At 71.5% G+C, this 53,309-nt stretch carries 60 protein-coding genes; 43 read left to right on the forward strand and 17 right to left on the reverse strand.

Annotated features, from left to right (window positions below; genetic code table 11):
- Positions 1–389: 389 nt before the first annotated feature.
- Complete coding sequence (locus BMZ92_RS33550) at positions 390–1,007, reverse strand: nucleoside/nucleotide kinase family protein (protein ID WP_091516085.1); 618 nt, start codon at positions 1,005–1,007, stop codon at positions 390–392.
- A gap of 185 nt (positions 1,008–1,192) precedes the next feature.
- On the opposite strand from BMZ92_RS33550, the gene BMZ92_RS38915 reads away from it, so the two are divergent.
- The 8 genes from BMZ92_RS38915 (at position 1,193) to BMZ92_RS33590 (ending at position 9,409) form a co-directional block, all read left to right on the forward strand.
- Complete coding sequence (locus BMZ92_RS38915; RefSeq protein WP_425425891.1) at positions 1,193–1,411, forward strand: SRPBCC domain-containing protein; 219 nt, start codon at positions 1,193–1,195, stop codon at positions 1,409–1,411.
- 72 nt (positions 1,412–1,483) lie between these two features.
- A complete protein-coding gene (locus BMZ92_RS33560) occupies positions 1,484–2,686 on the forward strand; it encodes a cytochrome P450 family protein (protein WP_091516089.1) in 1,203 nt (400 codons plus the stop codon).
- Positions 2,687–2,702: 16 nt separating this feature from the next.
- Positions 2,703–3,983 (forward strand): adenosylmethionine--8-amino-7-oxononanoate transaminase, encoded by a 1,281-nt coding sequence (locus BMZ92_RS33565; protein ID WP_091516182.1) that lies wholly within the window; start codon positions 2,703–2,705, stop codon positions 3,981–3,983.
- Between the two features lie 295 nt (positions 3,984–4,278).
- Complete coding sequence (locus tag BMZ92_RS33570) at positions 4,279–6,624, forward strand: SulP family inorganic anion transporter (RefSeq protein ID WP_091516091.1); 2,346 nt, start codon at positions 4,279–4,281, stop codon at positions 6,622–6,624.
- Between the two features lie 134 nt (positions 6,625–6,758).
- On the forward strand, positions 6,759–7,481 hold the full coding sequence (bioD, locus tag BMZ92_RS33575; RefSeq protein WP_091516094.1) for a dethiobiotin synthase: 723 nt from the start codon (positions 6,759–6,761) through the stop codon (positions 7,479–7,481).
- A 75-nt stretch (positions 7,482–7,556) separates the two neighbouring features.
- Positions 7,557–8,573, forward strand: coding sequence for a biotin synthase BioB (bioB, locus tag BMZ92_RS33580; RefSeq protein ID WP_091516097.1), 1,017 nt, complete (start codon positions 7,557–7,559; stop codon positions 8,571–8,573).
- Positions 8,570–8,776 carry a biotin synthase auxiliary protein BsaP gene (bsaP, locus tag BMZ92_RS38450; RefSeq protein ID WP_425425892.1) on the forward strand — a complete coding sequence of 69 codons (207 nt, stop codon included), beginning with the start codon at positions 8,570–8,572 and terminating at the stop codon, positions 8,774–8,776. Before bioB ends, bsaP begins: the two co-directional genes overlap by 4 nt.
- Positions 8,777–8,884: 108 nt before the next feature.
- Positions 8,885–9,409 carry a DUF2567 domain-containing protein gene (locus BMZ92_RS33590; protein ID WP_091516187.1) on the forward strand — a complete coding sequence of 175 codons (525 nt, stop codon included), beginning with the start codon at positions 8,885–8,887 and terminating at the stop codon, positions 9,407–9,409.
- 692 nt (positions 9,410–10,101) lie between these two features.
- On the opposite strand, the gene BMZ92_RS33595 is transcribed toward BMZ92_RS33590, so the two are convergent.
- Positions 10,102–10,818, reverse strand: a complete 717-nt coding sequence (locus BMZ92_RS33595) for an LON peptidase substrate-binding domain-containing protein (RefSeq protein WP_091516098.1) — start codon at positions 10,816–10,818, stop codon at positions 10,102–10,104.
- Positions 10,819–10,852: 34 nt separating this feature from the next.
- A complete protein-coding gene (locus tag BMZ92_RS33600; protein WP_091516189.1) occupies positions 10,853–11,491 on the reverse strand; it encodes an NUDIX hydrolase in 639 nt (212 codons plus the stop codon).
- A gap of 112 nt (positions 11,492–11,603) precedes the next feature.
- Between BMZ92_RS33600 and nadA the strand changes: the two genes are divergently transcribed.
- The 4 genes from nadA to BMZ92_RS33620 all read left to right on the forward strand — a co-directional run bounded on the left by nadA (position 11,604) and on the right by BMZ92_RS33620 (position 16,502).
- Complete coding sequence (gene nadA / locus BMZ92_RS33605; RefSeq protein WP_091516101.1) at positions 11,604–12,611, forward strand: quinolinate synthase NadA; 1,008 nt, start codon at positions 11,604–11,606, stop codon at positions 12,609–12,611.
- The gene (locus BMZ92_RS33610; protein ID WP_091516103.1) at positions 12,611–14,254 is read left to right on the forward strand and encodes an L-aspartate oxidase; all 1,644 of its coding nucleotides are present in this window, start codon (positions 12,611–12,613) and stop codon (positions 14,252–14,254) included. Before nadA ends, BMZ92_RS33610 begins: the two co-directional genes overlap by 1 nt.
- Positions 14,251–15,102 (forward strand): carboxylating nicotinate-nucleotide diphosphorylase, encoded by an 852-nt coding sequence (gene nadC / locus BMZ92_RS33615; protein WP_091516105.1) that lies wholly within the window; start codon positions 14,251–14,253, stop codon positions 15,100–15,102. Before BMZ92_RS33610 ends, nadC begins: the two co-directional genes overlap by 4 nt.
- 185 nt (positions 15,103–15,287) lie before the next feature.
- Positions 15,288–16,502 carry an ATP-binding protein gene (locus BMZ92_RS33620; RefSeq protein ID WP_091516107.1) on the forward strand — a complete coding sequence of 405 codons (1,215 nt, stop codon included), beginning with the start codon at positions 15,288–15,290 and terminating at the stop codon, positions 16,500–16,502.
- A gap of 301 nt (positions 16,503–16,803) precedes the next feature.
- Here the strand turns inward: BMZ92_RS33620 and BMZ92_RS33625 are convergent, their stop codons facing one another.
- From BMZ92_RS33625 to BMZ92_RS33640, 4 genes are all read right to left on the reverse strand, one after another.
- Positions 16,804–17,238 (reverse strand): nitroreductase family deazaflavin-dependent oxidoreductase, encoded by a 435-nt coding sequence (locus BMZ92_RS33625; protein ID WP_245783409.1) that lies wholly within the window; start codon positions 17,236–17,238, stop codon positions 16,804–16,806.
- Between the two features lie 58 nt (positions 17,239–17,296).
- A complete protein-coding gene (locus BMZ92_RS33630; protein WP_091516111.1) occupies positions 17,297–18,370 on the reverse strand; it encodes a dihydrofolate reductase family protein in 1,074 nt (357 codons plus the stop codon).
- A gap of 24 nt (positions 18,371–18,394) precedes the next feature.
- Positions 18,395–19,093 carry a S1 family peptidase gene (locus tag BMZ92_RS33635; RefSeq protein WP_245783410.1) on the reverse strand — a complete coding sequence of 233 codons (699 nt, stop codon included), beginning with the start codon at positions 19,091–19,093 and terminating at the stop codon, positions 18,395–18,397.
- Between the two features lie 90 nt (positions 19,094–19,183).
- A complete protein-coding gene (locus tag BMZ92_RS33640) occupies positions 19,184–20,215 on the reverse strand; it encodes a type VII secretion protein EccE (protein ID WP_245783411.1) in 1,032 nt (343 codons plus the stop codon).
- 121 nt (positions 20,216–20,336) lie between these two features.
- Here BMZ92_RS33640 and BMZ92_RS33645 point away from each other — a divergent pair, with 121 nt between their 5' ends.
- Entirely contained in the window at positions 20,337–20,957 is a 621-nt protein-coding gene (locus tag BMZ92_RS33645; RefSeq protein ID WP_091516114.1) for a LuxR C-terminal-related transcriptional regulator, read from the forward strand.
- Between the two features lie 41 nt (positions 20,958–20,998).
- Positions 20,999–21,415 (forward strand): YybH family protein, encoded by a 417-nt coding sequence (locus BMZ92_RS33650; RefSeq protein ID WP_091516115.1) that lies wholly within the window; start codon positions 20,999–21,001, stop codon positions 21,413–21,415.
- 5 nt (positions 21,416–21,420) lie between these two features.
- Here BMZ92_RS33650 and BMZ92_RS33655 read toward each other — a convergent pair whose 3' ends face one another.
- Positions 21,421–22,083 carry a VC0807 family protein gene (locus BMZ92_RS33655; protein WP_091516118.1) on the reverse strand — a complete coding sequence of 221 codons (663 nt, stop codon included), beginning with the start codon at positions 22,081–22,083 and terminating at the stop codon, positions 21,421–21,423.
- 160 nt (positions 22,084–22,243) lie between these two features.
- On the opposite strand from BMZ92_RS33655, the gene BMZ92_RS33660 reads away from it, so the two are divergent.
- Entirely contained in the window at positions 22,244–23,185 is a 942-nt protein-coding gene (locus tag BMZ92_RS33660) for a DMT family transporter (RefSeq protein WP_177228985.1), read from the forward strand.
- Here the strand turns inward: BMZ92_RS33660 and BMZ92_RS33665 are convergent.
- Entirely contained in the window at positions 23,130–23,927 is a 798-nt protein-coding gene (locus BMZ92_RS33665; protein ID WP_091516120.1) for a carbon-nitrogen hydrolase family protein, read from the reverse strand. The genes BMZ92_RS33660 and BMZ92_RS33665 overlap by 56 nt on opposite strands.
- A gap of 48 nt (positions 23,928–23,975) precedes the next feature.
- On the opposite strand from BMZ92_RS33665, the gene hisD reads away from it, so the two are divergent.
- The 6 genes from hisD to BMZ92_RS37685 all read left to right on the forward strand — a co-directional run bounded on the left by hisD (position 23,976) and on the right by BMZ92_RS37685 (position 29,740).
- Positions 23,976–25,298 (forward strand): histidinol dehydrogenase, encoded by a 1,323-nt coding sequence (gene hisD, locus BMZ92_RS33670; RefSeq protein WP_091516122.1) that lies wholly within the window; start codon positions 23,976–23,978, stop codon positions 25,296–25,298.
- A complete protein-coding gene (locus BMZ92_RS33675) occupies positions 25,295–26,392 on the forward strand; it encodes a histidinol-phosphate transaminase (RefSeq protein WP_091516125.1) in 1,098 nt (365 codons plus the stop codon). Before hisD ends, BMZ92_RS33675 begins: the two co-directional genes overlap by 4 nt.
- Positions 26,389–26,988 (forward strand): imidazoleglycerol-phosphate dehydratase HisB, encoded by a 600-nt coding sequence (hisB, locus tag BMZ92_RS33680; protein WP_091516127.1) that lies wholly within the window; start codon positions 26,389–26,391, stop codon positions 26,986–26,988. Before BMZ92_RS33675 ends, hisB begins: the two co-directional genes overlap by 4 nt.
- A gap of 175 nt (positions 26,989–27,163) precedes the next feature.
- Positions 27,164–27,904 carry a hypothetical protein gene (locus tag BMZ92_RS37130; protein ID WP_143250007.1) on the forward strand — a complete coding sequence of 247 codons (741 nt, stop codon included), beginning with the start codon at positions 27,164–27,166 and terminating at the stop codon, positions 27,902–27,904.
- A 2-nt stretch (positions 27,905–27,906) separates the two neighbouring features.
- Positions 27,907–29,499, forward strand: a complete 1,593-nt coding sequence (locus BMZ92_RS37135; protein WP_143250008.1) for an ORC-CDC6 family AAA ATPase — start codon at positions 27,907–27,909, stop codon at positions 29,497–29,499.
- An 82-nt stretch (positions 29,500–29,581) separates the two neighbouring features.
- A complete protein-coding gene (locus tag BMZ92_RS37685) occupies positions 29,582–29,740 on the forward strand; it encodes a hypothetical protein (RefSeq protein ID WP_177228986.1) in 159 nt (52 codons plus the stop codon).
- Positions 29,741–29,744: 4 nt separating this feature from the next.
- Here the strand turns inward: BMZ92_RS37685 and BMZ92_RS33685 are convergent, their stop codons facing one another.
- Complete coding sequence (locus tag BMZ92_RS33685) at positions 29,745–31,880, reverse strand: MMPL family transporter (protein ID WP_091516195.1); 2,136 nt, start codon at positions 31,878–31,880, stop codon at positions 29,745–29,747.
- Between the two features lie 169 nt (positions 31,881–32,049).
- Here BMZ92_RS33685 and BMZ92_RS33690 point away from each other — a divergent pair, with 169 nt between their 5' ends.
- Both BMZ92_RS33690 and BMZ92_RS37140 read left to right on the forward strand, forming a co-directional pair.
- Positions 32,050–32,634 carry a TetR/AcrR family transcriptional regulator gene (locus tag BMZ92_RS33690; RefSeq protein ID WP_091516130.1) on the forward strand — a complete coding sequence of 195 codons (585 nt, stop codon included), beginning with the start codon at positions 32,050–32,052 and terminating at the stop codon, positions 32,632–32,634.
- A 6-nt stretch (positions 32,635–32,640) separates the two neighbouring features.
- The gene (locus BMZ92_RS37140) at positions 32,641–32,829 is read left to right on the forward strand and encodes a hypothetical protein (RefSeq protein ID WP_143250009.1); all 189 of its coding nucleotides are present in this window, start codon (positions 32,641–32,643) and stop codon (positions 32,827–32,829) included.
- A 3-nt stretch (positions 32,830–32,832) separates the two neighbouring features.
- Here BMZ92_RS37140 and soxR read toward each other — a convergent pair whose 3' ends face one another.
- Positions 32,833–33,294, reverse strand: coding sequence for a redox-sensitive transcriptional activator SoxR (gene soxR, locus BMZ92_RS33695; RefSeq protein ID WP_091516132.1), 462 nt, complete (start codon positions 33,292–33,294; stop codon positions 32,833–32,835).
- 52 nt (positions 33,295–33,346) lie between these two features.
- Between soxR and BMZ92_RS33700 the strand changes: the two genes are divergently transcribed.
- The 4 genes from BMZ92_RS33700 to priA are packed head-to-tail and all read left to right on the forward strand — an operon-like array spanning position 33,347 to position 36,334.
- Positions 33,347–34,030 (forward strand): thiamine pyrophosphate-dependent enzyme, encoded by a 684-nt coding sequence (locus BMZ92_RS33700; RefSeq protein WP_091516134.1) that lies wholly within the window; start codon positions 33,347–33,349, stop codon positions 34,028–34,030.
- A gap of 3 nt (positions 34,031–34,033) precedes the next feature.
- On the forward strand, positions 34,034–34,918 hold the full coding sequence (locus BMZ92_RS33705; RefSeq protein WP_281245247.1) for a transketolase family protein: 885 nt from the start codon (positions 34,034–34,036) through the stop codon (positions 34,916–34,918).
- 20 nt (positions 34,919–34,938) lie between these two features.
- On the forward strand, positions 34,939–35,568 hold the full coding sequence (hisH, locus tag BMZ92_RS33710; RefSeq protein WP_177228987.1) for an imidazole glycerol phosphate synthase subunit HisH: 630 nt from the start codon (positions 34,939–34,941) through the stop codon (positions 35,566–35,568).
- A gap of 34 nt (positions 35,569–35,602) precedes the next feature.
- Entirely contained in the window at positions 35,603–36,334 is a 732-nt protein-coding gene (gene priA / locus BMZ92_RS33715; protein ID WP_091516141.1) for a bifunctional 1-(5-phosphoribosyl)-5-((5-phosphoribosylamino)methylideneamino)imidazole-4-carboxamide isomerase/phosphoribosylanthranilate isomerase PriA, read from the forward strand.
- 12 nt (positions 36,335–36,346) lie between these two features.
- On the opposite strand, the gene BMZ92_RS33720 is transcribed toward priA, so the two are convergent.
- Positions 36,347–36,736 carry a PPOX class F420-dependent oxidoreductase gene (locus BMZ92_RS33720; RefSeq protein ID WP_091516197.1) on the reverse strand — a complete coding sequence of 130 codons (390 nt, stop codon included), beginning with the start codon at positions 36,734–36,736 and terminating at the stop codon, positions 36,347–36,349.
- An 8-nt stretch (positions 36,737–36,744) separates the two neighbouring features.
- A complete protein-coding gene (locus BMZ92_RS33725; RefSeq protein WP_091516143.1) occupies positions 36,745–37,554 on the reverse strand; it encodes a DMT family protein in 810 nt (269 codons plus the stop codon).
- Between the two features lie 270 nt (positions 37,555–37,824).
- On the opposite strand from BMZ92_RS33725, the gene hisF reads away from it, so the two are divergent.
- From hisF to BMZ92_RS33745, 4 genes are all read left to right on the forward strand, one after another.
- Entirely contained in the window at positions 37,825–38,598 is a 774-nt protein-coding gene (gene hisF / locus BMZ92_RS33730) for an imidazole glycerol phosphate synthase subunit HisF (protein WP_091516146.1), read from the forward strand.
- Positions 38,595–38,960, forward strand: coding sequence for a hypothetical protein (locus tag BMZ92_RS33735; protein ID WP_091516148.1), 366 nt, complete (start codon positions 38,595–38,597; stop codon positions 38,958–38,960). Before hisF ends, BMZ92_RS33735 begins: the two co-directional genes overlap by 4 nt.
- On the forward strand, positions 38,957–39,313 hold the full coding sequence (gene hisI / locus BMZ92_RS33740; protein WP_091516150.1) for a phosphoribosyl-AMP cyclohydrolase: 357 nt from the start codon (positions 38,957–38,959) through the stop codon (positions 39,311–39,313). Before BMZ92_RS33735 ends, hisI begins: the two co-directional genes overlap by 4 nt.
- Before the next feature lie 135 nt (positions 39,314–39,448).
- Complete coding sequence (locus BMZ92_RS33745) at positions 39,449–39,748, forward strand: hypothetical protein (RefSeq protein ID WP_143250010.1); 300 nt, start codon at positions 39,449–39,451, stop codon at positions 39,746–39,748.
- 1 nt (position 39,749) lies between these two features.
- Here BMZ92_RS33745 and BMZ92_RS33750 read toward each other — a convergent pair whose 3' ends face one another.
- Entirely contained in the window at positions 39,750–40,379 is a 630-nt protein-coding gene (locus BMZ92_RS33750) for a TetR/AcrR family transcriptional regulator (protein WP_091516156.1), read from the reverse strand.
- A gap of 805 nt (positions 40,380–41,184) precedes the next feature.
- On the opposite strand from BMZ92_RS33750, the gene BMZ92_RS33755 reads away from it, so the two are divergent.
- From BMZ92_RS33755 to BMZ92_RS37695, 10 genes are all read left to right on the forward strand, one after another.
- Positions 41,185–42,756, forward strand: a complete 1,572-nt coding sequence (locus BMZ92_RS33755) for an anthranilate synthase component I (protein WP_091516159.1) — start codon at positions 41,185–41,187, stop codon at positions 42,754–42,756.
- Positions 42,734–43,279: a Trp biosynthesis-associated membrane protein gene (locus tag BMZ92_RS33760; RefSeq protein ID WP_091516160.1), complete on the forward strand. Its 546-nt coding sequence runs from the start codon at positions 42,734–42,736 to the stop codon at positions 43,277–43,279. Before BMZ92_RS33755 ends, BMZ92_RS33760 begins: the two co-directional genes overlap by 23 nt.
- A 116-nt stretch (positions 43,280–43,395) precedes the next feature.
- Positions 43,396–44,205, forward strand: coding sequence for an indole-3-glycerol phosphate synthase TrpC (gene trpC / locus BMZ92_RS33765; protein WP_091516163.1), 810 nt, complete (start codon positions 43,396–43,398; stop codon positions 44,203–44,205).
- A complete protein-coding gene (trpB, locus tag BMZ92_RS33770; protein WP_425425893.1) occupies positions 44,184–45,416 on the forward strand; it encodes a tryptophan synthase subunit beta in 1,233 nt (410 codons plus the stop codon). The genes trpC and trpB overlap by 22 nt, the downstream gene beginning before the upstream one ends.
- Positions 45,413–46,198, forward strand: coding sequence for a tryptophan synthase subunit alpha (trpA, locus tag BMZ92_RS33775; RefSeq protein ID WP_091516168.1), 786 nt, complete (start codon positions 45,413–45,415; stop codon positions 46,196–46,198). The genes trpB and trpA overlap by 4 nt, the downstream gene beginning before the upstream one ends.
- A gap of 46 nt (positions 46,199–46,244) precedes the next feature.
- A complete protein-coding gene (locus tag BMZ92_RS33780) occupies positions 46,245–46,724 on the forward strand; it encodes a DUF3291 domain-containing protein (protein WP_091516170.1) in 480 nt (159 codons plus the stop codon).
- Positions 46,721–47,368 carry an MOSC domain-containing protein gene (locus tag BMZ92_RS33785; protein WP_091516171.1) on the forward strand — a complete coding sequence of 216 codons (648 nt, stop codon included), beginning with the start codon at positions 46,721–46,723 and terminating at the stop codon, positions 47,366–47,368. The genes BMZ92_RS33780 and BMZ92_RS33785 overlap by 4 nt, the downstream gene beginning before the upstream one ends.
- 12 nt (positions 47,369–47,380) lie before the next feature.
- A complete protein-coding gene (locus tag BMZ92_RS37690; RefSeq protein ID WP_177228988.1) occupies positions 47,381–47,551 on the forward strand; it encodes a hypothetical protein in 171 nt (56 codons plus the stop codon).
- A 63-nt stretch (positions 47,552–47,614) separates the two neighbouring features.
- Positions 47,615–48,514, forward strand: a complete 900-nt coding sequence (gene lgt, locus BMZ92_RS33790; RefSeq protein WP_091516198.1) for a prolipoprotein diacylglyceryl transferase — start codon at positions 47,615–47,617, stop codon at positions 48,512–48,514.
- A 256-nt stretch (positions 48,515–48,770) separates the two neighbouring features.
- The gene (locus BMZ92_RS37695) at positions 48,771–48,911 is read left to right on the forward strand and encodes a hypothetical protein (protein WP_177228989.1); all 141 of its coding nucleotides are present in this window, start codon (positions 48,771–48,773) and stop codon (positions 48,909–48,911) included.
- Here the strand turns inward: BMZ92_RS37695 and BMZ92_RS33795 are convergent.
- The gene (locus BMZ92_RS33795) at positions 48,908–50,290 is read right to left on the reverse strand and encodes an FAD-dependent monooxygenase (protein ID WP_091516174.1); all 1,383 of its coding nucleotides are present in this window, start codon (positions 50,288–50,290) and stop codon (positions 48,908–48,910) included. The genes BMZ92_RS37695 and BMZ92_RS33795 overlap by 4 nt on opposite strands.
- A 65-nt stretch (positions 50,291–50,355) precedes the next feature.
- On the opposite strand from BMZ92_RS33795, the gene BMZ92_RS33800 reads away from it, so the two are divergent.
- Entirely contained in the window at positions 50,356–50,964 is a 609-nt protein-coding gene (locus BMZ92_RS33800; RefSeq protein WP_091516201.1) for a TetR/AcrR family transcriptional regulator C-terminal domain-containing protein, read from the forward strand.
- Here the strand turns inward: BMZ92_RS33800 and BMZ92_RS33805 are convergent.
- Positions 50,961–51,749: an SDR family oxidoreductase gene (locus tag BMZ92_RS33805; RefSeq protein ID WP_091516175.1), complete on the reverse strand. Its 789-nt coding sequence runs from the start codon at positions 51,747–51,749 to the stop codon at positions 50,961–50,963. The genes BMZ92_RS33800 and BMZ92_RS33805 overlap by 4 nt on opposite strands.
- Positions 51,750–51,769: 20 nt before the next feature.
- Positions 51,770–52,363: a TetR/AcrR family transcriptional regulator gene (locus BMZ92_RS33810; protein WP_091516178.1), complete on the reverse strand. Its 594-nt coding sequence runs from the start codon at positions 52,361–52,363 to the stop codon at positions 51,770–51,772.
- A gap of 50 nt (positions 52,364–52,413) precedes the next feature.
- Between BMZ92_RS33810 and BMZ92_RS33815 the strand changes: the two genes are divergently transcribed.
- Positions 52,414–53,148 (forward strand): SDR family oxidoreductase, encoded by a 735-nt coding sequence (locus BMZ92_RS33815; protein WP_091516179.1) that lies wholly within the window; start codon positions 52,414–52,416, stop codon positions 53,146–53,148.
- The last annotated feature ends 161 nt before the right edge of the window (positions 53,149–53,309 follow it).

Here is a 53,309-nt window from a genome sequence, read left to right on the forward strand (position 1 = left end):
GTGTGACCGCTCTGTGGGCGACGCCTCCAAACGCCTCTGAGCTGCGGAAACTCGCCTAAACTTAGCGGTATTGCCCGCCGGCGAGGCATTCTTTTGATCTTTGGACCGGCTTCCTCGCTGGTCAAGTCGGGCACGGGGTCTCCCGGGCGCTGCGCGCCCTGCTTGAGCGGCCCCACCCCCGCCCCGATCTTTGAGTGTTCACGGCCGATCCGTCGCGTCAAGAGCGCCTTCGGCGTCCCTTCGGGATGGGCTTCGCCCACTCTTGACCCGGCGGATCGGCCGTAAGTGCGGCTGGGGATCGGGGCGGGGGTGGGTGTGGGCGGTGTGGCCGCTCGCGTTCGCGTTGCCGGGTGGCGGTTGTGTGTGGCCGCTTCCGTTCCGCTGCTTCCTCACGCCGCTACGGCTGGGTGCTTCGGATCATCCGCCCGCACCACGACATCGGCGACCGTTGCCGGGTCGACCTCCTCCTCGTAGCGGGCGAAGGCCGGGAGGGCCCATTGCTCCTCCTCCGGCAACCGCCGTCGCAGGGCGCTGGGTGAGATGGACAGGTGGACGGCCAGCTCGAAGGGCAGCCCCCGCCCCAGCAACAACTCCCCGTCGACGATGACCACGCCGCCCGGTGGCAACTCGACCCGGTCCAGGCGTGTTGCCCTGTCCCGCTCCGCGTCCCACAACGCGGGCAGCACCATTCCGCTTCCCCCTGGCGAGAGCGGGTTGAGGACCTCGCGCCGCAACGCGCCCTCGTCGAGCCAGTCGAAGTAACGGGCTTCCGCGTCCTGTTTGCCCTTCTCGAACCGCAGCGACGCCGGGCGCAGGAAGTCCACTGTGGACACTCGTAGCACCGGCCTGCCGCTGACGCGCAAGGGATCCACGAGCGCGTCGGCCAGCAGGGGAGTGTCCAGCGCGCCGTCGACCGCCACCCGCACCCACGGGGTGCCCGGCAGCGCGAGGATCCGTTCGGCCAGTTCGGTGGCGAGCCGGTCGAAGGAGATCGGGCGGTACCTCATGATCTCCGATTCTCCTCCAAGCCCGGAACTGTCGTACCCCACCGCCAGAATGAACCCATGACCAGCGAAGTGGGCAGGACGGCGGACGCCGGCTGGCAGGTACGGCGATCTGGCTCGGCCCCGGCGTCACGCTGCCGACCGAACGCGGCGCGCGCTACCGCACCGGGACGGGCATCGCCGGAGAGGTGCGCAGCTACCACAGCCTCGACCGCATCAGGCTGACGTGGCGGCCGCCGGACTGGGAGCACGACTCGACCGTCCAGGTCACCGTGCGCACCACGGGCGGGAAAACCACCCTGCGCTTCCACCAGGAGCGGTTGGCGGACGTCGGGGAACGCGCGCGCCAACGGGCGTACTGGACGGACGTCGTGGAGCGCATCGGTGAAACGCTCGGAAAAACCTGAGACCGGGCACCTTCGAGCACCGTTGCTCGTTGTCCCGTCGTCACGGCACCGAGTGGGAAGGCGACAGAAGGTATGCGCGTGCTCGACGAACCGATCCGGCTCGACACGGACTTCACGCGGGACCCCCACGCGCTCTACGAGCAGCTGAGGTCCGAGGCGCCGGTCCGCCCGGTGATCATGCGCCGCGGGCTCAACGCGTGGCTGGTCACGAGCTACGCCGACGCGAAGGCGGTCCTCGCCGACCCGCGGCTGAGCAAGGACAACACGCGCATGCGACGGCTCTTCGAGGCGGCCTCCGGCGCGGAGAGCACCTTCACGTCCTCGCTTGCGGCGCACATGCTCAACATGGACCCGCCCGACCACACGCGCCTGCGCAAGCTCGTGAACAAGGCGTTCACCGCCCGCACGGTGTCCCGGCTGCGCCCGCGCATCGAGGAGATCGCCGACGAACTGCTCGCCGCCATCCCCGCGCCGGGCAGCGTCGACCTGCTGGAGGCCTACGCCTTCCCGCTGCCGATCACGGTGATCTGCGAGCTGCTGGGCGTCCCCACCACGGACCGCGACGACTTCCGCGCCTGGTCCAACACGGTCGTCTCCGCCTCCGAACCCGCGCAGCTGCAGCAGCACTCGGCCGCGCTCGCGAAGTACCTGACGGAGCTCATCGCCGCCAAGCGCGCGAACCCGACCGAGGACCTGCTGTCCGACCTGGTGCACGTGTCCGAAGCCGGTGACCAGCTGTCCGAGGCCGAACTCGTGTCGATGGCGTTCCTGCTGCTCGTCGCCGGGCACGAGACCACCGTGAACCTCATCGGCAACGGGGTGCGGGCCCTGCTCGACCGGCCCGATCAGCTCTCGCTGCTGCGTGAGGACCCGTCGCTGCTGCCCAACGCCGTCGAGGAGTTCCTGCGGTTCGAGGGGCCGGTCAACATCGCGACCCTGCGCGTCACGACCGAGCCGGTGCAGGTGGGTGACGTCCTGATCCCGGCGGACCAGTTCGTCATGGTCTCGCTGCTGGCGGCCAACCGCGACGGCGAGAGGTTCGCCGACGCCGACAGCCTCGACGTGACGCGCCCGGCGGGCGGGCACCTGGCCTTCGGGCACGGCATCCACTACTGCCTCGGCGCCCCGCTGGCCCGCATCGAGGCCGAGATCGCGCTCCGCGAGCTGCTGTCCCGCTTCGGCACGATCGAGCTGGACGGGCAGCCGGAGCAGCTGCGCTGGCGGGACAGCACGCTGATGCGCGGGCTGGAGACGCTCCCGGTGCGGCTGGCCTGAAGCTAGGGTGCGGGGCATGGACCCCGCGGAGCTGCTCGCCCTCGACGCCCGGCACGTGTGGCACCCGTACGGCCCGATGCCGGGCCGCGTCGCGCCACTGCTCGTGACCGGGGCGTCGGGGGTGCGGCTGCGGCTCGCCGACGGGCGCGAGCTGATCGACGGCATGTCGTCGTGGTGGGCGGCGATCCACGGCTACCGGCACCCGGTGCTGGACGCCGCGCTCGCCGAACAGGCCGGGCGGATGAGCCACGTCATGTTCGGCGGGCTGACCCACGAGCCCGCGATCCGGCTCGCCACGAAGCTGGCCGAGCTGACCCCGCCGGGGCTGGAGCACGTCTTCCTGTGCGACTCCGGTTCGGTGTCCGTCGAGGTCGCGGTCAAGATGTGCCTGCAGTACTGGCGTTCGCTGGGGCGCGGGGAGAAGCGCCGGATGCTCACGTGGCGCGGCGGCTACCACGGCGACACCTTCCACCCGATGAGCGTGTGCGACCCCGACGGCGGCATGCACTCGCTGTGGCGCGGGGTCCTGCCGGAGCAGGTGTTCGTGCCGGAGCCGCCCGCCGGTTTCGGCGCGCCGCTCAATCCGTCCTATGTGGACACTCTCGCGCAGGCGATCGAGGAGCACGCGGACGAGCTGGCGTGCGTCATCGTCGAGCCCGTCGTGCAGGGCGCGGGCGGGATGCGGTTCCACGCGCCCGGCTACCTGCGCGTGCTGCGCGAGCTGACCGAACGCCACGACGTGCTGCTGGTCTTCGACGAGATCGCGACGGGTTTCGGCCGCACCGGCCGGTTGTTCGCGGCCGAACACGCCGAGGTCACGCCGGACGTGCTGTGCCTCGGCAAGGCGCTCACCGGCGGCTACCTCAGCATGGCGGCCGCCCTGTGCACGCCCCGCGTGGCCGACGGGATCTCGCGCGGCGAGGTGCCGGTGCTCGCGCACGGCCCGACGTTCATGGGCAACCCGCTCACCTCCGCGGTCGCGAACGCCTCGATCGACCTGCTGCTGAGCCAGGACTGGCGGGGTTCGGTGCGGCGGATCGAATCCGCGTTGCGCGACGGCCTGGCGGCCGCGCGCGAGGTGCCGGGCGTGGCCGACGTGCGCGTGCTCGGGGCGATCGGGGTCGTGCAGCTGGACCACGAGGTGGACATGGCGGCGGCCACGAAAGTGGCGACCGACTGCGGAGTGTGGCTGCGCCCGTTCCGCGACCTCGTCTACGCCATGCCGCCGTTCGTCTGCACGGACGCCGAGGTCCGGACCATCGCCGAAGCCATGACGGCGGTCGCGGCCGCCGCCTGACCGACGGTACGGGGAAAGTTCACTAGAACGGGTGTGACGGCGCGCACCGACTCGCGGCTGATCACGCAGCGTGCGAACAACTGCCCGTTCGCACGCTCCTGAGTGAGCGGGCGCGCACCCATGGCTTGTTTCGGCGAGGTTAGCCAGTCACCACCCGCTGTGAACAAAACGTGAGAGTTTCTTTGCATATCGGACAAACCGGCCGGATTTCGGTATCTGTGGATCACCGGCGGTCACTGGGGACGGTCCGGTATCTCCCGCCACCTCACCCCCGAACCCACTACGGAGGGCCAACATGATCACTGCGGCACGGGAACGCGAGCACGCTCCGCCTGGCGACGGCGCGCGCGGACAACGGATCCTGGAGAACCTGCGACACGACGTCCCGGCGTCGCTCGTGGTGTTCCTCGTGGCGGTCCCGCTTTCGCTCGGTATCGCGCTCGCCTCGGGTGCGCCGATCGTCGCCGGGCTCATCGCCGCGATCGTCGGCGGCGTCGTGGCCGGGGCGCTCGGCGGCTCGGTGCTGCAGGTCAGCGGGCCCGCCGCCGGGCTCACGGTGATCATGGCCGAGACGATCGCCGAGTTCGGCTGGGCCACGACGTGCGCGATCACCGTGCTCGCGGGCGCGCTGCAGGTCCTGCTGGGCCTCAGCCGCATCGCGCGCGCCGCGCTCGCCATCTCACCCGCCGTCGTGCACGGCATGCTCGCCGGTATCGGCGTCACCATCGTGCTGGCGCAGCTGCACGTCGTGCTGGGCGGCAGCGCCCAGAGCTCGCCGGTGCAGAACCTGCTCCAGCTGCCCCGGCAGCTGCTCGACGCCCACGGCGCGGCGACGCTCGTCGGCGTGCTGACCATCGCGATCCTGCTCGGCTGGGGCAGGCTGCCCGCCGCGGTGCGGAAGGTGCCAGGCCCGCTCGCGGCGATCGTCGCGGTCACCGTGCTGTCCGTCGTCACGGGCATGACCGTGCCGCGCGTGGACGTGCCTGCCAACGTGCTCGACATCCGGTTCGTGCCGCTGTTCCCCGACGGCGGCTGGTTCGACTTCGGGCTCGCGGTGGTGACGATCGCGCTCGTCGCCAGCGTCGAGAGCCTGCTTTCCGCCGTGGCCGTGGACAAGATGCACTCGGGCCCGCGTGCCGACCTCAACCGCGAGCTGATCGGGCAGGGCGCGGCGAACATGGCCTCCGGCGCGATCGGCGGGCTGCCCGTCACCGGCGTGATCGTCCGCAGCTCGACCAACGTGCAGTCCGGCGCGCGCACCCGTGCCTCGGCGATCCTGCACGGGCTGTGGATCCTGCTGTTCGTCGCCGTGCTGGCGGGGCTGCTGCGCAACATCCCGCTCGCGGCGCTGGCCGGGCTGCTCGTGCACGTCGGCGCCCGGCTGGTGAACTTCGCCCACATCAAGGACGTGCTGCGGCACGGGGACCTGCCGGTGTACCTGGTGACGGTCCTCGGCGTGGTCACGATCGACCTGCTCACCGGCGTGCTGATCGGCATCGGCGTCGCCGCGCTGCTCATGCTGCGGCGCCTGCTGTGGTCGGGTATCCACGCCGAGCGCGACGAGGACGGCTGGCACGTCGTCGTGGAGGGCGCGCTCTCGGCGTTGTCGATACCCCGGCTGTCCGCGGTGCTGAACGGAATCCCGCGGGGCAGCCGCGTGACGCTCGAACTCGTCGTGGACTACCTCGACCACGCGGCGTTCGACCTGCTGTCGGCGTGGCAGCAGTCGCACGAGAAGGCCGGCGGCACGGTGGTCGTCGACGAGGTCGGCCACCCGTGGTTCGAACGCGGCAAGGCGGGCGAGCCGACGGTGCACAAGAGGCGGGCGCGGCAGGTCGCGCCGCGATGGTTCGCGCCGTGGTCGGAGTGGCAGCGGGCGCAGGGGACGGCCCTGCCCGCCGTGCCCGCACAGCGCACGCGGGAGAGCTCGATGCGGCGCGGGGTGGCCGAGTTCGAACGGCGCACGGCGGACCTCGTGCGGCCGTACCTCGACGCCGACCGGCACGAGCCGCAGACGCTGTTCATCACGTGCGGGGACGCGCGGATCGTGCCCAACGTGCTCACCAGCAGCGGGCCGGGTGACCTGTTCACCATGCGCAACATCGGCAACCTCGTCCCGGCGCACGCCACCTGCGCCGAAGGGGCGGAGTCGTCGCTGGGCGCGTCGCTGGAGTTCGCGGTCGACGTGCTCAAGGTGCGTGAGGTGGTGGTGTGCGGGCACTCGTCGTGCGGAGCGATGAAGGCGCTGCTGTCCGGCACGCCGGATGACGCACCGGCGCTGCGGTCGTGGCTGCGGCACGCGGAGCCGGGCCTGGAGCGGTACCGCACCAGGCCGCCGTTGCAGGTCGAGGGCGAGACGCCGGCCGGTGCCGACCAGCTGGCCCTGCACAACGTGCTGGCGCAGCTGGCCAGGCTGCGGGAGTACCCGTCGATCGCGCGTGCCGAGGCACGCGGGGACATCGAGCTGCTGGGCATGTACTTCGACCTCGGCTCGGCGCGGGTGCACCTGTACGACCCGGAGACCGGCGTCTTCCGTTCGGCGGGCAGCAGGATCACGGGCCGGCGGCTGACTTCCGGCGACGGGGGCAGGTCGACAGAGGCACCTGTCCCCGTCGAACCGGTAGTTCCGCCTGGCGGCTGATGATCTCGCCTCCGCCACGTGTGGGTGGGCGTCGCTTGCGGACGGTGCTCCCTGCTGAATCGTGACGTCGACCGGCGTCGTTATCGAACGATGCGGTGCCGCGTCGCCCGATGCCGGTACTACGGTGGAATCCCGTGAGCATCCTCGTGGTGACCGGAACGGGTACCGGCGTCGGCAAAACGGCCGTCACCGCCGCGATCGCGGCGCTCGCCCGCGCTGGCGGGCGCCGGGTCGCGGTGCTCAAGCCCGCGCAGACCGGTGTCGCGCCGGACGAGCCGGGGGACCTGGCCGAGGTGGTCCGCCTCGCCGGGGACGTGACCACCCGGGAGCTGCAGCGCTACCCCGATCCGCTGTCCCCGGAGGCGGCGGCGCGGCGCAGCGGGCTGCCGGTGCTGAACCCGCCGGAGATCGCGGCGGCGGCAACGGAGCTGGACGAGTTCCACGACCTGGTCCTGGTCGAGGGCGCGGGCGGGCTGCTGGTGCGGTTCGGCCCGGACGGCAGCACGCTCGCCGACGTGGCGTGGGCGCTGGGCGCGCTCGTGCTCGTCGTCGCGGAGGCGGGGCTCGGCACGCTCAACGTCACGGCGTTGACGGCCGAGGTCGCCACCGCACGCGGTCTGCACGTGGCCGGGGTCGTGATCGGGTCGTGGCCCGCGGAGCCGGACCTGGCGATGTTGTCCAACGTCGCCGATCTGCCCGTCGCCGCCGGGGCGCCGCTGCTGGGCGCACTGGCCGCCGGTGCCGGGAGGCTCGACCGCGAGACCTTCCTGGAGGAGGCGCGCGCGGGGCTGTCGCCGTGGTTCGGCGGCGAGTTCGACTCCGAGCGCTTCCAGAAGGCGGCCGCTGCCCGGACGTGACGTGAGTCGCACGGGTTCTCCGCCCGCGTGCGGCAGCATGACATCCGTCCGCGCCCACGCTCGAAGGAGAGACCCGTGACCGCCGCGCCCGAACAGACCGACGTCCTCGCCGTCGCCAGGGAGCAGGTGCTCGACAGGGGCGTCGGCCTCGGTGAACAGCAGGTGCTCGACGTGCTGAGCCTGGGCGACGACCGCCTGCCCGAGCTGCTGGCGCTCGCCCACGAGGTGCGGATGCGCTGGTGCGGGCCGGAAGTCGAGGTCGAGGGCATCGTGAGCCTCAAGACCGGCGGCTGCCCCGAGGACTGCCACTTCTGCTCGCAGTCGGGCCGGTTCCCCAGCCCCGTGCGCTCGGCGTGGCTCGACATCCCCGGTCTGGTCAAGGCCGCTCGCCAGACGGCCGAGACGGGCGCGACGGAGTTCTGCATCGTGGCGGCCGTGCGCGGCCCCGACCGGCGGCTGCTTTCCCAGGTGCGCGAGGGCATCGAGGCGATCCGCGCCGACGGCAACGACATCCAGATCGCGTGCTCGCTCGGCATGCTCACCCAGGAGCAGGTCGACGAGCTGGTCGCGATGGGCGTGCACCGCTACAACCACAACCTCGAAACCGCCCGTTCGCACTTCCCGAACGTCGTCACCACGCACTCCTGGGAGGAGCGCTGGGACACGCTCCGCATGGTCCGGGACGCGGGCATGGAGGTGTGCTGCGGCGGCATCATCGGCATGGGGGAGACGCCGGCGCAGCGGGCCGAGTTCGCGGTGCAGCTGGCCGAGCTGGAGCCCGACGAGGTGCCCGTGAACTTCCTGATCCCGCAGCCGGGCACGCCGTACGAGGAGTACGAGGTCGTCGAGGGCAGGGACGCGCTGCGCGTCGTCGCCGCGTTCCGGCTCGCGATGCCCCGCACCATGCTGCGGTTCGCGGGCGGGCGCGAGCTGACGCTGGGTGACCTCGGTGCGGAGCAGGGCATGCTGGGCGGGATCAACGCGATCATCGTCGGCAACTACCTGACCAACCTCGGCCGCCCCGCGAGCCAGGACCTCGCGATGCTCGAGGAGCTGAAGATGCCGGTCAAGGCGCTGAGCGAGACGCTGTGAGCGCAGCGGGCACGTACTGCGTGCACTGCGGGGAGCCCAGGGACACCGGGGAGCACGCCCGCTGCCGCTCGCCGCGGGCGGCGCTGGAACCGCCGCGGTTCTGCGCCGAGTGCGCGCGGCGGCTGGTCGTGCAGGTGACGCCCACCGGGTGGGAAGCGCGATGCAGCCGACACGGTGCGTGCACGAGCGGGGCCACCGGCTAGTCTCGCTGTGCCAGCGGTGCGGCGAAGGGGAGTTCAGCAGTGGCACAGGGATCGGTCGGCGCGGACAGCAGGTCGAACGAGCCCGGGCTGTCGCGCCTGGTGTTCTCGATGCCCCGGCCCCGGCCGCGCGTGATCGTGAAGGCGGATCTCCTGCCGTCGGTGAGCGTGCTGTCCTTGATCGGGCTCGTCGGCATCCCGCTGGGCTGGATCTGGTCCCGGCTCGCGCCGCCGCAGCACGTCCGGGTGTACGACGGCGGCCAGCTCGTGCCGCTGCAGCTGGAGAGCTGGCACCGCTTCGACGACCTCGGGGTGTACCTGCTGCTCGCGTTCGCGATGGGGATCGTGGTGGGCGCGGCGGTCTGGCTGCTGCGGGAACGGCGTGGTCCGGTGATCCTGCTGGCGGCCGTGCTCGGCGGGCTGCTCGCGGGCTGGCTGGGCACGTCGATGGGTGCGGCGTTCGCCAACGGGCACTACGCCGTCACCGGGACCCCGCACGTCGGGGACGTGCTGGCGAAGGCGCCGCAGTTGGAGTCGATGTGGGTGCTGGTGGCGCAGCCACTGGCCACGGCGCTCGTCTACGGCCTGCTGGCAGGCTGGAACGGCCGCGACGACCTGAGCCGCCGCCTGGGCTGACCGGTCGGCCCGGAGGATGCGACCTCGGTCGCCGCCTTTGGGTTGAGCGGCTTGCCTGCCCCGGCGGAGGGGATCGGCCGCGCCTCGGTCGCCGTTCGGCTGCGCGGCTCGCCTGCTCGCGACAAGCGGCGAAGCTTGGGCTGCGCGACCTGCCGCCGCGGTGGTTGGGATCGGCCGCGACGATCTTGGCTGCCACTTGGGCTGACCGGCTTGCCACTGCGGCGGCTGAGGATCGGCCGGGACCTTGGTCGCTGCTTGGGCTGCGCGGCCTGCTGCTGCAGCGGCTGAGGATCAGCCGCGACCTCGGTTGTCGCTTGGGCTGTGCGGCCTGCGCCGCGGCGGTTGGGATTGGCCGCGCCGTCGGGTCGCCGCTTGGGCTGCGCGGCCTGCCACTGCGGCGGCTGAGGATTGGCCGCGACCTCGGGTCGCCGCTTGGGCTGCGCGGCCTGCCGCTGCGGAGGCTGAGGATCGGCCCGCGACCTCGGTCGCCGCGTGTGCTGCGCGGCTTGCCGCTGCGGTGGTTGGGATCGGCCGCGCCCTCGGGTCGCCGCTTGGGCTGACCGGCTTGCCACTGCGGCGGCTGGGATCGCCCGCGACCTCGGTCGCCGCTTGGGCTGTGCGACCTGCCGCTACAAAGCGGACCGGTCAACCGCGCGGAGCACGCGGCAAGCACGCCTCCCCGAACCGCGCGCTCAGTTCAACACCGCGCGCGTCATCAGGTGGGGCAGCTGCGCGGGGGGCGCGGGCACCGCGTGCAGCTTCGCCAGGAACGCCGCCTCCCGGGTCAGCAGGCGGTGGATCAGCCGCAGCCGCCGCAGCGGGTGCCGTTCCTCCAGCAGTTCCTGCCGGTCGGCCAGCGGGAGCAGGCAGTCCGCGGCCAGCAGGTACGCGAGATCGGCCGGGTGCGTCGCCGGGGCGGGGGGCTCGATGCGGTCGGGATCCAGTGCGGACTCGCGGTACCGCCGGTGCGCGGACCGGGCCGCGCCCGCCAGCCGGGCCGTCGCCTCCGCGGCCGCGGGCGGCAGGCGTTCGTCGTCGAGCCACTCCACTGTGCCCACCAGGTACGGTGCGCGCGTCACGTCGAGGTCGAGCAGCCGGAACCGGCGTTCCCCCTTGGTGAGGATGTCGAACCGGCCGTCGGGCAGGCGCTCGCTCTCCAGCAGCAGCGCCGTGCAGCCGATCTCGTGCACGTGCTCCAGCTTCTCGACCTCCGCGTTGCCCGCACTGCGGAGGGCCACGATCCCGAACCGCCGGTCCGGCACCGCGCCGGTGAGCAGGTCCACGGCGAGCTGCCGGTAACGCGGTTCGAACAGGTGCAGCGGCAGCGCCGCACCCGGCAGGAGCACTGTCTGCAACGGGAACAGCGGGACGGTCACCTGCTTGCTTTCCGGCCGTTCCGCATCGTTCACGGTCTACACGGTACTTCGAAAACCGGTGCGTCGCTCACCGTCGCTTCGGCGGCGGGCGGAACACCGCGAACGGATCCGTCACCTGAATTCCCTCACCGGCGAAGGAGAACAGCGCGGCGGGCCGCCCGCCGCTGCGGCCCGGCGGGGCGGTGTGCCCGGTCGGCACGAGCAGTCCGCGGCGGGACAGCACGCGTTGCAGGTTCGTCGCGGAAACCTTGTACCCCAAGGCCGCGGAGTAGATCTCGCGCAGCGCCGAGATGGTGAACTCGTGTGGTGCCAAGGCGAAGCCGATGTTGGTGTAGCTCAGTTTGGACCGCAACCGGTCCCGGGCACGCAGGATGATCTCGCGGTGGTCGAAGGCCGTGCGCGGCAACGCGTCGACCTCGTGCCACCGCGTGTCCTCGGGCACCTCCGGATCGACGTCGGACGGCACCAGCCCCAGGAACGCCGTCGCGACGACGCGCGGGCCCGGCACCCGGTCGGGGGCGCTGAACACCGCGAGCTGCTCGACGTGCTGCAGCTGCCGGACGTCCACCTTCTCCGCGAGCTGCCGCCGGATGGACGTCTCCACGTCCTCGTCGGGCCGCAACCGCCCGCCCGGCAGCGACCAGCGCCCGACGTGCGGATCGAGGGCGCGCCGCCACAGCAGCACCCGCAGTGTGGCGTAACGCACCTGCACTACGGCCGCCAAAACCTCGTGTGCCAGTGGGGCGCTGCTGTTAATATGGCTTCGCACGGTTTTCGATTATAAGGCGAAAACCCGCAACACGGTCCAGGAGGGCCACATGACTTCGACTCTGCAGGAGCTGACGCCGTACAGCGGGATCGAGCCCGACGAGGCGTGGGCGGAGGAGGTGCGCAGGCTGGCCCGCGAACGCGACGCGGTGCTGCTGGCGCACAACTACCAGTCCCCGGCGATCCAGGACATCGCGGACCACACGGGCGACTCGCTCGCGCTGTCCCGCATCGCGGCCGCCAGCGACGCGTCGACCATCGTCTTCTGCGGCGTGCACTTCATGGCCGAGACCGCGAAGATCCTCTCGCCGGACAAGACGGTCCTGATCCCCGACGCCCGTGCCGGCTGCTCGCTCGCCGACTCCATCACCGGCGCGCAGCTGCGGGCGTGGAAGGCCGAACACCCCGGCGCGGTCGTGGTCTCCTACGTCAACACCACGGCCGAGGTCAAGGCCGAGACCGACATCTGCTGCACGTCGTCGAACGCGGTGGACGTGGTGGCCTCGATCCCCGAGGACCGCGAGGTGCTGTTCTGCCCCGACCAGTTCCTCGGCGCGCACGTCAAGCGCGAGACCGGGCGCGACAACATCCACGTGTGGGCGGGCGAATGCCACGTGCACGCCGGGATCAACGGGCCCGAGCTGGCCGAGCGCGCCGCCGCGAACCCGGACGCCGACCTGTTCATCCACCCCGAGTGCGGCTGCGCCACCTCGGCGCTCTACCTCGCGGGCGAGGGCACCGTGCCGCGCGAGAAGGTCAAGATCCTCTCCACCGGCGACATGGTGCACGCGGCGCGGGACACGAAGGCGCGCAGCGTGCTGGTCGCCACCGAGATCGGCATGCTGCACCAGCTGCGCAAGGCCGCCCCGGAGATCGACTTCCAGGCGGTGAACGACCGCGCGTCGTGCCGGTTCATGAAGATGATCACGCCGGCCGCCCTGCTCCGCTCGCTGCGCGAGGGCGCCGACGAGGTCCACGTGGACCAGGAGACCGCGGCCAGGGCGCGTGCCTCGGTGCAGCGGATGATCGAGATCGGCCAGCCCGGCGGCGGCGAGTGATGAGACCGGTTGGCGACTTTCAGTCGAAAACCCCGGTGTGGGAAGCCCGTGCGGATCTCGTCGTGCTGGGCAGCGGGGTGGCGGGGCTGACCGCGGCGCTGCGCGCGCAGGAGCTCGGGCTGCGCGTGCTCGTGGTGACCAAGGCGGCCGTCGAGGACGGCAACACCCGCTGGGCGCAGGGCGGCGTCGCCGTCGTGCTGGAGGACCAGCACGACGAGGGCGACTCGGTGGAACGGCACGTCGAGGACACGTTGATCGCGGGCGCGGGGCTGTGTGAACCCGATGCCGTGCGGGCGATCCTGCACGCCGGGCCGCGTGCGGTGTCCTGGTTGCGCGCCACCGGTGCCCGGTTCGACCCGGGCGACGCCGGGCTGCTCGCCCGCACGCGCGAAGGCGGGCACAGCGCCTTCCGCGTGATCCACGCCGGCGGCGACGCGACGGGTGCGGAGGTCGAGCGCACGCTCGTCGCCGAGGCGACGGGGCGGCGGCTGCCGGTGCTGGAGCGGCACATCGCCGTCGACGCCCTGCTCACCCCGCTGGGGGCGGTCGCGGGCGTGACGGTGCTGGACCCGGACGGTGTGCCGGGTGTGCTGCGGGCGCCCGCCGTGCTGCTCGCCACCGGTGGTCTGGGCCAGCTGTACCAGGCGACGTCGAACCCCGAGATCGCGACGGGTGACGGTCTCGCGCTCGCCTTGCGGGCGGGGGCGCAGGCCGCGGACCTCGAGTTCGTGCAGTTCCACCCGACGGTGCTGTACACGCCCGGCGCGCGCGGCCGGTGCCCGCTGGTCACCGAGGCCGTGCGGGGCGAGGGCGCGGTGCTCCTCGACGGTGCGGGGAAGTCGGTGATGCAGGGCGTGCACCCGCTGGGCGACCTCGCGCCGCGCGACGTCGTCTCCGCCGCCATCACCCGCCGCATGATCGAGGCGCCTGGCGGCGTCGACGACCACGTTTTCCTCGACGCCACGGGGGTTTCCTCGTTCGCGGAACGGTTCCCGACGGTCTTCGCGGCGTGCCGGGCGATCGGGGTGGACCCCGCGCGTGACCTCATCCCCGTGACACCGGCCGCACACTTCGCGTGCGGTGGGGTGGTCGCGGGCACGGACGGCCGTACGGGTGTCCCGGGTCTGTACGCGGCGGGGGAGGTCGCGCGGACCGGGTTGCATGGCGCGAACCGGCTCGCGTCGAACAGCCTGCTGGAAGGCCTCGTCGCCGGCGCGGGGACGGCTGAGGCGGTCGCGGCGGATCTGGCCGCCGGGCTGCTCGCGGATCCGCGGCAGGGCGTCGTGCGGCGACCAGGCCCGGTGCCCGTCGCCGAGCGCGACGCGCTGCAGCGCGTGATGAGCCGCTACGCCGCGATCGGCCGTGACGCCGAAGGTCTCGCGGTGGTGGGCTCGGTGCTCGACCTGTCCATTGAGGACCGTCCACTGCGGACGCATCGGGACGTGGAGGACGCGGCGCTCACCCTCGTGGCGCAGGCGCTGGTCGCCGCGGCCGAGCGGCGCACGGAGTCGCGCGGCAGCCACGTCCGCGCCGACTTCCCGCACCGGGACGACGGAACGTGGCAACGCAGCCAGCTGATCCGGCTCAGCCCGTCGGGGCAGCCGGTGCTGGCGGACCCGGTGGCGGCGAGAGGAGCGGCATGAGCGACCTGGACCTTCAGGACGTCCGGCGAGTGGTGGAACTCGCGCTCGACGAGGACCTGCGGTACGGCCCGGACGCGACGACGAACGCGACCGTGCCCGAAAGCGCCACGGCGCTGGCGGAGATCACCCCGCGCGTGCCCGGCACACTCGCGGGGGCGCCGGTCGCGCTCGCGGTGTTCGAGCAGGTGCTCGGCGAGGGGTACGAGGTGCTGTCCACGCTGGAGGACGGCAGCAAGCTCGTGCCCGGTGAACCCGCACTGGTGCTGCGCGGGCCGGTGCGTGGCCTGCTGACCGCCGAGCGGACGGCGCTGAACCTGTTGTGCCACCTGTCCGGCATCGCCACCGCGACCGCCGCCTGGGTGTCCGAAGTGGACGGAACAGGGTGCCGGGTCCGCGACTCCCGCAAGACGTTGCCCGGCCTGCGGCTGCTGCAGAAGTACGCGGTGCGCTGCGGGGGCGGCGTGAACCACCGGATGGGCCTCGGCGACGCGGTGCTGATCAAGGACAACCACGTCGTCGCGGCCGGTTCCGTGACGGCAGCGCTGGCCGCGGCGCGGGCGCACGCGGCGGACCTGCCGTGCGAGGTCGAGGTGGACACGCTGGAGCAGCTGGACGAGGCGTTGCGCGCCGGGGCCGACGAGGTGCTGCTGGACAACTTCACGCCCGAGGACTGCGCGCGCGGCGTGCGGCTGCGGGACGAGCTGTCGCCGGAGACGCGGCTGGAGGCGTCGGGCGGGCTGAAGCTGCACAACGCGCGTGAGTACGCGGAGACGGGCGTGGACTTCCTCGCCGTCGGCGCGCTCACGCACTCCTCACCGGCGCTGGATCTGGGTCTCGATCTTCGCTGAGCACCCGGCTAGGGTGGGTTTCCTGAGCGGCGGAGCCGGCGCGGGTTCTGAGGGACGCCTTGACTCGGCTCAGCCGCGGGGAGCGCGCCCGTTCTGGGACGGGTGGGGCGGTACTCGCACCGTCGCGCAAGCCGCTTCTGAACAGTCCCCAGGGTGGCGCCGGGGGGAGAGGGAGCACGACGACCTTGACCCGTGGCTCGAAGTTCCTGCTGGCCTTGCTCCGGCGGGGCGCGCCGGTGCTGGCGTCGACCCCGCGGGAGCTGCCCGCCGAGGTCGGCGATCCGGAACCGGTACCCGCCCTGCGGCGGATGGGGGCGATGGCCGCGTCCGAGGCATCCCCGCCGTCCGACCCGCTCATGATCCGCGCGACGCGGTACGCCGTGCTGCTGCCGCTGGCGTGCCGGCTCGTCGGGTTGCCGCTCACGTGGCTGTGGCTCGTCCTCGGCAACGGCGTGCCGTGGTGGCTGACCGTGGTGGCGTGGGCCGGGACCGTGTTCACGGCGGGGAGCGCGGTGTGGGTGCTGCGGGTGCCGGACCTGCGTGGCCGGTGGACGCGGCTGCTGCTGTGGGTGGACCTCGTGTTCGGGGTCGCCTTGGGGTTGTGGTGCGGGCTGTGGATCCCGTTGGTGTACCTCGCGGGGACGGTCGCGTTGTGGACGATGTGCCGCGGCGTGCTCACCGGGCTCGCGCTCGCGGCGCTGGGGTCGGTGCTGCTGGGGCTCGGCGCGGGGGACGTGACCGGGATCGTCGGGTTGTTGCTGGTGGTGGTGACGGCGGCGGTCGGGTCACTGGTGTTGTTGGGGCTGGCGACGCGACTGGCGTTGGCGATCGGCATGCGGCTCGGGCAGGAGGCCGAGCGGGCACGCACGGAGCGGACGTTGCACGACACCGTGTTGCAGACGCTGGAGGCCATCGCGCTCACCGAGGGCGGGGAGGCGGAGCTGGCGCGCGTGCGGCAGGCGGCCCGCGTACAGGCGCACGAGCTGCGGCGCGCGCTGAACTCGTCCTCGGCGCCGGACGGGCTGGCCGCGGAACTGGCGACGCTGGCGACGGAGATGGCCCGTGAAGGCCTGCGCGCGGAGCTGGCGATCTCCGACATCGGGGACGACCAGCTGTCGGAGGCACGCCGGATCGCCGTGCGTGACGCGGCGCGGGAGGCGCTGCGCAACACGATGAAGCACGCGGGGACGCGGGATGTCGTGGTGCGGATGGAGGAGCGCGACGGCGGGGTCGTCGTGATCACCCGCGACCACGGCGTCGGCTACGACGAGGACGAGCGGCCACCGGGCTTCGGCATGAGCGAGTCGATGAAGGCGCGCCTGGCCGAGGTGGGCGGCTGGTGCCGGGTGGAAAGCCGCCCCGGCCGCGGCACCCGGGTGACGATGTGGGTGCCGCGGTAGGCGGCCGGGGCGCGGCCGTGAGAGGGGGCTGTGGGGGGCGGGACTGGGGCTGACCGCTGCCCCGCTGGACCGCCGCGCGCCACGTTGAACCGCCACCGCCACCGTCGCGCTGCCACCGCCGTGCTGCCACCGCGCTGAGCCACCACCGGCGCGCTGCCACTGCGCTGAGCCGCCACCGTCGCTCGCCGCCAGCGCGCGGAGCTGCCGCCCCGCCCACGCCGCCACCGCCACCGCCGCTGCCACCGCCCCGCCACCACCGTCGGGCCGTCAGCGCGCGGAGCTGCTGCCCCGCCCCCCGCCGTCACCGCCGGGTGAGGCGGACCACGGGGTACTTCCGCTCCCGCTTCGCCTGGTACTTGGCGTAGCGGGGCTGCGCGGCGACGATGCGCTGCCAGGCCTGCTCCCGTTCCGCGCCTTCCAGCCGTTGCGGGGTGACCGGGACGCGGTCCTGCCCGTGCAGCTCGATCGCGGCGCGGTCGGGGTTCGCCATCAGGTTCGCGTACCAGTCCGGGTGCCTGTCGCCGCCACCCGACGCGACGAGCAGCCAGCCGTCACCATCGGCGAACCACGTCACCGGCGTCTCGCGCGCCTGCCCGCTCCGGCGGCCCACCGTGTGCAGGACCAGCATGTCCATCCCCATCATCCGGCCACCCTTTCGCCGGATCTTCGCGGTGGTCCGCACGTTCATCCGCCGCTGGAACCGCAGCGACAACGACCGTAAGAGAGTGTCAGCCATGCGGGCAAAGCTAAGTGCCGCAACCCGCCCGGCGCTTCTTCGTTCCTGATCGATCGGCTCAGTCCACGCCCGGCAGGTGCCGGTTCGCCTGCCGCACGAGCGGTGCCAGCTCCGGGATCTCGACCACTTCACGCCCTGCGGCCCGCAGCAGCTCCGCCCCCTGCGCGTGCACGAACACGTCCGGCTCGCGCCACGCGAACACCACGCGCGGGATGCCCGCGTCCAGGATGTGCTGGGTGCAGGTGATTGGCCGGGACGCCCTTTCACTGCACGGCTCCAGCGAGCTGTAGATCGTCGCCTCCGCGAGGCGGGGGTCGCGGCCCAGCTTGGCCAGCGCCACCTCTTCCGCGTGGTCGTGCGGATCGGTCTCGCCCGAAAAACCCGTGGCCAGCACGTTGTCCGCCGCGTCCGTGATCACCGCACCCACCCGGAAAGTCGTCGACGGCGGGCAGCGTTCCGCCAGCTCGACCGCCTCCCGCAGCCTCCGGTGGTCCCGCGCCGCCCGGCCCGCCAGGTACCGCAGCAGCACGACGTCCCCCAGCTGCCGCGTCTCGACGAGCATCAGCCTGCCCTGCGGGAAGCGCCCCGCGCCCACGAACCGGGGCGCTTCCCGCTGGCCGACGAAGAACGGCGCGACGACCAGGTGCAGCTCGTCGACGACGTCCTCGGTCAGGAACAGCGTGTGGATGGCACTACCGCCCTCCACCATCAGCCGCCCGATGCCCCGCTCGGCCAGGTCCGCGAGCACGCGGTGCACGTCGACCGGGTCTCCCGCGTCCACCACCGTCGCCGCGTCGCCGAGCGAAGCGCTCAGTTCCGGCACGGCGGGAGACGCGGCGTACACGAGCTTCGCCACGTCCCCCGTCGTGAAGAACTTCGCCGCCGGGTCCAGCTTCCCGCTCGTCGTGAGCGTGACCTTCACGGGGCTGGGCCCGGAGCGGGACAGCAAGCGGGGGTTGTCCGTCCGGATGGTGTTCGCGCCGACCAGGATCGCGTCCACGCCGGCCCGCACCTGGTCGACGCGGGCGAAGTCCTCCGGACTGGAGAGCAGCAACCGCTCCTGGCTGGTGTCGTCGAGAAAACCGTCGAGCGACATGGCGGCCGAAGCCAGGACGTACGGGCGCTTGCTCACCCCGTCACTTTCCCACAGCCCCGATCAGACCCCGGCGTTCGACCGGATCCACGAACGGCTGGCGGTCACCTTCGCGTAGTTCTGCGTGCCGTTGGTCTGGTAGCCGGTGTTGTTGCCGGTCGAGCAGACGCCGACCTGCTTGCCGTTGTAGACCTCGGGACCGCCCGAGTCGCCGTGCCACGACGAACCCGTCACACCACGGCTGGCGATCGCCGGGCCGCCGTAGGCGTCGCTGCTCGTGCCGGTCACGCGTACGTTGGCGGTCTTGAGGGTGCTCGACGGCGGGTTCGTGCCCTGCGTGCGGCCCCAGCCGTAGATCTGGTTGGTGGTGCCCGTGGCCGGGTCGCTGTCCGCGAGCTGCATGTACGTCGTGCTGACCGCGCGCGTCAGGTGCAGCAGCGCGATGTCGCCGTACGGGGACGCCAGCTGCCGGTCGACGTCGACGTCGGTGCCCTGCTGGAGGGTCACGCTGCCGACCTTGACGTGCATACCGGGGCTGTTGAGGCAGTGCTGCGCGGTGAGCACCCACTGCGAGGCGATGATCGTGCCGGAGCACTCGAACCCGCCGTAGCTGCTCACGTCGTCCCAGTAGATCTGCGCGCCCCACGGCGCCGAACTCACGGTCGTGCCACCGATGATGAGCGGGGTGGCGGCCTCTGCGGTCGCAGTGCCCGCACCGGCCATGAGGGCCGCCGCGGCGAGGATGGCGCCGGTCTTGCGCATCGAGACCTCCGAGGGGGAAGGGGAAGAGACCTGTCGAAAAGTATTTCGGTCAGAACTTCGCCTGGTACCTACGGAAGTCGGGAAACGCCGTCAGTGCGGCAACGCGAGCGGGAGGGTGCGCCGGACGGCCGCTTCGTGCCGTCCGTACAGCGGCACCACCGGGACCTCCAGCTCGTCCGCGCGGGGGACGCGGCTGCCTGCGACGCGGAACAGGACTTCTTCGTGCAGCCTGCCCTGCGACGTCCGGTGCAGCCGGTACGACGCCACCGTGAAGACGGCGCCCCGCGCGGAAGCGCGGAAAGCGCTTTCCAGATCCGCCCTCGGCGAGAAGCAGGTCTGGACCAGTCCGGCGCCTGACCACGCCCGCCAGCCCTCGTCCACCGCCGTGCCGGGCAGCGGTTCCCCTTGCGCGCCAAGGCTCATGCGCAGTTCCGCGGCGAGTTCGCCCGCTTCGAGCACCGTGGCGGGGTACCCGCGTTCGGCGAGCGCGCCGAGCACGTCCAGCGCCGCCCGGGTCAGCGCCCGGTGCTCGCCGAGCTCACCGGGACCGCGGGACAGCGCCGCGAGCGGGGCGTCGGCGGGGCGGAAGCGCAGGGCCAGCAGGTACGTCCGCTGCCCGCGGTGCGTGCGCACCAGCAGCTGGGCGCCGGAGAGCGGGATCTCGGGGGCCTCGCACGCCTGGCGCAGCACCGCCGTCAGTGCCGTCACGTCCGGCTTGACGCCCGGGTTCAGCCGCAGCACGGCGCTCCAGCCGTCCTCGACGCCGACGGCGCCGAACCGGTGACCGGCCCGGTCGTGGTGCTGGCGCAGCCGGAGGTCCGGCGCGAGCACGAGCAGCGGATCGGTGCCGAGCCTGCGGTCGGTGTGCCGCAGCAGCCGGAAGCGCACCCACGTCAGCGCCCACCCCGCGAGGTGCCGCCCGGCGACGTGGACCGAGGTGGTGCCGACCACGAGCGCCGCGAGCAGCGCCGGGCCCGCCGACGGCTCCAGCGCGCAGAAGACCAGCGCGAGCAGCCAGCAGGCCACCTGCGCGAGCCGGACCGGGAGCACGTGGGAAGCCAGGACCGCGCCGGGGCGGTGCGCCCCGGTGAGGGCGGGAATCCGTGCATCGGCGGTGGTCAAGTTCGACGCCTCTCTTCGATTCCTGGTACAGAATAAACGGCTGTGTCACGATTTCTGTCGGTAGAAATAGCCACAGCCGCCCGTGTGGGGGAGAATCCGCGGGCACGAGCGAGGAGGCGGGATGAACGAGCAGCCGCGGATCAGGGTCAGCGTGGTCGAGGATCATCCGCTCTACCGGTCCGCGGTGGCGCGGGTCCTGGCTGAGGCACCCGACGTGGAGCTGGGCGCGGTCGCCGATTCGGTGCCCCGCTTCGCCGCGGCGCGCGAGCCCGCCGGTTCCGTCGTCGTGCTCGATCTCAAACTGCGCGGGGTCACCGACGCCGCCGCGGTGCAGAAGGTCGTCGAAATGGGGCACAAGGTGCTCGTGGTTTCCGCGCACGCGGGGCAGGACGAGGTGCTCGGTGCCATTTCCGCCGGCGCGCGCGGCTACCTGTCGAAGGACGCCGACGGCGCCGACATCCTGCGGGCGGTGCGGGAGATCGCGGCGGGCGGCACCTACGTCTCACCCGCGCTGGCGTCGTTCCTGCTCAACTCGACGCGCGGGGTGAAGAGCCTGCTGTCCGACCGCGAGCGGCAGGTGTTGTCGCTGGTCGCGGCGGGGGAGCGGGACAGCGACATCGCGGAGGCCATGTCGATCAGCGTCCGGACGGTCCGCTCCTACCTGGAGCGCATCCGCGACAAGACTGGCCGCCGCCGTCGCCCGGAGCTGACGCGCCTCGCGATCGAAGAGGGGATCTCCTAGCCGGGCGGTGAGTTTTCCCGCCGGTGCCGGTCTGTCTGGATGTGGCAGATGACGAGACGCAGGTGCGGGCACTGATCCAGCGGTGGGCGGCCGCGGTCCACGAGGGCGACCTGGCGGGCGTGCTGGCCGACCACGCCGACGACATCGTGATGTTCGACGTGCCGCCGCCCTGCGAAGGGGTGCGCGGCATCGAGGCGTACCGGGCGGTATGGCCGCCCTTCTTCACCTGGCAGGCCCAGGGCGCGCTGTTCGAGGTCGAATCCCTCGACGTGACCGCCGGTGCGGACGTCGCGTTCGCCCAGGCGCTCGTGCGGTGCGGGACGCCGGAGGAACTCGCGGAAAACCCCGCGTTGCGGCTGCGGCTGACCTTCGGCCTGCGCAAACAGCAGGGACGCTGGACCGTGACGCACGAGCACCACTCGTTCCCGGATCTCTCCGGCGAAGCCGCGAACCCGTGAGCCGCCTACGCCGCTACCGCCGCGACCGGCGCGCCCCAGCGCAGGGCGATGCCCTCGCCCCGCAGCACGCGGCGGAACCACAGCAGCGACACGACGATCGCCGCGCCGACGACGCTCCACGAGCCCGCCGTCGACACCAGCAGGAAGTTCCCGACGCTCTCACGCGCGAGGATCCACAACGTCGTCACGCCGTTGGTGAGGAACACCAGCGCCCACAGCAGCGACAGCCGCCGGAACAGCTGCTCGATCCGCGGGTGCTTGCTGAACGCGGCGGGGAACGCGCAGAAGTCGTCGGCGAGCTTCGCGATGAACGGGCGGCCGAACGGCAGCGACGCGACCAGCACGAACGCGATGAGGAAGTTCTGCAGGGTCGGCTGCAGGAAGTAGAGGAACACGCTGCCGGTGACGAGCCCGAGCACGGTGCGCGCCACCAGCAGGCCGGTGGTCAGCAGCAGTACCGCGGGGATCGGCTCGCGGCGCACGACGCGGCGGACCACGGCGAGCAGCGACCACGACAGGGCCGCGATCAGACCGCCGTCGAAGCCGACGAGCGTGAGCAGCAGGTAGAACAGCCCGAGCGGCACGACGGTGGACTCGAGCAGGTGTTTCGCGCCCTGGCGCAGGAGCGCGCCGAAAGCAGGGAGGTGGACGGTCAGGTGCGGGGGCATCGGACTCGCTGTCTTGTCTCGCGGGGGTGCGGGAGGCCGCCCACAGTACCCGGCGAACCTGTGAGATCAGGGTTGGGTCCGGGTAACGCTTCCGGGAAATTTCCGGATCCGGGAAGCCGCGGCCGGTGGTGTGATGTTCCGGTAGGAGGGAGGTGAGCCGATGGACGAGCAGTGGACCGACCTGCTGGTCGCGGTCCCCTCGGCGGTGGCGGGGGCCGCGCTGATGGGACTCGCCTCCGCGGTGCAGGCCAAGGCTTCCCACCAGGTCCGCACGAGCGCGACCCTGAACCCGCGCCTGCTGGTCGACCTCGTGCACCGGCCGCTGTGGCTCGTCGGCATCGCCGCGACCATCGGGGGGCTGCTGCTGCAGGTGCTGGCGCTCGGCTTCGGGCCGTTGCTGCTGGTGCAGCCGCTGCTGGTGACCGCGCTGCCGTTCGCGAGCGGGTTCGCCGCGTGGCTCGACCGGCGCAGGCCGGATCCGGTGGTGGTGTTCGGGACGCTGGTGTGCGTGGCGGGGTTGTCGGCGTTCCTCGCGTTGGCCCGGCCCACGGGCGGGTCGACCGAGATGGTCGCCAACGCCGGGCCGCTGGCCGTCGTGCTGACGCTGGTCGCGCTGGGCGGGATCGGGCTGTCGACGGTGCTGCGCGGGCCGGGCCGGGTGCTGGGGCTCGCGCTGGCGACGGGGGTTTGCTACGGCGTGACCGCGGGGTTGCTGAAGGTCGTGGCGGGGCAGTTGCGTGAGGGTGCGGGGGTGCCGTTCACGCACTGGGCGCTGTACGTCGTCTGCGTCATCGGGCCGATCGGGTTCCTGTTGTCGCAGAACACGTTCCAGCAGGGGCGGATGATCGCGCCGGCGCTCGCGGTGATCACGACGAGCGACCCGCTGATCGGGGTCGCGATCGGGATCGGCTGGCTGGGCGAGTCCGCGGCGACGGGTGCGGGGGTGCTGGCGGGCGAGGTGCTCGCGGCGGGCGTCATCGTCGCCGGGATCGCGATCCTGTCGCACCGCAGCAGCCACCTGGTGGCGCCACCGCGGACGGCGGGAGTCAGCCCAGGCGCCGGTTCGCGAGCGCACCCGTCGCAGCGCGTGCCTTCTCGGTGACCGCCGGGTCGACGTCGACGACGAGCAGCTCCGGCCCGGCGCCCGCCTTGGCGTGCACGTGGCCGAAGCCGTCGGACGCGGTGGAGTGACCGATGCCCGTGGGCGCCTTCGGGTTGACCTGGGTGCCCGTCGCGGCCGGGTCGGCCTGACCGCAGCCCAGCACCCAGCAGCCGGTGTCGAGCGCGCGGGCGCGCACCAGCACGTCCCACTGCTCGACCTTGCCCTCGCCCGCGCCCCACGACGTCGGCACGACGATCGCGGACGCGCCCTGGTCCGCCAGCCGGCGGAACAGCTCGGGGAAGCGGATGTCGTAGCAGGTGGCGAAACCGAGCGTGACGCCGTCGACCGTGGTCGTGACGGCCTCGGTGCCCGGCGCGACGGTGTCGGACTCGCGGAAGCCGAACGCGTCGTAGAGGTGGATCTTGTCGTAGCCCAGGTGCTGCCCGAGACCGGTGATGAGCAGCGTGTTGCGGACGCGCCCGTCGTCGCTGGGCGTGAACATGCCCGCGACCAGCAGCACGTCGTGCTCGTTCGCGATCGCGGCCACCGACTTGGCCCACGGGCCGTCGAGCGGTTCGGCGAGCGGTCCGAGCGGCACGCCGAAGCGCACCATGGCGGCCTCGGGGAAGACGACCACGCGCGCGCCCTCGGCGGCGGCGCGGGCGGTTTCACGGCGGATGAGCTCCAGGTTCTCCGCCGGGTCCTCACTCGACGTGACCTGACTCAGCCCGATCCGGAGCACGGCTACCTCCCTGGTCGTGTACGGCTTCCCCCTCCGTACCCTAGACCCATGCTGAACCGCACCGACCTGCGTGGAAAGGTCCCGTCCGCCGCCGAGCTGCGTGCCACGCTGCCTCGCGCCGAGATCGACGTGGATGCCGCGCTGCATCAGGTGCGGCCGGTGGTCGAGGCGGTACGCGACCGCGGTGTCGAAGCCGTGCTGGAGTACACGGAGAAGTTCGACCGCGTGCGCCCGTCCAGCGTGCGCGTGCCCGCGGACGCGCTGGCCAAGGCGCTCGAAGAGCTGGCCCCGGAGGTCCGCGCCGCGCTCGAGGAGTCCATCGCGCGGGCCCGGAAGGTGCACGCCGACCAGCGCCGCGAGGACGTCACGACGCAGGTGACCGAGGGCGGCACCGTGACCGAGCGGTGGGTGCCGGTCGAGCGCGTCGGGCTGTACGCGCCGGGCGGGCTGGCGGTGTACCCGTCGAGCGTGGTGATGAACGTCGTCCCGGCGCAGGAGGCGGGCGTCGGCTCGCTCGTGCTGTGCACGCCGCCGCAGGCGGAGTTCGGCGGCAGCCCGCACCCGACGACGCTCGCGGCCGCGGCGCTGCTGGGCGTGGACCAGGTGTGGGCCGTCGGCGGCGCGCAGGCGGTCGCGTTGCTGGCGTACGGCGGCACGGACACCGACGGCGGCGAACTGGTGCCGGTGGACCTGGTCACGGGGCCCGGCAACATCTACCTGACCGCGGCCAAGCGCATGCTGCGCGGGTTGATCGGCATCGACTCCGAGGCGGGCCCGACCGAGATCGCGATCCTCGCCGACGAGACCGCCGACGCCGGGCACGTCGCCGCGGACCTGATCAGCCAGGCCGAGCACGACACCCTCGCCGCGAGCGTCCTCGTCACCACCTCGCCGGAGCTGGCCGACGCCGTCGACGCCGAGCTGGCCGCCCGCGTCAAGGCCACCAAGCACAGCGAGCGCGTGACGACCGCGTTGCAGGGCAAGCAGTCCGGCACCGTGCTGGTGTCCACTGTGGACGACGGGCTGCGCGTGGTGGACGCGTACGCGGCCGAGCACCTGGAGATCCAGACGGCGAACGCGCGCGAGGTCGCCGCGCGGGTGCGCAACGCGGGCGCCGTGTTCGTGGGCCCGTACGCGCCGGTTTCGCTGGGCGACTACTGCGCGGGCTCCAACCACGTGCTGCCCACCGGTGGGTTCGCGCGGCACTCGTCGGGGCTGTCGGTGCAGAGCTTCCTGCGCGGCATCCACGTCATCGACTACAGCGAGCAGGCGCTGCGCGAGGTCTCCGGCAAGGTGGTCGCGCTGGCCAACGCCGAGGACCTGCCCGCACACGGCGAGGCCGTGACGGCCCGGTTCGAGGGGGAGAAGTGAGCGCGGACGACGTGACGCTGGCGGACCTGCCGCTGCGCGACGACCTGCGGGGCCGCTCCCCGTACGGTGCGCCGCAGCTGGACGTGCCGGTCCGGCTCAACACCAACGAAAACCCGTACCCGCCGCCGCAGGAGCTGGTGGACGACGTGACGGCGGCCGTGCGTGAGGTCGCCGCCGGGCTGCACCGCTACCCGGACCGCGACGCGATCGCGCTTCGGCAGGACCTGGCGGACTACCTGTCGGTGTCCACGGGTGTGCTGCTGTCGGAGCGGAACCTGTGGGCCGCCAACGGGTCCAACGAGGTGCTGCAGCAGATCCTGCAGGCGTTCGGCGGGCCGGGGCGCACGGCGCTCGGGTTCGAGCCGTCGTACTCGATGCACCCGATCATCGCGGCCGGCACGCGCACCGAGTGGGCGCCGACGCCACGCCGTGAGGACTTCACCCTCGACACCGCGGCAGCCGCCCGGATCGTCGCCGAACGCAAGCCGGACATCGTGTTCGTGACGAGCCCCAACAACCCGACCGGCGGGTCGATCCCGTTGGCGGAGCTGGAAGAGGTGCTGAAGGCGGCGCCGGGCATCGTCGTGGTGGACGAGGCATACGCGGAGTTCTCGTCGCAGCCGAGCGCGGTTTCGCTGCTCGACGCGTATCCCGCGAAGCTGATCGTGTCGCGCACCATGAGCAAGGCGTTCGCGTTCGCGGGCGGGCGGCTGGGGTACCTGGCGGCCGCGCCCGCGGTGGTGGACGCGCTGCAGCTGGTGCGCCTGCCGTACCACCTGTCGCTGCTGACGCAGGCGGCCGCGCGGGCGGCCCTGCGGCACGCGGACGCCACGCTCGCGTCGGTCGCGAAGCTCGCGGCGGAGCGGGACAGGGTGGTGGAAGCCTTGCTGGGGCTGGGTTTCACCCCCGTGCCGAGTGACGCGAACTTCGTCCTCTTCGGACGCTTCGCCGACGCGAAGGCCAGCTGGCAGTCCTATGTGGACCAAGGGGTGCTGATCCGCGACGTCGGCATCGAGGGGCACCTGCGGGTGACCATCGGCACCCCGGAGGAGAACGACGCCTTCCTGGCGGCGAGCAAGGAGGTCCCCCGGTGACCCGGGTCGGCAAGGTTTCGCGCACCACCAAGGAATCCTCGATCGAGGTCGTGCTCGACCTCGACGGCACGGGCCAGGTGGAGATCTCGACGGGCGTGCCGTTCTACGACCACATGCTGACGGCGCTGGGCGTGCACGGTTCGCTGGACCTCAAGGTCGAGGCCACGGGTGACGTGCACATCGACGCGCACCACACGGTCGAGGACACCGCGATCGTGCTGGGGCAGGCGATCCGCCAGGCGCTCGGGGACAAGAAGGGCATCCGCCGCTTCGGTGACGCGTGGATCCCGATGGACGAAACGCTCGCCCACGCGGCGATCGACGTCTCCGGGCGGCCGTACTGCGTGCACACCGGCGAGCCGGAGGAGTTCAACACCTTCACGATCGGCGGGAACTACCCGTTCGTCCTGACGCGGCACGTGTTCGACTCGCTGGCGTTCCACGCGCAGATCGCGCTGCACGTGCGGGTGCTGTACGGCCGCGACCCGCACCACATCGCGGAGGCGCAGTACAAGGCGCTCGCGCGGGCCCTGCGTGCCGCGACGGAGCCGGACCCGCGCGCGGGCGGCATCCCGTCGACCAAGGGCGTGCTGTGAGCAAGGAGATCGTCGGCGTCCTGCTGCTGGCGGAGTAAGACCGGTCTGGCAGCCGAGATGCAGGATTCTTCTAACCGGATGACTGGCACGATCGTGACTCCTTGGCTGGCGGCGAAGGACTTTCATAGCTGCCGTTGAAGCTTGTACAGTCTCTCTTCGTAGCTACTGGGGAGGGATGATTGCCATCGCAAGCGGATCTGAGTTGGAACAGCATCTTGTTGATCTTCATGCCGGTGCAGAAAAGGCGATACGGGCTTCCGTGTCGGACCACTCGTCCGCACTTGGTCGTCTACTCCAGCTCGATCTCGACATCAAGGCCTGGGAAGAGTGTCTGAGGCAACGTCCCGAGACCGCTTTGCTGACGTCGGCGCGACGAAACCTCGCGTACGCGATTTATTGCGCGGCCTCTGGGCTCTACAGTCAGGCTTACGCCAGTGTCCGGCTCTTTCTGGAATTGAGTTTCGCCGCTGTTTACTTTTCGGCCCATGAGCTTGACCGGCGGAGATGGGTCGCGGGACGCTACGACTTCTCTTGGTCGAAGGCATTGGATGAGCAAGACGGGGTTTTGGCTACAAGGTTTGTGCGTGAATTTAACGAGGACGCCGGACGGCATGCTTCAATATTTGCGGAAAAGGCGGCTGTGAGTTATCGCTCCTGCTCGGAGTATGTACACGGTAAGGCGACACATGTTGCCGCGCTTCCCGATAGTCTTTCTTTCTCGGGTTCTGTACTGACTTCTTGGTCTGAAATATCGATCCAGGCAGCTGAAAGTGTGCTGTATCTACTTCTCTGCCGATACGGAGGAGAGCTCCTCCCCTCTGACGACGGAAAGTTGGAGCAAGGTTTGGAAGCGCACTTTTCGCATCTCAAATATGTTCGCTCGTTTCTTGGTCTTCCTGTCGACGACGAGGGGTAGTCGTGTCATCTGAGTTGTTTTTTCGGTCGGAAGACCTTACTCAGGAAGAGGTGCTGACCCACCTTGTGGAGACTGACAGTGATAGGAAGATAGTTGACTCTCTCAAGGGGCGGTCTCCTGTCATTTTGCGAGGTAGTCGCGGCGTTGGTAAATCCTTCTTGATGCGAGTTGCCGAAGTGCAGCTGTCCCATGCGTTGAAGGAGCAGCGTGTCTTGCCGGTTTATGTTACCTTTGCCCGCGCGAGTCTGATCGCGAAACCCACTCCTGAACGTTTTCAGGCGTGGATGCTGGCAAAAATCTGCAATCGACTGATTAGGGCGGCTGCATCTTTTGGATTTACCCTCCCGGCGGGAAGTTCGATCAAAGCGATCCGCGGCACCTCCTCGTCGAACATTTCGCGACTCGAGGCAATTGAAGCACAACTAGAGGAATCATGGAAAGGTGTCGAGTCCTCTGACGACCTGACTGGCGTGCCCGATGTTGATGTGCTCAAAGACGCCGTCGAAGATCTATGTGATGCCGCGAATCTTCGACGGGTTAACCTCTTTATAGACGAAGCTGCACATGTCTTCATTCCCGAGCAGCAACGCCAGTTCTTCACTTTGATGAGGGATCTACGCAGCCCGTATATAGCGGTGAAAGCTGCCGTCTACCCCGGGGCAACCGCTTTTGGTGAATCATTTCAGATGACACATGACGCCACTGAAATGAGTGTGGATCGCCCGATCGTTGAAGACGACTATGCGCGTTCGATGCGAGAGATTGTGTACAAACAGGATGACGGCTATAGAAAAATTATTGCGAGAGAGGGTGAGGCGTTCGACACTCTTGCTTTTGCGGCGACTGGAAACCCTCGCATCTTGCTGAAGACTCTCTCGCGAAGTACTCCCCTTAACAGGCGGAGAGTTCAAGAGGTTGTGAAAAGTTACTATCGTGAAGAAATATGGTCTGAGCACTCGAAGTTGGCCGAGAGGTATCCTGGGCATCGCCAGTTGATTGACTGGGGTCGCTCGTTCATGGAAGGTAATGTTCTGCCCGCGCTCTTCGAGCGCAACGAGGGGCGTCCCCATGAAACGTCGTCTCATATCTGGATCCATAGAGATGCGCCAGAGGTGGTGCGGGAAGCGCTCCGGCTCCTCTGTTACAGTGGCATCTTGCAAGAAGGCGTTTCAGGAATCCGTGCGACCCGCAGCGAAATCGGAACACGCTACATGGTCAACCTGGGTTGTCAATTTGCCCTTGCGAAAGATCCCGTAGTTTACGGCACCGAGGTTCGTCGGCTCTTGTCTATCAAGCGCATGGTCGAATTTGGTGCAAATCATCCAGCGTTTCGTGCAATTCAGAATTTCTCGCTGGATGGACTGGAGTCAAGCAACAATGAGGCCTTGCGCGCTCGACTTGAAGCTCCCGCGTCGAAACTTGATGTGACCCAGTTTCAACATAAGAAGCTGGGTGAGCTGGGGCTGAAAACTATCGGCCAAGTTCTGGCCGCAGGGGAGGATACCTTTAAGAAGGCGCACTACGTTGGGCCGACGAGGGCGCGACAGATGCGAAATGCCGCTGTCGCCGCTGTTCTTGAGTATCTCTCTGGCTGATGGGGCAGTGGCGGTTGGTCTTCGAGGCGCATATATCCTTCGGTTCCCGCTGCGACTGTCTAGGCCTCGAGGAGGGCGTGCTGTGAGCAAGGAGATCGTCGGGGTCCTGCTGCTGGCGCTCGCCGGGTTCCTCGCGGGTGGCGTGTACAGCACGTGGAAGAACTCGCGGGCCCTGGCGGGGTTCCTGCTGGTCGCGACGCTGCTGGCGTTGGGCGGCGCGATCGCGTGGATCGTCGGCTGACCGCCTAGACCTCCACCGGTTCGCGCTTGTCCAGGCGCTTCGTCAGCGCTTCGCCCTCGACGTCGACGTTCGGGAGTGCCCGGTCGAGCCAGCGGGGCAGCCACCAGGCCTTCGCGCCGAGCAGCGCCATCACCGCGGGCACGATCGTCATCCGCACCACGAACGCGTCCACCAGCACGCCGAACGCCAGCGCGAACCCGATCGACTGGATCAGCGTCGTGTCCGCGAGCACGAACCCGGCGAACACGCTGATCATGATCAACGCCGCCGCGACGACCACGCGTGAACCGTGCCGGAAGCCCTGCGCCACGGCCTCCCGCGCCTCGGTGCCGTGCACGTACTCCTCGCGCATGCGCGTCACCAGGAACACCTGGTAGTCCATCGCGAGCCCGAACAGCACGCCGATCAGCAGGATCGGCAGCATGCTCATGATCGGCGCCGTCGACTTCACGCCGAGCAGGTCGTCGAGCCAGCCCCACTGGAACACCGCGACGACCGCGCCGAACGTCGCCACCACCGAGCCGAGGAAACCGAGCGTCGCCTTCAGCGGCACCACCAGCGACCGGAACACCAGCATCAGCAGCAGGAACGCGAGCCCCACGATCAACGCCAGGTACGGCAGCATCGCGTCCGCCAGCTTCTCCGACACGTCGATCTGCAGCGCCGTCTGACCCGTGACGGCCAGTTCCGTGCCGTCCGCCTGCGCCCGGATGTCGCTCACGAGCTGTTCGGTCTGCTCGCTGCTCGGCCCGCTCTTCGGGATCACCGTGAACATCGCCGTGTCGTGCTGCGGGTTGAACTGCGGCGGCGTCACGGCGGCGACGTCCCCGAGCCGCGAGACGCGCTCGACGGCCGCCGTGGTGTTGGCGTCCGTGGCATCGGAGATCACCACGATCAGCGGGCCGTTCACGCCCGGCCCGAAGCCCGAGGACACGATGTCGTAAGCCTTGCGCTGCGTGGAATCCGGCGCCGCGGTCGCGTCGTTGGGCAGCCCGAGCTGCATGCTCAGCGCCGGCACCGCGACCACGAGCAGCCCGGCGACGGCGGCGATCAGCACCGGCACGCGGTGCCGCGACACGAACCGCGCCCAGCGCTCGCCGTGCGTCGCGCGGGTCCGCTGCTTGCGGGCGCGCTTGCCGAGCACCTTGCGTCCCGCGAAGCCGAGCACGGCGGGCAGCAACGTCAGCGCGATCAGCACGGCGACGGCGACGGTCGCCGCGGCCGCGACGCCCATCTGGCCGAGGAACGGGATGCCGACGACGGTGAGCCCCACCAGCGCGATGATCACCGTCAGTCCGGCGAACACCACGGCGGAACCGGCGGTGCCGACGCTGCGGGCCGCCGCCTGTTCGGGATCGTGCCCCTCGCTCAGTTCGTGGCGGTAGCGCGAAACGATGAACAACGCGTAGTCGATCCCGACGGCGAGGCCCAGCATCAGCGCCAGGATCGGGGTGTTGGAGTTCAGCTCGGTGAACCCGGAGACGGTCAGGATCCCCGTCATGCCGACGCCGACGCCGATCAGCGCCGTGAGCAGCGGCAACCCGGCGGCGAGCAGGGAGCCGAACGTCACGGTCAGCACGATCGCCGCGACGACGACGCCGAGCCCTTCCGTGGCCCCGGTTTCCGGCATGCCCTCGATCGCGTCACCGCCGAACTCGACGGTCAGCCCGGCCTGGCGCGCCGGTCCGGCCGGCGCCATCACCGCCTCGCGGTCGCCCTCGGTCAGCTCGTACGCCTGCACGCCGTAGCTGATCTGCACGAGCGCCACCCGGCCGTCCGGCGAGACCATCTTCGACTGGAACGGATCGGTCACGGCCCGCGCCTTCGGTGCCGTTTTGAGACGCTCGACGAGCCTTTCGACGGTCGCCTGGTTCACCGGATCGGTGAGCTTCTGCCCGGCGGGTGCCTCGACCGCGACACGTGCCGTCGCGCCGCCGACGCCGGCCTGCGGGAAGCGCTCCTTGAGGTGGTCGATCGCCCGCTGCGATTCGGTTCCCGGGATCGTCACGGAGTTCGTGAGCTGGCCGGACAGGGTCAGCGCGCCCAGTCCGAGGCAGGCCAGCAGCACGGCCCACACGGTGGCCACGAGCCAGCGCCGGCGGAAGGAGAAGCGGGCGAGTCGGTACAGCAGGGTGGCCACGAGCACGCCTCCGTTTTCAGTCCATCGGGTGAGGATCCACGCTAGCCGATCGGCAAGTGGCTGTCCAAGCCGATCGGCTAGTGGTGTGACTAGCCGCACGGCTAGCGCCTGTGTGGTTGCCGGAGGCGGGGAGGGCACGTACCCTCGGCCTGTTCACTGGGAGGGTGCGATGACAGCCGGGACGGCCCCCGCGACCGCGGGCGGTCAGGAGGACACACGGACCCGCCTGCTCGCCACCGCGTTACGCCTGTTCACCGAGCACGGCGTGGAAGCGACGTCGCTGCAGATGATCGCCGACGCGCTGGGTGTGACGAAGGCGGCGGTCTACTACCACTTCAAGACGAAGGACGAGATCGCCGGCGCGGTCGCCGAACCGGGGCTGCGCGAGCTGGAGGTCGTCCTCGAAGAGGCGTCGCGGCTGCGGCGGCGTGGCGCGCGGGTGGACCACCTGCTGTCCGGGTTCGTCGACGTCGTGGTGCGGCACCGGGCGCTGATCGCGTTGTTCGCACGCGATCCCGGGGTCACGCGCGCGCTCGCGAACTCGTGGTCCGAGGTGCTCAGCATCCGCATGATGGAGCTGTTCGCCGGGCCGGAGGAGGACGAGAGCCGCGTGATCGCCGCACACGCCGCGATCGTGGGCATCGCGCTCACCGGCGGTGCGCCGCAGTTCGCGGAGATGGACGACGACACGTTGCGCGGGCACCTGCTGGAGGTCGGCCGCCGGTTGCTGGGGCGGCCGCGGCGGAGCGCGTGAGCCGTCATGGCCCGCCTTACCGAACAGGACTCCGCACCGGCAAGCGGTTCCACGACGCCGCGATCGGCGGGCGATCCCCGATTATGTCGTGGTCCCGGGCTCGCCGAGCGGCTCCGCGGCAAGCACCTCACCGCGGCGACCGCGCTCGTCGGCGGCGGCGGGCACGTGCACGGGAAGATCGTGATCAAGCTGTAGGCACTACGCCCCGCCCTCGACGGCCGGCTTGAGCCGCCGCGCGCCGGGGCCGAAGCGGGACATCTGGTCGTCCTGGTTGTACAGCCCGCACACGCGCAGCGAAAGGCAGCCGCAGCCCACGCAGCCGGTCAGCCTGTCCCGCAGGCGCTGCAACGCGTCGATCCGCGCGTCGAGCTCCTCCTGCCAGTTCCGGGACAACCTCGCCCAGTCCGCCTTCGTCGGCGCGTGGTCCTTCGGCAGCGTGGCGAGCGCGGCGCTGATCTCCTCCAGGCTGAGCCCCACCCGCTGCGCCGCCCGGATGAACGCGATCCGCCGCAGCACCGACCTCGGGTAGCGGCGCTGGTTGCCCGCGGACCGCTCGGACGAGATCAGCCCGCGGTCCTCGTAGAACCGCAACGCCGTGTGCGGTACGCCGCTGCGTTCGGCGACCTGCCCGATGCTGAGGTGGTCGGCAAGCTTGGTCACGGTGCCAGCCTAGCCTTGACCTCAACCTAAGTCGAGGTTGCACGGTGGCGGCATGACGACCACCACGCCGGACCCCACCGCCCTGCTCACCCGCATGACGGGCGACGAGAAGCACCTCGCCGCCGCGACGTCCACTTTGGACGTCATCGCCGTGCTCTACGACCGCGTGCTGAACATCTCGCCCGGCGCGGTCCGCGACCCCCGCCGCGACCGCTTCCTGCTGTCGAAGGGGCACGGGCCGATGGCCTACTACGCGGTGCTCGCCGCCAAGGGCTTCCTGGACCCGGCGGAGCTGGACGACTGGGCCTCGGTCCGCTCGCGCCTGGGCATGCACCCGGACCGGATGCGGGTCCCCGGCGTCGAGATCTCCAGCGGCTCGCTGGGCCACGGCCTGCCCCTCGCCGTGGGCACCGCGCTGGGCCTGCGGGCGCAGGGGTTCACCGGCTCGAAGGTCGTCGTGCTCGTGGGGGACGCCGAACTCGACGAGGGCTCCAACGGCGAGGCGATCGTGCTCGCCGCCCGCTTCGGGCTCGACGCGCTCACCACCGTCGTGATCGACAACTCCTCCGCCACGCACGGCTGGCCCGGCGGCATCGACCGGCGTTTCGCCGTCGAGGGCTGGGCGACGCGCACCGTCGACGGGCACGACCGCGACGCCCTGTACGCCGCTTTCACCGAACCCCACCCAGGGCAGCCGCTGTGCGTGGTGGCCGTCGTCGAACCGAAGGAGAGCTGACCCGTGCGGGAAACCTTTCTGTCCACAATGGAGGAAGCGCTCGACGTCGATCCCCGCGTGGCGCTCGTCCTCGCCGAGATCTCCGTCGCGCAGGTCTCCGGGGCGGCCCGGCGCCACCCCGACCGCGTGATCAACGTCGGCATCCGCGAACAGGCGCTCATCGGCGTCGCGGGCGGCCTCGCGCTGGCCGGGATGCGGCCCGTCGCGCACACCTTCCCGCCGTTCCTCGTCGAGCGCCCGTACGAACAGGTCAAGCTCGACCTGACCCACCAGGGCGCCGGCGCGGTGCTCGTCTCCTGGGGCGGGTCCTACGACATGTCCACCGCCGGGCGCACGCACCAGTCGCCGGGGGACGTCGCGCTGCTCGACACCATCCCGGGCTGGACCGTGCACGTGCCGGGCCACGCCGAGGAAGCCCGGCGGTTGCTGCTGGAGTCCCTGCCCGGCGACGAGAGCGTCTACCTGCGGCTCAGCGGTCAGACGAACGCCCGCCCGCACCTGGGCAGCGGGTTGCAGGCGCTGCGGCGGGGCCGTGCGGGCGTGGTGCTGGCGGTGGGCCCGATGCTCGACCGCGTGCTCGCGGCGACGGAGGGGCTCGACGTGACCGTGCTGTACGCGCACACCGTCCGGCCCTTCGACGCCACGACACTGCGTGCCGCGATCGGTTCCGCCGCCGACGTCGTCCTCGTGGAGCCCTACCTCGCGGGCACCTCTGCGCACCTCGTGGCCGAGGCGCTCGCCGACGTGCCGCACCGGTTGCGCTGCCTCGGCGTCCGGCGCGACGCCGAAGTCCGCGTCTACGGCACCCCGGAGGACCACGACGTGGCACACGGGCTCGATGTGCCTTCGCTCACCCACACGATTCGCGAGTTCTACGGGCACCTGTGAGCGCCCCCTAGACTGGACGCGTGAGTCGCGTCGTGATCCTGGATTACGGTTCCGGGAACCTCCGTTCCGCCGAACGCGCCGTCCGCCGGGTCGGCGCCGACGTCGAGGTGACCGCCGACCCGAAGGCGGCGCTCGAAGCCGACGGGCTGGTCGTGCCCGGTGTCGGTGCCTTCGCCGCCTGCATGGCGGGGCTGCTCTCGGTGGGCGGGGACAAGATCATCGGTACCCGGCTGGCCGGCGGGCGGCCCGTGCTCGGCATCTGCGTGGGCATGCAGATCCTGTTCGAGCGCGGGGTCGAGCACGGTGTCGAGTCGCAGGGCGCGGGTGAGTGGCCGGGCACGGTCGAGCGCCTGCACGCCGAGATCGTCCCGCACATGGGCTGGAACACCGTGCGCGCGCCGGAGGACTCGCAGCTGTTCGCGGGCCTCGACCCGGACACGCGGTTCTACTTCGTGCACTCCTACGCGGCGCGGAAGTGGGAGCTGGACTCCGGCCTGCCCGGGCAGCAGCCGAAGGTCACGTGGTCGCACCACGGCGAGGACTTCGTCGCGGCCGCGGAGAACGGCCCGCTGTGGGCCACCCAGTTCCACCCGGAGAAGTCCGGTGACGCGGGCGCGCACCTGCTGGAGAACTGGCTCCGGAGCCTTTGACGGCGCCTTTGAGCAGGTCAGCTATCGTGGCGGCGTGACTTTCACGCTCCTTCCCGCCGTTGACGTGGCCGATGGCCAGGCCGTCCGGCTCGTCCAGGGCGAAGCCGGCACCGAGACCTCCTACGGGGACCCGCTGGAGGCGGCCCTCGCGTGGCAGCGCGACGGGGCGGAGTGGATCCACCTCGTGGACCTCGACGCCGCGTTCGGCAAGGGCTCGAACCGGGAGCTGCTGGCGGACGTCGTCGCGCGGCTGGACGTGCAGGTCGAGCTGTCCGGCGGCATCCGCGACGACGAGTCGCTGAAGGCGGCGCTGGCCACCGGTGCCCGCCGCGTCAACCTCGGCACCGCCGCGCTGGAGGACCCGGAGTGGACCGCGAAGGCCGTCGCCGAGTACGGCGACCGCGTCGCGATCGGGCTGGACGTGCGCATCACCGAGGCGGGCCACCGGCTCGCCGCGCGCGGCTGGACGCAGGACGGCGGTGACCTGTGGGAGGTGCTGGAGCGCCTCGACCGCGACGGCGCCGCCCGTTACGTGGTCACGGACGTGAGCAAGGACGGCACGCTCAAGGGCCCGAACCTGGAGCTGCTGAGCGAGGTCGCCGCCCGCACCGACGCCCCCGTCATCGCCTCCGGCGGAGTGTCCAGTTTGGACGACCTGCGGGCGCTGGCCCGGCTGTCCGGCGACGGCGTCGAGGGCGCGATCGTCGGCAAGGCGCTGTACGCGGGCGCGTTCACCCTGCCCGAGGCGCTGGCCGCCGTCCGCTGAGGCGCGGACCGGTCAGGCCTCCGCGAGGCGGATCGCGACGCCGACGACGCGGTCCTTCGGGCCGCGCAGGCGGCTGAAGAACATCGACACCCGGCCCACGACGCCGTACTTCCGCGCGATGGCGTGCCGCACGTGCTCGGTGCCGGCCTCGTCCAGCAGGCGGGCCCGCCCGGTGAACTCCGGCCCGTGCGTCCGCCGTCCACGCAGGTCGCACGCCTGCACGCGGACCATCCCGTCGCGCCGGATGCGCTTGACCTTGCCGGACTTCCGCTCGGTCCACACCGCGAGCTCGCCGTGGTAGGGCGCGGCCCACACCGGCGTCGCGACGGGTGTGCCGTCCTTGCGGTAGGTCGTGATCAGCACGTACTTCTCGGCCATCAGCCGCTCGATCCCCGCAGTCATGCCCGCCACTATGGACCGACTTCGCCGAACCGGGCCAGTGCGAGCGCCGCGGCGACCGCGGCCGCGAACCCGGCGACCGCGAGCCAGCCGAACCCCGGCCGCGTCGTGTCGCCCAGCGCGAGCACGCCGATGAGCGACGGCAGCACCGTCTCCCCGACGACCATCAGCGCCGTCGCCGTCGTCACGCTGCCGCGTTGCAGCGCCGAGGCGTAGAACAGCATCCCCAGCGCGCCCGCCACGCCCACCGCGTACAGCGCCGGGTCGGCGAAGAACGCGCCCACGCTGTTCGTCGAGATGGTCCGCCCGGCCAGCGCGACGAGGGCGAACTGCAGCCCGGCGACCAGCCCGAGTGTCCACGGCACGCGTCCCGCCGCGAACCCGAGCAGGCCCAGCACGGCCGTCGCCACGAGCAACGCCACGTGGAACCCCAGCCCCACGGGAGCGGACCCCTCGCTCTGCGCCGACGCGCCCAGCAGCGCCAGCCCCGCGCACACCGCCACGACGGCCGCCCACTCCCGCGCGTGCAGCCGGGCGCCGATCGCGATCGCCGCGACGGCCGTCACCGCCAGGCTCGCCGCGAGCGCGGCCTGCACGACGAACAGGGGCAGCACCCGCAACGCGACCAGCTGCGCGAGGAACCCGACCACGTCCAGCGCGGTGCCCACGACGTAACGCCACTGCCGGAACACCCGCACCAGCAGCCGCGGATCCACCCCGCCCTCGCCGACCGCGACCGACCGGGCCGCGACCGCCTGCAGCACCGAAGCCACCCCGTACGCCACCGCCGCCAGCACCGCGCACAGCAATCCCCACCACATCCCGGCAAGCCTACGGCGCGCCCTCGGAACCGCCCGGCGACAGGCACCGGTGCGCAGGGTTCGGGGTCTGCGGCGCTACGACGCCACCTGGGAGTTGCTGCACTGGAACCCGCTGTCCGCGGCCACGTTCGGCGATCCGGCGCTCCGCGGCCTGGAGGACCGGTGTCCTCGGGAAGGTCGGTCCCGTCGAGGAGTACACCGGACGGGCCGACGGGACGGTTCGCCGACCGAGCGGGCAGCCTCCCGTGGGGAACCCCTTAAGCTGGAGATATGTCCGTAGCCGTGAGGGTGATCCCCTGCCTGGACGTCGACGCAGGCCGGGTCGTGAAGGGCGTGAACTTCGCCGACCTGCGCGACGCGGGTGACCCGGTGGAGCTGGCCGCCCGGTACGACGCCGAGGGCGCCGACGAGCTCACCTTCCTCGACGTCACCGCCTCCTCGGGCAACCGGGAGACCACGTTCGACGTCGTGCGCCGCACCGCCGAGCAGGTGTTCATCCCGCTCACCGTCGGCGGTGGCGTGCGCACGTGCGAGGACGTCGACCGCCTGCTGCGCGCGGGCGCGGACAAGGTGAGCATCAACACGGCGGCCATCGCGCGGCCGGAGTTCCTGCGTGAGGCGTCGCACCGGTTCGGCGCGCAGTGCGTCGTGCTGTCCGTGGATGCGCGCCGCGTGCCCGAAGGCGGTGAGCCGACGCCGTCCGGTTTCGAGGTGACCACGCACGGCGGCCGTCGCGGCACCGGCATCGACGCGGTCGAGTGGGCCGCGCGCGGCGAGGAGCTGGGCGTCGGCGAGATCCTGCTCAACTCGATGGACGCCGACGGCACCAAGGACGGGTTCGACCTGGAGCTGATCGAGCGGACGCGGAAGGTGGTCCGCGTGCCCGTCATCGCGAGCGGTGGCGCGGGCGCGGTCGAGCACTTCCTGCCCGCGGTGCGCGCCGGGGCCGACGCCGTGCTCGCGGCCAGCGTGTTCCACTTCGGACAGTTGAAGATCGGCGACGTCAAGGAATCCCTGCGCGCCGGGGGAGTCGAGGTCCGGTGAAGCGCCTCGAAGTGAAGGTGACGGTCGGGCTGCTGCTCGGGCTGGGCCTGGCGTACCTGGTGCTGGGCATCGTCATCGTGACCACGTCCGAAGCCTCGCCGCGCACGCTGCTGCTGCCGGTCGCGAGCGTGGTGCTCGGCGGGCTCGTCGCGGGCGGGCTGGTGCTGCGCATGCCCTCCGCGCGGTTCTTCGGGTTCGCCGTCACCGCGCTGCTGGCGCTGCTGCACGCTTTCCTGCTGCTCGCGAGCGCGGTGCTGTGGTTCAAGGTGTTCTCCGGCCTGCTCGCGGCCGGGTACGTCTACGCGTGGGTCCTGCTGAACTCCGCCCCCGTGCGCCGCCACCTGCTCGGAGATGCCGCGTGAGCCTCGATCCCGCACTGTCCGCCCGGCTCAAGCGCAACGCGGACGGCCTGGTGTGCGCCGTCGTCGTGGACCACGCGACCTCCGACGTGCTGATGGTCGCCTGGATGAACGACGAGGCGCTGGAGAAAACGCTGACCACCCGCCGCGGGACGTACTACTCGCGCAGCCGTCAGGAGTTGTGGGTCAAGGGGGAGACCTCGGGGCACGTGCAGCACGTGCGCGAGGTGCGCCTCGACTGCGACGGTGACACGGTGCTCGTCCGCGTGGACCAGACCGGTCCCGCGTGCCACACGAACACCCGCACCTGCTTCGACACCGACGAACGGTTGCTCCTGGCCGACGACCGCGGTTGACCGCGGAAAGACGTTCGCCTCGATCTTCCGGGTGAACTTCCGATCTCGTTGTCTGATTCGTTGCCAAGCCCGCCCCTCTCCGGGGAATGTATGGGGGACCAAAAACGATCTCCCCGTTTCCGGAAAGGTGCGGTCATGAGCGATACGCAGTGCTATTACGGGCAAATGCGCGGCAGGGCGCGGCAGTTGGTGAGCAAGCTGGACGACGCGATGAACGACCTCGTGCTGGTCGAGGCCGCGGTGGAGGAGGTTCTCCGCGCGGACATGGACAACCCGGGTGAGCTGTCCACAACGGACGGTGCGGATCTGCGGCAGTTCCTGGATTCAGCGCAGCTCGCCGTCCGGGCGGCGGAGCGCATCGCGAACGAGCACGTGCGGGACGTGGAGCGCGCCATGCAGCGGCTGGGGCTGATGCCGGAGAAGGTGAGCGCGTGAGTCAATTCGAACGTGTGGAACCGAGGTCGCCGGTGAGGTAACGCTGCAGGGTCGGGGCGACGGCGGCCACCACCGTTTCCACGTCGGCCGAGGCGAGCGGTTCGAACCCGGCGACGTAGCGCACCATGCCGATGCCGATCAGCTGGGAGGCGCACAGCGTGGCGCGCAACTGGGGGTGGTCCGCCTCGATCCGGGCGACGATCCGGCTGAGGACGTTCTCGATGAGGAAGTCGCGCAGCCCGATCGTGGCCTGGTCGTGGCCGGCGAGGCTGCGGACGAGCGCGGGGAAGACGCCGCCGGCGGAGGAGTCCCACACGGAGACGAACCGCCGGACGATCCGTTCGCCGAGCGTGTCGAGGTCCCCCTCGACGAGGGTCGAGACGACCACCTGGGGGTCGAACGGGAACTGGAGCACGGCCTGGGCGAACAAGGCGTCCTTGCCGCCGAACCAGTGGTTGACCATGGCCGCGTCGACCCCGGCCCGCGCCGCGATCGCCCGGACGGTGGCGCCCTCGTAGCCGCTCTCGGAGAACACCGCCCGCGCGGCCTCGAGCAGCGCCGCGCGGGTGTCCTGCCCGCCGGGCCGCCGCCCGCGGCGCTTGCCGGTGTTCGGTTGCTCTGCCGTGCTCACCGCTCCATCATGCCCTGCGGCACAGGGGAATTCGACGTGGGATGAATTGTGTCGGCGGTGGGGGTTGGGTGGTGCTGCTGTGTGGGCGGGCGGTGGTCCGGGCGGTGGGGGATCCGGTGTGTGGGCGGGCGGTGGTTCGGGCGGTGGGGATCCGGCGGGATGGCCGGTGCGTGGTCGGTGAGGCGTGCCGCGCGGCAGGCTGGCAAGGAATCCCCCGCCGACCCACGGCACCGCCCAGCCTTACCCGGCGAAGCAGCCCTCCCGTCATGGCAAGCCCCCACCCGAGCCGATCCCCGGCACCGCGATCACCCCCGCCCGGCATGGCAGGGCCCCCGCCACCGCCCGCTCCCGGCATGGCAAGGCCTCCGCGCCGCCCCACCTGGCCGACCCGCCACGGCCCATCGGGCCCGGCCCGCGACAGCTCCGCCCGCCAGGGCAAAGCCTCACCGCCCCGCCCGCCGAGCCCGGCCCGCGACGGCCCCCGCCCGCCACGGCAAGGCCTCCGCGCCGCCCCACCGCACCGCCGCCCACTGGGCCCGGCCTCGCAACAGCCCCACCCGCCACGGCAAGTCCTCCGCGCCGCCCCGCCGGGCGGACCCGCCACGGCCCACCGGGCCCGGCCCGCGGTAGCCCCCCACCCGCCACGGCAAGTCCCCCACCGCACGGCCCCACCGGCCCCACCCCGCCACGCCCCACCCACCCCAGCCCCCACAGCCCCTCCCATCCCCGGGCACCCCGCTCCCCCCGCGGGTGAGCCCGCTTGCCTGCCTGCCGAGGGCGCGCTTCCCGTGGCTAGGCTTTCCGCATGGTCGCTGTCCACTCCGCGAATTCCGCATCCGGCGGGCTCGGTGCCGTGAGCCCCGCCCGGGACGAGTTCCGCGCGCTCGCCCAGGACCGCCGGGTCATTCCGGTCGTCCGGCGGCTGCTCGCCGACGGGGAGACCCCCGTCGGCGTGTACCGCAAGCTCGCCGCGGACCGCCCCGGGACGTTCCTGTTCGAGTCGGCGGAGAACGGCGAGTCCTGGTCGCGGTGGTCGTTCATCGGGGTGCGCAGCCCGGCCGCGCTCACCGTGCGCGACGGCGAGGCCGTGTGGGTGGGCACCCCGCCCGTCGGCCTGCCCACGGAGGGCAACCCGCTGCAGGTGCTGCGGGAAACCGTCGCCGCACTGCACACCGAACCGCTGCCCGGCATGCCCCCGCTCACCGGCGGCATGGTCGGCTACATCGGCTACGACGCCGTCCGCTGGCTGGAGAAGCTGCCCGAGCTGGCCGAGAAGGACCTCGACATCCCCGAGCTGACCATGCTCCTGGCCACGGACCTGGCGGCGTTCGACCACCACGAGGGCACGGTCACGCTCATCGCGAACGCCGTGAACTGGGACAACTCGCCCGAGCGCGTGGACGCGGCCTACGACGACGCCGTGCGCCGCCTCCAGGAGATGACCGAGCAGCTGCGCGAACCCGCCCCCTCCACGACCGCCGTCTTCTCGCGGCCCGCGCCGGAGTTCCGGCGGCACCGCACCAAGGAGGACTACCACGCGGCGGTCGAGGCGGCGGTCGAGGCGATCAAGGCCGGGGAAGCGTTTCAAGTCGTGCCATCGCAACGGTTTGAGATCGCCACGCAGGCCGACGCGCTCGACATCTACCGCGTGCTCCGCACGTCCAACCCCAGCCCGTACATGTACCTCCTGCGACTGGAGGGCTTCGACATCGTCGGCTCCAGCCCGGAATCCCTCGTTACCGTCCGCGACGGCCGCGCGACCACGCACCCCATCGCCGGCACGCGCTGGCGCGGCGTGGACCCCGAGGAGGACGCGCAGCTGGCGAAGGACCTGCTGGCCGACGAGAAGGAACGCGCCGAGCACCTGATGCTCGTCGACCTCGGCCGCAACGACCTCGGCAAGGTGTGCAAGCCCGGCACCGTCCGCGTGGTCGACTTCTTCACCATCGAGCGCTACAGCCACGTGATGCACATCGTGTCCACCGTCACCGGCGAGCTGCGGGACGACCGCACGGCGTTCGACGCCGTGACGGCCTGTTTCCCCGCGGGCACGCTCTCCGGCGCGCCGAAGGTGCGCGCGATGGAGCTGATCGAGGAGCTGGAGCCGGTCCGCCGCGGGCTCTACGGCGGAGTCGTCGGCTACCTCGACTTCGCCGGGGACGCCGACACGGCGATCGCGATCCGCACCGCGCTGGTGCGCGACAACGTGGCTCACGTGCAGGCGGGCGGCGGTGTCGTGGCCGACTCGGTGGCCGACTACGAGGACAACGAGTCGCTGAACAAGGCGCGCACCGTGCTCTCCGCGGTCGCCGCCGCGCAGACCATGGCCCCCGCCAGGGCGCTGGACCCGGCCGATGACGCAGCCAACGCCCAGTAAGCGTCCACTGTGGACAGTAGCGGTGCTGCTCCTGCTCGGGGCGGCGGCGCTGTGGGGTGCTTCGCGCCTGGTCTGGTCGGCGGAGCAGCACGACCGTGGCGTCCGCGGCGTCGTGCTGGAAACCCACACCGGTGCGCAGGTCCAGGGCGCGCTGGTGCCGCTGGCCGTGCTCGCGGTCGCCGGGGTGGCGGGCGCGGTGGCGACCGGCGGCTGGCCCCGCCGGGTCCTCGGCGTCCTGCTCGCGCTGGCCGGGCTGTGGGCCTGCTGGCTCGCCGTCGACGGGCTCTCGTTCGGCGGTTTCCCCGCCGGGACACCCGGATGGCAGATCTTCACCGGACGCGGACTCGCGTTGCTGGGGGGAATTCTCGTGCTCCTCGGCGGGTTGATCGCCACCAGGAAGGCGGGCTCCATGCCGCGACTGGGCGCACGCTACGCGGCACCCAGCGTGAAGAAGACCGCCCGTGACCCCGACACGGAACTGTGGGAGGCGCTCTCCGAAGGCGAAGACCCGACTGACCGTTGACCCGGAACCGGCCCGTGACTGTGCGCGGGTTAGCATCTTTTCTGCGGGAAGGGGAAGGTGTTTGTGAGCCAGCTTTCGAGTGAAAACCTGGATGCGCCTGGGAACGGGGGCACCCGGTGAGCGTTCTCGAAGAAATCATCGCCGGTGTCCGCGCCGATCTCGCCGAGCGCGAGAAGGCACTGCCGTTCGACGAGTTGAAGGTGCTCGCCGCCAAGGCCGCCCCGCCGCGGGACGCCGCCGGTGCGCTGCGCGAGTCGTCGATCGGCGTGATCGCGGAGGTCAAGCGCCGCAGCCCGTCCAAGGGTGAGCTGGCCCAGATCGCCGATCCGGCGGCACTCGCGAAGGACTACGAAGAGGCGGGCGCCCGCGTCATCAGCGTGCTCACCGAGCAGCGGCGGTTCGGCGGCTCCCTCGCCGACCTCGACGCGGTGCGCAAGGCCGTTGACGTTCCGGTGCTGCGCAAGGACTTCATCGTCAGCCCGTACCAGGTGCACGAGGCCCGCGCGCACGGCGCGGACATGGTGCTGCTGATCGTGGCGGCGCTGGAGCAGAACGCACTGGTCTCGCTGCTGGACCGCGTCGAGTCGCTCGGCATGGCCGCGCTCGTCGAGGTGCACAACGCCGAGGAGGCCGACCGCGCGCTGGAGGCCGGGGCGCAGGTCATCGGCATCAACGCCCGCAACCTGCACACTCTCGAGGTGGACCGCGACGTGTTCGGCAGGCTCGCGCCGGGGCTGCCGTTCGACGTGACGAAGGTCGCGGAGTCCGGGGTCCGCGGCCCCGGTGACCTGATGGCGTACGCGGGCCACGGTGCCGACGCCGTCCTGGTCGGCGAGGGGCTCGTCGCCTCGGGTGACCCGAAGGGCGCGCTGGTCAAGCTCGTCACCGCCGGTTCGCACCCGGCCTGCCCGAGGCCGAGCCGATGAGCGAGGCGCACAACGAGCACGACCCCGACGAGCGCGGCTACTACGGCCCGTACGGCGGGCGGTTCATGCCGGAGGCGCTGATCGGCGTCGTCGACGAGGTGGCCGCCGAGTACGACAAGGCCCGCACCGACCCCGACTTCGTCAACGAGTTCAACCGGCTCCTGCGGGACTACGCCGGCCGCCCGTCGCTGCTGACCGAGGCCCCGCGCTTCGGCGAGCACGCCGGCGGCGCGCGGATCTTCCTCAAGCGCGAGGACCTCAACCACACCGGCTCCCACAAGATCAACAACGTGCTGGGCCAGGCGCTGCTCACCAAGCGGATGGGCAAGAAGCGCGTCATCGCCGAGACCGGGGCCGGCCAGCACGGCGTCGCCACCGCGACCGCGTGCGCGCTGCTGGACCTCGAGTGCGTGGTCTACATGGGCGAGGTGGACACCGAGCGGCAGGCGCTGAACGTGGCGCGCATGCGGCTGCTCGGCGCCGAGGTCGTCCCGGTCAAGACGGGTTCGCGCACCCTGAAGGACGCGATCAACGAAGCGCTGCGTGACTGGGTCACCAACGCCGACACCACGCACTACCTGTTCGGCACCGCGGCCGGGCCGTACCCCTTCCCGACGATGGTCCGGAACTTCCACAAGGTCATCGGCGAGGAAGCCCGCGCGCAGATCCTGGAGCAGACCGGCAGGCTGCCGGACGCCGTCGCCGCGTGCGTCGGCGGTGGTTCCAACGCCATCGGCATCTTCCACGGCTTCATCGACGACCCGGACGTCCGGCTCGTCGGCCTGGAGCCGGGCGGGGAGGGCGTCGAGACCGGTCGCCACGGCGCGACGCTGACCAAGGGCACGCCCGGCAACCTGCACGGCGCGATGACGTACCTGCTGCAGGACGAGGACGGCCAGACGATGGAGTCGCACTCCATCTCGGCCGGGCTGGACTACCCGGGCGTCGGTCCCGAGCACTCGTGGCTCAAGGACACCGGGCGCGCCGAGTACCGCCCGATCACGGACGCGGAGGCGATGGAGGCGCTCCGGCTGCTGTCGCGGACGGAGGGCATCATCCCGGCGATCGAGTCGGCGCACGCGCTGGCGGGTGCCATGCAGCTGGGCAAGGAGCTGGGCCGCGAGGCGCTGATCCTGGTCAACCTGTCCGGGCGCGGTGACAAGGACATGGACACCGCCGCGAAGTGGTTTGGTTTGGTCGACGGGAAATGACGCTCAAGGAGATGTTCGCCCGGACGCGGAGCGAGGGCAGGGCGGCGCTGGTCGGCTACCTGCCCGCCGGCTACCCGAGCGTCGAGGGCTCGAAGGACCTGCTCGCCGCGATGATCGACGGTGGTGCGGACCTCGTCGAGGTCGGCATGCCGTACTCGGACCCGGTGATGGACGGGCCGACGATCCAGCTCGCCGCGGACACCGCGCTCAAGCAGGGGTTCCGGCTCAAGCAGCTGTTCGAGGTCGTCGAGTCGGTGTCGGCGCGCGGCGGCCGGGCCGTCGTGATGACGTACTGGAACCCGGTGCACCGCTACGGCGTCGACCGCTTCGCGCGGGACCTGGCGTCCGCGGGCGGGCTGGGCATGATCACGCCGGACCTGATCCCGGACGAGGCCGCCGAGTGGATGGCCGCGTCGGAGGAGCACGGCCTGGACCGGATCTTCCTGGTCGCGCCGTCGTCCTCGGAGGAGCGGCTCGACCTGACCGCGCGGGCGGCCTCGGGCTTCCTGTACGCCACGGCCGTCATGGGCGTGACCGGGGCGCGGGACCAGGTCGGCGCGGGTGCCGCGGAGCTGGTGCGGCGAGCGCGGGCGCACACGGACCTGCCGATCGGCGTTGGCCTCGGCGTGCGGTCCCGTGAGCAGGCGGCGGAGGTCGCCGGGTTCGCGGACGCGGTGATCGTCGGCTCGGCGCTGGTGACGAAGGCCGCCGAGGGTGCCGAGGCCGTGCGGGCGCTGAGCGCCGAGCTCGCGGAGGGCGTGCGGCAGCCGGTCGCGGCCTGACGAAAATCCGTGGCCGGGCGCGGGCCGTCGCGGGCAGAGTGATCGCATGGAACTCGCGCAGGTCAACATCGCCCGGCTCAAGGCCCCGCTGACCGATCCGCAGCTGGCCGACTTCGTCGCCGCGCTGGACCCGGTGAACGCGATCGCCGACGCCGCACCGGGTTTCGTGTGGCGGCTGCAGACCGAGGACGGCAACGCCACGGCGGTGCGCGCGTTCGAGGACGACGGGCCGGAGATCATCGTCAACATGTCCGTGTGGCGTTCGGTCGAGGACCTGGCCGCGTTCACGTACTCAGGGCAGCACCGCGAGCTGTTGCGGCGCCGGCGCGAGTGGTTCGAGCGGATGCGGGAGGCGTACACCGCCTTGTGGTGGGTGCCCGACAGGCACCGGCCGGGCACGGCGGAAGCCGAGGAGCGCATCCGGCACCTGCGGGAGCACGGCCCGACGCCGCACGCGTTCACGTTGAAGGTCACGTTCTCGCCGGAGTCCGACGCCCCGGCGCCCGGCTGGCGGTGCCTGGCGTGAGCCGCGTCGTCTCGGTGAACGTGTCGGGCGACGGCTCCGACACCGGTATCGACAAGCGCCCGGTGACGGAGCCGGTCCGGGTGTCCGCGCCGGGGCCGCTGGGCACCGGGGGCAGCGGGCTGGCGGGCGACGTGATCAAGGACCTGCGGTACCACGGCGGCGACGACCAGGCGGTGTACGCGTACGCGCGCGAGGATCTCGACGAGTGGGCCGCCCAGCTCGGGCGGACGCTGACGCCGGGGATGTTCGGGGAGAACCTGACCACCGCCGGTCTCGACGTGACGGGCGCGAAGATCGGCGAACGCTGGCGGATCGGCGACGACGTGGTGCTGGAGGTTTCCGCGCCGCGCACCGCCTGCCGCGTGTTCGCGAAGTGGCTGGGCGAGAAGCAGTGGGTCAAGCGGTTCACGCTGCACGGGAAGCCGGGCGCGTACCTCCGGGTGATCGAGCCGGGGGAGATCCGCGCGGGCGATCCGGTGACGGTCGTCTCGCGGCCCGCGCACGACGTGACGGTGGGGTTCGCGTTCCGCGCGCTGCTGCGGGAGCCGGAGTTGCTGCCGGAGCTGGTGGTCGCGGAGGCGTTGCCGGGGCCGGAGCTGCGCAGGGCGCGCAAGGCCGCCGCGGGCCGGCCGGGCGGGGCGTGAAAAGCTGGCGGCATGGCCAAACCGTCACCCCTCCAGTTGCGCAACCTGGTACTGGCTGTGCTGATGCTCCTGGCCGGCGGCTGGAACCTGTGGCGCGGCGGTCCGTGGTGGCTGACGGCCATCTTCGGGGTCGGGTGTGTCCTCGCGGTCGCGTCGGCGTTCCTCAACCGCCCTGCCGACTGACCGGACCGCCGGGCTTCACGCCGTTCTGTGACCCGGGCAGGCTACGGTGGCCCCGTGCACACGGTGTTCCTCGCGACGATCCCCAGCCCGGACCGGGGCGTCTGGTACCTCGGACCGATCCCGATCCGCGCCTACGCCCTGTTCATCATCCTGGGCATCATCCTCGCCATCTGGTGGGGTGAGCGCCGCTGGCAGGAGCGCGGCGGCACCAAGGGCACGGTCGTGGACATCGCGGTGTTCGCCGTGCCGTTCGGCATCATCGGCGGGCGGCTGTACCACGTCATCACGGACGCGGAGCTGTACTTCGGGCCCGGCAAGGACCCGGTGAAGGCGCTCTACATCTGGGACGGCGGCCTCGGCATCTGGGGCGCCATCGCGCTGGGCGGTGTCGGGGCGTGGATCGCCTGCCGCCGCAGGGGGATCCCGCTTCCGGCGATGGCCGACGCGATCGCACCCGGGATCGTCACGGCGCAGGCCATCGGGCGCCTCGGCAACTACTTCAACCAGGAGCTCTACGGCGCGCACACGTCGCTGCCGTGGGGTCTGGAGATCTACCAGCGCTTCGACCCGGACAACCCGGCGATCCCCGACCAGGGGCCCGACGGGGTGGCCTTCGGGCACATCCCGCTGGCGGACAGCCCGGTGCAGCCGACGTTCCTCTACGAGCTGCTGTGGAACCTCGCGGTGGCCGCACTCGTGGTGTGGCTGGACCGGCGGCTCAAGCTGGGGCACGGGCGGGCGTTCGCGCTGTACGTCGCGGGCTACACCCTCGGTCGGTTCTGGATCGAGCTGCTGCGCTCCGACCACGCGAACGAGATCCTCGGCCTGCGGGTGAACGTCTGGACGTCGGTACTGGTGTTCCTCGGCGCGATGATCTACTTCGTGGTCGCCCGCAAGCGCGGCCCGCGCGAGGACCCGGAACTCCTCGCCACGGTGAAGCCGGAGCCGGAGAAGGTGAACTAGCCGAACCACGCCGGGCACGACAGCCTGGAGCGGCGGAAACGGCCGTGCCCGCGGCGAACTGGACCACGCGCCCCGGCTCGTGGCGGGCACCAGTGTCAGCGTGACGACCGGCAGCAGGCAACCGCCGCCGTCGCAGACCGCGACGGTGAAGCCGGAGCCGGAGAAGGTCAACTAGCCGAACCACGTCTTCACGGCGGCGTCGAGCGCTTCGGAAACGGCTCGTGCCTGCGGCGAACTGGACCACGCGCTCCGGCTCGTGGCGGGCACCGGCGTCAGCGTGACGACCGGCAGCATCGGCAACGCCGCGGGCGTCCGCAGGATTCGCCGGTGCGGCAGCAGGCAACCGGCGCCGTCGCAGACCGCGACGGTGAAGCCGGAGCCGGAGAAGGTGAACTAGCCGAACCACGTCTTCACGGCGGCGTCGAGCGCTTCGCCGCCAGCCCAGGCGATGACGCCGTCGGGACGCAGCAGCAGCGGGCCGGGGGTCGTGACGGTGAGTGCGTCCACCCGGTCTGTCACGGGAGCGGACGGCGTGAGCAGCAGGCCTCGGCCCGTCGTCATGTGCTCGTACAGATGTGACACAGCGCCGTCGACGGCGACTAGTTCGAGGTCGGCGCAGTGCTGTCCGACCGGCCCGGCCGCGGGGTAGGGGAACGGGTAACGCAGGTTCACCCCGGACAGCAGGTCGGCGAAGTACCGGTTCGCCTCGGGGAGGTCCATCAGGTCCGCGACGATCTCGCGGAGCGCGTCCACGTGCGGGCCCGGCGCCAGCAGCGCCGACTGCGCCCGCGTGTTGCGCAGGACGGCTTCGCCCGCCGGATGCCGTTCCCGCGAGTAGGTGTCCAGCAGCGCCTCGGGGACGTCACCGCGGATCACGGCGGCCAGCTTCCAGCCGAGGTTCACCGCGTCCAGCAGCCCGAGGTTCAGCCCCTGCCCGCCGCTCGGTGAGTGCACGTGCGCCGCGTCGCCCGCCAGGAACACCCGGCCGCGGCGGTAGGTGTCGGCCTGGCGCGCCTGGTCCCCGAACCGGCGGCTCTCGGAAACCTCCTCGACGACCACGGACCGGCCTGTCACGCGCTCGATCGCTTCGGCCAGTTCACCGGGCGTGACGGGGCCTTCCGGCTCGGAGTCCCGTGCGGGCTCCTGCACCCCGGCCATGCCGTGGCCGTGCAGGAAGGTGCCACTGGGATACCGGCCAGGCGCGGGGACTTCTCCGGCGAACCGCACCCGCCCCGCGATCATCCGGAGCAGCGCCGGGGTGCCGGGAAAACCGAACCCGGCCAGCTTGCGGACCGTGCTGCGCCCGCCGTCGCACCCGGCGAGCCACGGCGCACGCCACCGCCGGCCGCCCGCCACCACCGTCACCGAGTCCACAGTGGACTCGAGCGCGTCCACCTCGTGCCCGCGCAGGACCCGCACCCCGAGGCGTCCGGCGTGGTCGGCGAGCAGTCGTTCGAGCTGGGGCTGCCAGATGTAGGTGCCGCGCCTGCCGGGATCCGGCACGAGCTTGTGGATGTTCGCGAAGTGGCCGAGGTGGCTGCCGTGGTCGCGGGCGAAGTCCCGCACGCCGTCCTCGTGCGCGGCGTCGAGCTGGGGGCCGAGGCCCCGGCGCCGCAGCGCTTCGGTGGCGAGCACGCCGATGCCGCGTGCCTTCGGTTCCCCGCTGGGGCCGGGCAACCGCTCCAGCACGAGCGCCCGCACCCCGCCGAGGGCGAGTTCCGCGGCGAGGCAGAGGCCCACCGGCCCCGCTCCGACGACCAGCACGTCAGCGTCCACGAGGTCCTCCTTAACTTGTTAAATGCTACGCTGCCCTGAACTAGTTAAGGTGTCAAGGAGGCGTGGTGGCGGTCGACGTCCGGAAGGCGGTGCGCGTCGCACTGGACCTGCTGGAGGCGGAGGGGCTGGACAAGCTCACCGTGCGCCGGCTGGCCACGGCGCTCGGGGTCAAGGCGCCCGCGCTGTACTGGCATTTCGCGAGCAAGCGGGCGCTGCTCGATCACCTGGCGGACGCGATGGTGGCGCCGGTGGTCGACCGGCTGCCGCCGCCCGGCGGGCCCTGGCTCGAGTGGGTGGAAAACGCGGCCACGGCGCTGCGCGGCGCGCTGCTGAGCCATCGCGATGGCGCGCGCGTGGCGCTCGGTGCGGACCTGGTCGTCGCCCGTTCGCTCGGGGAGTTCGCCGAGCGAACGGTGGAAGTCCTGCACACAGCGGGGTTCTCGCTCGCCGACGCCACCCGCGTGGCCGGGGTGCTCGTGCAGTTCGTGCTCGGCCGGGCCGTCGAGGAGCAGGCGCGGCCGGACCCCGCGCGAGAGGCCGCTGTGCTGCCGTCGATCCCGTTCCCGTTGATGGTGCGGGGGATGCGTGAACGGCACGAGGCGGGTGCGACCGCGGAGGACGATTTCCGGTTCGCGCTGGGCATCCTGCTCGCGGGGCTGAGGTCCCTGCGTTAGAGGTCCGGCAGTCCGAGGTCGAGGTTCGGCGCCTGGAGTCCGCCGTCGACCTCCAGCACCTTGCCCGTGACGTACGCGCCCGCGGGTGAGGCGAGGAACAGGATCGCCGCGGCGACGTCCTCCGGGTCCCCGATGCGGCGCAACGGCGTGGCGGACTCCATCCGCTCGCGGATCTCCGGGTTGCCCGTCACGAGGTCGAGCGCGGACGTCGTCACCGAACCGACCGCGATGGCGTTCACGCGGATCTTCGGCGCGAGGTCGAACGCCGCCAGGCGCGTGTAGTGCGCGAGCGCCGCCTTCGCCGTGCCGTACGCCGCGAAGCCGCGTCCCGCGATGCGGCCCATGTTCGACGAGATGTTGACCACCGCGCCGCCGCCGGCTTCGAGCATCGCGGGCGCGGCCGCCGTGGTCAGGGCGTGCGCGGTCGCGACGTTGAACCGGAAGGCCTCCTCCAGGAACTCCGCCGTGCTTTCCAGCAACGGCCGCGGGTACGTGCCGCCGACGTTGTTCACCACGATGTCCAGCCGCCCGAACGCCTCCACGGCGGCGGTGGCGAGCCCGGCGGCGGCCGCGGGCTCGCTGAGGTCCGCGGGCACGACGTGGGCTTTCCGGCCGGTGGCGACGATCCGCTCGGCCACGGCCGCGAGATCCGCCTCGGTGCGGGAGGAGACGACGACGTCGGCGCCCGCCTCGGCCAGGGCGACCGCGGCCGCCGCGCCGATGCCGCGCCCGGACCCGGTGACGACGGCGACCTTGCCGGACACCCGGAAGCGATCCAGGATCATGGCCGGAACTGTAACAGGTTCTACCGCCGGGCGGAGGTCGCGAGCGCGCGGCTCGTCCCCGCCGCCGCCTCGGCCACGGCGTCGACGTCCGGCGAGTAGCGGCTCATGAACCCGCTCAGGTGCAGTACCGCGAACCCGTGTGCGGCCGCGATGTGCTGCTGCAGCAGGTCGAGCGCCGCCTGCGCGTCGCCCGTCAGCTCCAGCGCGATCGGCAGCAGGACGTCCATCACCGCGCGGCCGGCGTCGCCGAGCGCGGGATCGGCGAGCGGGCGCAGCTGCTCGGCGAAGATCAGGTCGAACCCGGCGCGGTGCCGCACCACGAACCGCACGTAGACCGCCGCGGTCGCCGCAAGCGCTTCCGCCGGGTCGGCGGTCTCCCGCACGGACGCGCGCAGGTCGGCGGCGAGCACCTCCGCCGCCCGGGTCGCGGCCGCCTTCAGCAGCGCCAGCCGGGTGGGGAAGTGCCGGTAGGGCGCGCCGGGGCTGACGCCGGTGCGACGAGCCGCTTCGGCGACCGACAACGCGTCGATCCCGCGCTCCGCGATCAGCGTCAACGCCGCTTCGACGAGCGCGGCCCGGAGGTCGCCGTGGTGGTAGCTCTCGCGCTTCGGCACCCGACCAGAGTAATGTAAGAAGGGTCTTACATTTTTCGGAAGGAGTCCCGATGACGGGAATCGAAGGCAAGGTCGTCGCGATCACGGGTGCCGGCAGCGGGATCGGCGAGGCGACGGCGGTGCTGCTCGCCGAGCGCGGGGCGAAGGTCGTGCTGGGCGCACGGCGCGCGGAACGCCTCGAGGCGGTGGCCAAGCGCATCGGGAACGACGGCGGGGAGGCGGCCTTCGCGGTCACGGACGTGACCCGGCGCGAGGACCTCGCCGGGCTCGTGGAGGTCGCGCGGGAGCGGTTCGGCAGGCTCGACGTGTTCGTGAACAACGCGGGTGTCGGCCTGATCTCGCTGATCGACGAACTGCGCGTCGACGACTGGGACGAGATGATCGACGTGAACCTGAAGGGGGTGCTGTACGGCATCGCGGCGGCCCTGCCGGTGTTCCGCGCGCAGGGCTCGGGCCAGTTCGTCACGATCGCCTCGACGGCGGCGTACCGCACGAAGCCGGTCCAGACGGTCTACTCGGCGACGAAGGTCGCGGTGCGCACGGTGTGCGACGGGCTGCAGCAGGAGGCGGGCGACAGCCTGCGGGTCACCACCATCTCGCCGGGCATGATCTCGACGGAGTTCGCCGAGCGGATGGACCCGGAGGTGCGGGCGCAGATCTCCGCGAACATGGCGGACATCGGCATCACCCCGGACGCCGTCGCCCGGGCGGTCGCGTTCGCGGTGGAACAGCCCGACGACGTGGACGTGAGCGAGATCGTCGTGCGCCCGACGGCGCAGAGCTGAAGCCGGGTGGCCCTCCCCCCGCCCCGATCTTTGAGTGTTCACGGCCGATCCGTCGCGTCAAGGGCGCTCAGTGTGAGGGTGTGGGTGGGCTGTGGCTTGGTGGTTATGGTCCGGTTTGGTTGCGTGGTGACTGGCAAGGGCGCTGCCGCCGTGTGGGGTTG

This window comes from Amycolatopsis sacchari (genome assembly GCF_900114035.1).
GTDB classification, from domain to species: domain Bacteria; phylum Actinomycetota; class Actinomycetes; order Mycobacteriales; family Pseudonocardiaceae; genus Amycolatopsis_E; species Amycolatopsis_E sacchari.

Bases quoted from the DNA above. Each gene is read 5' to 3' on its own strand.
- BMZ92_RS33550 (WP_091516085.1), bottom strand. From the start codon at position 1,007: ATGAGGTACCGCCCGATCTCCTTCGACCGGCTCGCCACCGAACTGGCC.
- BMZ92_RS33560 (WP_091516089.1), top strand. From the start codon at position 1,484: ATGCGCGTGCTCGACGAACCGATCCGGCTCGACACGGACTTCACGCGG.
- BMZ92_RS33565 (WP_091516182.1), top strand. From the start codon at position 2,703: ATGGACCCCGCGGAGCTGCTCGCCCTCGACGCCCGGCACGTGTGGCAC.
- BMZ92_RS33570 (WP_091516091.1), top strand. From the start codon at position 4,279: ATGATCACTGCGGCACGGGAACGCGAGCACGCTCCGCCTGGCGACGGC.
- BMZ92_RS33590 (WP_091516187.1), top strand. From the start codon at position 8,885: ATGCCCCGGCCCCGGCCGCGCGTGATCGTGAAGGCGGATCTCCTGCCG.
- nadA (WP_091516101.1), top strand. From the start codon at position 11,604: ATGACTTCGACTCTGCAGGAGCTGACGCCGTACAGCGGGATCGAGCCC.
- BMZ92_RS33610 (WP_091516103.1), top strand. From the start codon at position 12,611: ATGAGACCGGTTGGCGACTTTCAGTCGAAAACCCCGGTGTGGGAAGCC.
- nadC (WP_091516105.1), top strand. From the start codon at position 14,251: ATGAGCGACCTGGACCTTCAGGACGTCCGGCGAGTGGTGGAACTCGCG.
- BMZ92_RS33625 (WP_245783409.1), bottom strand. From the start codon at position 17,238: ATGGCTGACACTCTCTTACGGTCGTTGTCGCTGCGGTTCCAGCGGCGG.
- BMZ92_RS33635 (WP_245783410.1), bottom strand. From the start codon at position 19,093: ATGCGCAAGACCGGCGCCATCCTCGCCGCGGCGGCCCTCATGGCCGGT.
- BMZ92_RS33645 (WP_091516114.1), top strand. From the start codon at position 20,337: ATGAACGAGCAGCCGCGGATCAGGGTCAGCGTGGTCGAGGATCATCCG.
- BMZ92_RS33655 (WP_091516118.1), bottom strand. From the start codon at position 22,083: ATGCCCCCGCACCTGACCGTCCACCTCCCTGCTTTCGGCGCGCTCCTG.
- BMZ92_RS33660 (WP_177228985.1), top strand. From the start codon at position 22,244: ATGGACGAGCAGTGGACCGACCTGCTGGTCGCGGTCCCCTCGGCGGTG.
- hisD (WP_091516122.1), top strand. From the start codon at position 23,976: ATGCTGAACCGCACCGACCTGCGTGGAAAGGTCCCGTCCGCCGCCGAG.
- BMZ92_RS37130 (WP_143250007.1), top strand. From the start codon at position 27,164: ATGATTGCCATCGCAAGCGGATCTGAGTTGGAACAGCATCTTGTTGAT.
- BMZ92_RS33690 (WP_091516130.1), top strand. From the start codon at position 32,050: ATGACAGCCGGGACGGCCCCCGCGACCGCGGGCGGTCAGGAGGACACA.
- BMZ92_RS37140 (WP_143250009.1), top strand. From the start codon at position 32,641: ATGGCCCGCCTTACCGAACAGGACTCCGCACCGGCAAGCGGTTCCACG.
- BMZ92_RS33700 (WP_091516134.1), top strand. From the start codon at position 33,347: ATGACGACCACCACGCCGGACCCCACCGCCCTGCTCACCCGCATGACG.
- BMZ92_RS33720 (WP_091516197.1), bottom strand. From the start codon at position 36,736: ATGACTGCGGGGATCGAGCGGCTGATGGCCGAGAAGTACGTGCTGATC.
- BMZ92_RS33725 (WP_091516143.1), bottom strand. From the start codon at position 37,554: ATGTGGTGGGGATTGCTGTGCGCGGTGCTGGCGGCGGTGGCGTACGGG.
- hisF (WP_091516146.1), top strand. From the start codon at position 37,825: ATGTCCGTAGCCGTGAGGGTGATCCCCTGCCTGGACGTCGACGCAGGC.
- BMZ92_RS33745 (WP_143250010.1), top strand. From the start codon at position 39,449: ATGAGCGATACGCAGTGCTATTACGGGCAAATGCGCGGCAGGGCGCGG.
- BMZ92_RS33755 (WP_091516159.1), top strand. From the start codon at position 41,185: ATGGTCGCTGTCCACTCCGCGAATTCCGCATCCGGCGGGCTCGGTGCC.
- BMZ92_RS33760 (WP_091516160.1), top strand. From the start codon at position 42,734: ATGACGCAGCCAACGCCCAGTAAGCGTCCACTGTGGACAGTAGCGGTG.
- trpA (WP_091516168.1), top strand. From the start codon at position 45,413: ATGACGCTCAAGGAGATGTTCGCCCGGACGCGGAGCGAGGGCAGGGCG.
- BMZ92_RS33780 (WP_091516170.1), top strand. From the start codon at position 46,245: ATGGAACTCGCGCAGGTCAACATCGCCCGGCTCAAGGCCCCGCTGACC.
- BMZ92_RS37690 (WP_177228988.1), top strand. From the start codon at position 47,381: ATGGCCAAACCGTCACCCCTCCAGTTGCGCAACCTGGTACTGGCTGTG.
- BMZ92_RS33805 (WP_091516175.1), bottom strand. From the start codon at position 51,749: ATGATCCTGGATCGCTTCCGGGTGTCCGGCAAGGTCGCCGTCGTCACC.
- BMZ92_RS33815 (WP_091516179.1), top strand. From the start codon at position 52,414: ATGACGGGAATCGAAGGCAAGGTCGTCGCGATCACGGGTGCCGGCAGC.